Source organism: Bacillus sp. 123MFChir2, assembly GCF_000383235.1.
Classification (GTDB): Bacteria; Bacillota; Bacilli; order Bacillales; family Bacillaceae_G; genus Bacillus_A.
This window is the reverse complement of the sequence record NZ_KB910955.1, coordinates 1-52,750: the sequence shown is the minus strand read 5'-3', so window position 1 is coordinate 52,750 and position 52,750 is coordinate 1. Positions and strand designations below refer to the sequence as shown.

Below are 52,750 nucleotides of genomic sequence, written 5' to 3'. Positions count from 1 at the left end.
GGTTCTTTCCAAAGTTAGTTGAAAAGAACCGTTTTCTCATATTCTAGTAGTAAGATTTTTTTTCTCAATAAATCGAACAAGCAACGACCATACATGGTGCGCTTCACCAACTTTAATTTATTGATTTTCCCTTCGGCTAGACCATTATTGTATTCATAATCGATGGCATTTTTCACAGCTGTCAAATCTCTTTCTATTCCATTGATAAAGCTATTGAGCGGTTGAATATCTAGCGCAGTCGCTCGTTCAATCCAGCTTTGCAGTGCATCGTTCTTTTTTTGTTTCAGGATTTCCCTAAAGTCATTCACCAAGTTTATGACGGATTCGATTTTCGGATGCAACTTGTAAATTTCTTTTATTTGTTCTTCAGATAATTTGATTTTTGTTTTCTCTGAATAGAACAAAAGAGCGATAACCTCTTTTCGTTTCACGAATTCAAACTCCGTATCATGTAACAGTCGAGGGTCTTCAAATAAAGATTTTTTCAGTTTGGAAACATAATGGCGTACAGTAGAGGCAGAACCTTTGTATCCTTTTTTTCGAAGTATGGCACCAATCTGAACAGATGTATACCGATTGGTTACGTACTGTTTTATTTCTTCTGCATAGGGATCTAGCATGCTCGTTCTCGTTTGCCCTAAGCTTGCATGTACTCCTGTTGTTTCTGGATTCAAATATTTGGAGATAGTTCTGCGATCTAACCCGAGTTGACGTGCGATACTTCGCTTGGAGTTTCCTTGTTTATACAGCTCTCGTGCTTCACATATCTGTTTTTCTTTCTGCAACTTTTTGTGTTCATGAGATATTTTCATTGTGCTCATCAGATACTCTACTTGTTCGCTTAATCCTATGGATAAAATCTTTTTCACTGTTCTGATATCCATCTGTAAAGCTTTCGCTATTTGGTGAAATGTATAGCCGGTATCCATTAAGCCATTCGCTATTTTGACTTTTTTTGTGAATGGTATGTTTAGATTATTCGCGTTCATAAGGGATGCTTTCTTTGAGGTTGTCACTGGGATTTTGACATTCGTTTTTATGATGGACTTGAAAAATTCTGTACAATACTTTGTCAGATTTTGAAGCAAGTGAAAGCGATCGCTTATTTGAATAGCCTTCGGATGGGCCTCCGCAATGGAATGAGCATACGTAATAGAACCATCTCTAGAGACAATCTCCAGATTTGGAAAAGTTTTCAGCCAACTTGTCACTTCTTCACCGTTTCTAGAATGAATTAAGTCAACCACTCGATGTGTATCTAAATTTATCATAATCGTGCCATATGTATGTCTCTTTTTTAAAGCAAAATCATCGATACAGACTCTTTTTACATGGGTTTTATCAATTTCGATTGTTTTTTTTTAGTAGATTGCAAATGGTACTTTTTCCAACCTTCGCAATGCCACGGTTCAATATTTTTTCAGCTACAAGCGAACTGACATTTTGGGCGATTTTCATGATTTCTTGTTCCAAGCGAGTGGATTTTTTCGCTTTATAGGGTAAAAATAAGAATTGTTCAGCAAATGTTTTGCGATGGCATTGCGCATTATGACAGAACATTTTGCGGTTATTGATCACGTATACAACCTTCTTCCCTTGAATGGGCAAGTCATGAAACGTCCTTTCATAGCGAGAATGAACTTTGATCGAAGCCGTATTGCAGGAAGGGCATATTACTGATAACCTCTCCGAGGTAATCTGAATAAATAGTGTATCCTCTACAATTTCATGTGAAAGATATCTAAGTTTTTCATCTAACATTTTCACCACATTATCCACTTTACAGCACCATCCCTCACTTAAATAATAGGAACAGTATGGACAAATTGTTAGAATTTCAACCAACTTTGGAAAGAACCATATTTAGGTTGACATTTACAGGGTAAAATTTACAATTTAAAAAGGAGGACAAGAAGGGAGGAATTGACGATAGTTATTAAAAAAATGTAGGAAAGCTATAATCTTTTCTAATAATGACAGGAAGTTATTTAGTAAAAAGAGGAGAAATCTGTTTTTAAAAATCAGAAATATAAAAATATTTAAAATAGATTGGTCTATATTCTATATCCGTACATTTTCATGGTAGTCGTAGTAAAAATAGAAACTCGTATATTAAGAAAGTTTGCAATTTATATGAGATTATATCAATCAGAGCGTTTCGTTTGATAAATAAAATAAACACAAAAGAACAGGGGGAATGGAGATGGGATCTTGGATTCGCTTTTCTTTAAAAAATGTAGGTGTTGTTTTTCTTGCAATGATTTTTATCGTTGTTGGCGGAATATACTCTATTAAAACGATGAAAATGGAGCAGATGCCAAATGTTGATATTCCATATGTGATCATAAAGGTTCCTTATATGGGTGCCACACCAGATCAAGGGTTAGAAGATATAGGGAAACCGTTAGAAACTGCACTCTCTAATATTCAAAAACTCGATAATGTATATATTGAATCCCACAGCAACAGCGTAGTTGCTATTTTAGGATTTGACATGGATCGGAAAATGGATGAGGCAGAGAAAGATGTAACAAATGCCGTTGCGTCTCTAAAATTACCGGATGGGGCAGGGAAACCTGTCATTATAAAAGATAGTCCTTCACAGATGCCAGTACTTACTTTTGCCATTTCTTCAGATAATGCTAAGCAAGCTGATATTTCGCAATATGTGAACGAACGAATTAAAACGGCTTTGTCTACTGTTGAAGATATAGGTAAGGTGGATGTTTCCGGTGAAACGGAAAAACAGTTATCTATTAAACTTGATGCTGAAAAAATGAAAGAAAAAAATATTACTTATGATGTAGTGAAGCAGGCACTTTTAGCCCACAATTTTTCTTTTCCAGCAGGGCAGGTCAATTTAAATGAAAAAACGTTAAATGTTCAAGCAGACTTCAAACTGAAATCACTTACTGACGTGAAAAATGTGGAAATGATGGTGCCAGGTCTTGCAGAAGTACAAACAGTAAAGCTATCAGATGTGGCAACTGTTGAGTATGGAAGTAAGACAGAAACGATATATACAAGACTAAAGGATACACCTGCTGTTCTTGTATCAGTTAAAGCGCAGCCAGGAGCGAACGCGGTTGAGGTTGTAAAACAAATGAATCAAAAGTTATCCGATTTACAACTGCCAGATGGATATAAATTGACTAAGCTGTATGATAGTTCGAAACAGGTGGAAAAATCGGTTAATAGCATGCTTAAGGAAGTGTTGCTTGGAACGTTATTTGCTGTCATCGTAACATTTGTATTTTTGCGTAATGTGAGAGCCACGATTGTGGCAGTATTATCGATTCCACTTTCAGTGTTAGCGGCTATGATTACAATGAAGTATTTACAATACAGTTTGAATATGATGACGCTGGCAGGTATTGCTGTAGCAGTTGGTCGGGTAATTGATGATTCTATCGTAGTAATTGAAAATATTTACCGAAGAACGTTAAATAGTAAACAGCGTGATGAAAGCATGGTTCTTGCGGCTGCTAAGGAAGTTGGCGGCGCAGTTACATCTTCAACAGTCACAACAATGGCGGTGTTTGGTCCGCTTTCGTTCGTACCAGGGATTATTGGGAAGTTCTTCGCACCTTTTGGAATCACAGTTATTGTGGCACTTGCATTCTCGTTACTTGTTTCATTAACAGTTGTGCCACTTCTTGCTAAATTGTTCTTATTGCGTTTGAAACATAAGGAACCACAAGAAACGATGTTACAGAGAACATACCAACGTATGCTGAGCTGGGCGATGCAGAAAAAAGTGATAACGCTTATTCTGGCTTTCGTTGTATTTTCTTCATCTTTAGTACTTGTGCCGATGATTCCGAAAAACTTTCTACCTGAAGAAAAGGCGGTCTCATACAATTTAACAACAGACTTGCCTGTTGGAACTTCACTTGATAAAGCGAACAGTGTGGCGAAGGATATGGAAAGTATTCTTAGTAAACAAGTGAGTGTGAAAAATTATCAAACAATCGTTTCAGGAGAAAGGGTTCGCTTATCTATTGACCTAAAGGATAACATGACGAAAGAAGAAGTAACAACTTTTGAAAAAGATGTTAAAGAAAAAATGAAAAATTTGGGGACGGGTATTGAAACAGCATTGACACCAATCGGTATAACAGGAGGAGGGCAATTTGCTCTTATTGTGGAAGGTGGAAATGCTAGGGATCTGGAAAATGCCGGTAATAAAATTGTAGAGAAGATAAAGGATATAAAAGGTTTGTCCAATGTGAAAACAAACTTATCCGCAGTAAAGCCGCAACTTAATCTAGCAATTAATGAAGAAAAAGCTGCTGAAAAAGGTCTGAATCCGATGATGGTAGCCGCTTTTGTAAGGGGAATTATCTCTGGTGAAAATATCGCGGCAGTACAGTTAGATGGAAAAACGACATCAGTGAATGTAGGCTTAAAAAGCGATAATCTTACGTCTATTGAAAGTATTACAAGTCAAAAGATTACGAGCCCTCTTGGTCAGCAGGTAATGTTATCGGATGTAGCGACACTTTCTGAAGAGCCTGGACCTTCTGCGTTGTACCGTTTGAATCAACAAGAGTATGTACAAGTAAGCGCAAGATTTACGACAGATAATGTTTCTGGTGTTCAAGCAGAGGTAGACAAACGATTAAAGGCTCTAGATTTACCAAAAGGAGTAAAATATCGCTCGGAAGGACAGTCACAAGCTATGAATGAGGGCTTTCAAAATATGATTGTTGCTATGGGAATCGCGGTTGTTCTCGTCTTTATGGTTATGCTAGTGACATTTGGAAATGTAATGGCTCCATTTGCGATCTTATTTTCCCTACCATTCCTGTTTACAGGTGGTTTACTTGGATTATATATGACTAACGAACCTTTAGGTATGCCTGCACTTGTTGGGTTCCTCATGTTGATTGGAATTGTCGTTACGAATGCCATCGTATTGATGGATCGCGTTATGCAAAATGAAAAGCAAGGAATGACTATAAAGGAAGCTGTATTAGAAGCAGGGGCAACAAGGCTCCGTCCGATATTAATGACAGCCCTTGCTACAATTGGAGCACTTATGCCATTAGCGTTGTCTACTGATGGAGGACTCATCTCTCGATCCCTTGCCATTGTGGTTATTTCTGGTTTATTAACATCTACGCTCTTAACGCTAATTATTGTACCGACTGCTTATTATGTGATGGATATGATAAAGCGAAAATTCACAAAGAAAAAGGCGGTTTTGAATGTAGAAGAAGAGACAGCGTAAAGAAATAAGGGGATGGAAAACTTTTCCGTCCCCTTTGCTTTGTTGAAAAAAGATTATGTCAAAGAAAATACCGATTTTTGGGTATTTTTTGATTTCTATTCGTTTTCTTATAGTTATAACGATCTCTGTTAACTCGTTTATATGAAATTCGTAATATTATTACCATGAATGTTTTCGTGTACTATATAAATCCAAGTTGATTTTTTAACATCTAAGTCGCTGCTATGCAGAACAAAACATGGCCGCTACTTGCTTTCTACCTTTGTTTCAAACTTTGCACGTGGCAGGAAAAGGCCCTGACCGCTTCTATGCATGGTCAGATGCTCTCGTCCCCCTAAAAAAGAGTTTTTTTATTTGTATTTATATAATTTAAAAACAAAATGAGTGTATAATAGATTGAAATTCTCGCCAGTAAGAAGTTTACTATCTAGTGAGTGTAAGACAAATAGTTGGAAAAATGTATGAAAGAGGTTTTCATAATATGGTGAAATGGAGTTATTTTGTTTTTATTAATATTTTTGCTTTTATAATGATGGGACTAGATAAAAGGAAAGCAAAGAAGAAGCAGTGGCGTACACCAGAGAGTACGTTATTTTTAGTTGCGGCAGCAGGGGGAGGAATTGGAGCTTGGATTGGCATGTATATGTTTCATCATAAAACACACAAAAATAAGTTTGTGTTTGGTATTCCATTACTTGCCGCTGCGGGAGTATATGTGTGGATTTAAAATAAAGTTTGACCGTATTGAAAAAAGATGAACTGAAATCCTTACTTAATACAGAAAGGATTTCAGTTTTTTTATTGTTGATACAGTTAGCTTAGTTCAAGAAGGAGATACATTTAAATGTAGAAGTTAAGCAGGCTTTAAGGAATTCTTTATTCTCCAGAAATGTGTTTATTGAGTATAGATGTATCTTGGGAAAAGTTGTTTGTTTAATCTTACGTATGGTATTTTATTCCCTATTAGTTTGTGTTCTAATTAATACAAAGGGGGCAGGTAGATGGATAATGATATTAAACGATATTTAATATGCACTTTCATATTTACGTGGGGACTTTGGGGGATATTAATTAGCTTAATAAAATTACACATTACTACACTCGGAACTCCATTAGCAATGATATTGTTTGTTTTCGGGGGGAACATGCCAGCGATTATTGAAATTAGTTTAAAGAAAAAATATGGATCGAAAGAGGAATTTAGAGTATTTATCAAAAATATTGTTAATCCTAAACATCATTTTGCATGGTATCTTCTGATTATTGTTCTAGCTTTTATTAGCTGTTATATGCCAACAATATTTGATGGAGCAACGATGCAAAAACCATTATATGTGGCATTACTTAGTTTTCCAGTGATGATTATTGGTGGCGGATTTGAGGAAATTGGCTGGAGAGGATTTTTACAACCTGCACTTCAGAAAGGGTATTCGCCATTTTTAAGCACCGTGATTGTGAGCGTAATATGGGCTATTTGGCACCTGCCATTATGGTTCATTCCAGGCACGAACCAATCTCAAAGGAACTTTATATCTTTTACAATTACAATAATTGCAATATCTTTCATACTAACTACAATTTATAATGCAACTAAAAGTATTTTTATGTGTCTCATTTTTCATGCGCTTATGAATTCTTTTTGGGAAGTATACGTGCCAAATGATAAGATTTTATCGGCCTTTGTAACTCTTATTTTTGGAATCTTCGTTTTTATTTCATATAAATTGGTAATAAAAGGAAAAAGAAATTTTTATAAGAGTCATTCAATTTGACGGAAGAAGAACATGTTTTGATTAGTCTCTTTAAAACATGCTCTTTTCTTTTTGATATTATAAAGAGTTTATGTAGCGGAAAATTGTAAAGTAATAAAAGGACACTTTATAATGAAGAAAAAAGAAAAGAGGAGAGTCAAATGGAAGCGCAAAAAAAAGGGATCATATATGCGACAAGTGCATATATGATGTGGGGAATCCTGCCACTTTATTGGAAATTGATAGACGACGTTTCGGCAGAAGAAATTTTAGCGCACCGCATTGTTTGGGCATTTGTTTTTATGTTATTTGTTTTATTCATTTCTAAACGTTTTGGTCAGTTTACGAACGAGTTTACACAACTTTTTAAACGCCCTAAATTATTCATGTCATTAACGATTGCGTCTATATTAATTAGCGGGAACTGGTTTGTGTACATATGGGCAGTCAATCATAACCACGTCATCGAAGCGAGTTTAGGTTATTATATTAATCCGCTTGTTAGTATTTTACTTGGCACGCTTGTGTTAAAAGAAAAACTTAATTTTTGGCAATACATTGCTGTAGGTTTAGCTGCGTTTGGAGTTGCAATTTTAACAATTCGTTATGGATCGATTCCGTGGATTGCAATTTCGTTAGCATGTACATTTGGTTTATATGGTTTATCAAAGAAACTATTAGATTATGATTCTATGATTGGGTTAACGATGGAAACAATGATTGTAACACCGATCGCTCTCGTATATTTAGGAATGCTTGGTGCCAAAGGGATTAGTTCGTTTGGGACAGTGTCGATTACATCGACATTACTTCTAGCGGGAGCGGGTATTGTTACTGCACTGCCGCTTTTATATTTTGCAAAAGGTACAAAGCTTATTCCGTTATCAATGGTCGGTTTTTTGCAATATATCGCACCGACAATTAGTCTTGTATTAGGAATCTTCGTCTTTCATGAACATTTTACTTCTGCACACATGACGGCATTTTTCTTTATTTGGATTGCGTTATTTATCTTTTCGATAGCAAAAACGAAATTTATGTTAAATAGGCAGCCGAAATTTATAAAAAATAAATCTGCAAAAGTTTCGTAAAACGGCATAGTATTATATATGCCGTTTTCTTTATAATGAAAGTAAGGATATTCCATTATAAGCGGTGAGGTGCGAATTATGGAAACAATTTTACATAACAACCCGTTAATGTCTGCAGTGATTGCATGGTTTTTAGCACAACTTGCAAAAGTTATCATGACCTTAGTAAAAAAGAGAGAATTTGATTTTGCGCAGTTTTTTGCTTCTGGCGGCATGCCGAGTTCTCATTCTTCCACCGTGACAGCATTAGCAATCGCAATTGGAATTGAAGAAGGGTTTTCGAGTTCTATATTTGCTATTGCGACGATTTTTGCAATTATTGTCATGTATGATGCATCTGGAGTGAGACTTGCTGTCAGTAAACAAGCGAAAATTTTAAATGATTTTTTTCATGGAAGACAAACGGAGTATAAAAAATTGAATGAACTTGTTGGGCATACGCCATATCAAGTCATAGTAGGGGCACTTTTAGGAATTGTTGTTGCGATTTGTTATTGTTCGTAAGCAAAGTGAGAAATGAATCTTACTTTGCTTTTTGTTATGCGCATATTTACGTATTTGTTTGAATATCGTATATGGATTCAGTACAGAAGGGGGATATCTATGCTATTGTATGACAAAGTAAAATATGAAATGGAGCGACAGGTTACAGCGTTACGTACGATGCAGCAAAGGGATGGTACATGGCGCTTTTGTTTTGAAGGAGCCCCCCTTACCGATTGCACAATGATTTTCTTGTTACGTATGTTAAAAAAAGAAAAAGAAATAGAGCCATTTCTAGCAAGGCTTACGTCCTTACAAGCGAATGAAGGAACGTGGAAGTTGTATGAAGATGAGCCAAATGGGAACCTGTCAGCTACTATTCAAATTTATGCTGCATTGCTAGCTTCTTTGCAATATAAGAAAGAAGACAGAATTATGTGCCGGGCAGAACAATTTATTATCGAACAAGGTGGAATTGCAAATGCTCATTTTATGACAAAGTTTTTATTAGCGCTTCATGGACAATACAATTATCCTTCATTGTTTCATTTTCCTATGCCTTTTTTCTTTTTACCGGATCATTCTCCGCTTAGTATGTATGAGGTGAGTAATACTGCACGTATTCATTTCGTGCCTACGATTATTTGTTTAAATAAGAAATTTATAGTAGATGAAATAGATATTCCTAATTTGAATCATATAGTAGGTGCAAATAACTCAAATTGGTTTCATTCTAAACGTTCTTCAGTTTGGCAAACCATATTATCGGAAGGAAAAAAGCTAATTTCGTATCCATATACACTTCATCATAAAGGATATAAAGCAGCGGAACGCTTTATGCTAGAACGAATAGAAGGAAATGGAACACTTTACACTTATGCGAGCGCTACCTTTTATATGATTTATGCCCTCCTTGCTCTCGGTCATTCAATACATTCTCCTATTATTGAGAAAGCTGTATCAGGGTTACAGTCGTACATATGGAACACAAAGAATGGTGCCCATTTACAAAACTCACCTTCAACAGTGTGGGACACTGCTCTTTTAAGTTACGCTTTGCAAGAAGCAAATGTGTCAGAAGATGATACGATGATTGAACGAGCAAATCGCTTTTTATTAAAGAAGCAGCATACTTTTTATGGGGATTGGCATGTTCATGCTCCTTCTTTATCTCCTGGCGGCTGGGGGTTTACTGATACGAATACTATTGTGCCAGATTGTGATGATACAACAGCAGCATTGCGTTCACTTACTGTAATCACCAAGAAAGATAAGAAAGTAAAACGAGCTTGGGATAAAGGGATACATTGGCTTCTTGGAATGCAAAACAACGATGGTGGTTGGGGGGCATTTGAGAAGAATGTTGATAAGCATATGTTTCTGCATCTTCCGCTCGATAATGCAGAAGATATGATTCTCGATCCGTCTACAGCAGATATAACAGGAAGGGTACTCGAATTTTTTGGAACGCATGCACCGAATGAAATAAACAGGTATGATTTACAACGCGGGATGCAGTGGCTTCTACGCAATCAAGAACAAAATGGTTCTTGGTATGGAAAATGGGGAGTTTGTTACATATATGGTACATGGGCTGCTGTAACAGGCCTGCGGGCAAATGGTTTGCTAAAGAATCATCCAGCGATAGACAAAGCAGTGCGTTGGTTAGAAATGATTCAACATCGCGATGGCGGCTGGGGAGAATCGTGCAGAAGCAGCAAGGAGAAACGATTTATTTCCACATCTTTTAGCACACCTTCTCAAACTGCATGGGCTCTAGATGCACTCATTGCTGTACACGATACGGAGACAGCGTGTATTCAAAGCGGAATAAATTATTTGTTAGAGCATTCTTTTCACAATATTGAATATCCAACTGGAACAGGACTTCCGGGAGAGTTTTATATTCGCTACCATAGCTATCATCATTTATTTCCTTTATTAACATTCGCGCATTATGTGAAAAAATACAAAAAATAAACCGAGAACATATCCTCGGTCTATTTTTTGTTGCTTTGTTGATGCTTTTGACGTGCATCTGCAGCATCTGCACGCGCTTGTGCTTCTAAGTCGTCTTGATCAGCAAGCTCCCTAGAAAATTCAACATCAATACCGTCAGATACTTTGTTTTGCTGTACATTCTTTTTCTTCATCTTACACAATCTCCTTGTGTTATGCTAAGTTGCAATTATAGTGTGACACAAATAGACTTTTTTATACAAAAAGGAAAATGACATACATAAGACGAAATATATAGAAAATATATTGGGAAGTGGGGAAGAAGAATGAACCTTTTAGTGGGGAAAACAGCTGTTGTCACTGGTGCCGCGCAAGGAATTGGAAAAGAAATTGCCCGTGTATTTTGCTCTTTAGGAGCGAAAGTATTGCTTAGTGATATGAATCAAGAAGTTTTAAATAGTACGACAACCCAATTGTTACAGGAAGGATATGATGTTAGGGCGTATGTTTGTGATGTAAGCAGCCATACAGATGCAAAATCATTAATTGAGTATGCGATTCAAACATACGGTGCATTGCATATTTTAGTGAATAATGCAGGGATTACACGAGATGCAATGCTGCATAAAATGGAAAAAACAGCATGGGAACAAGTGCTGCAAGTAAATATAACAGGGGTCTTTAACTGTATGCAACCAGCGCTTTTACATATGCGTAAACAAGAATACGGACGCATTATTAATATTTCTTCAATTAGTTGGCAGGGAAATATCGGCCAAGCAAACTACGCTGCTGCGAAAGCAGGTGTAATTGGATTAACAAAAACAGCATCAAAAGAAGCAGCTGGATTTGGTGTTACATGTAATGCGATTTGTCCGGGATTTATGGATACCGATATGACGAAAGCTATACCAGACAAAGTAAAGGAGAAGATGATTGCTACAATTCCAGCAGGGCGAATCGGAACACCGCAAGACATTGCACATGCATCTGCATTTCTAGCATCAGACTTTGCTTCTTATATTACTGGAGAAGTGTTAAATGTAAGTGGGGGGTTGCAAGTATAAAGTAAAACGATCACTGTTCTTACTAATACAGAAAGAAGGTCTTGCCAATTGGCAAGACCTTTCTTCTAGTTTAAGTTGATCCAAACGCTTTTTACTTCTGTATAGTTATTTAACGCATAAGAACCCATTTCGCGTCCAAGACCTGATTGTTTATATCCTCCAAACGGAGAGGCTGCATCAAAGACGTTATAACAGTTTACCCATACCGTTCCAGCTCGTAATTTATTTGCAACATAATGCGCATTTTTTATGTTTTCTGTCCACAAACCAGCTGCTAATCCATATGCTGATTTATTAGCCCGTTCAATCACTTCATCAATGTCATCGAATGGCATTGCGGCAACGACAGGACCGAAAATTTCTTCTTTTGCAATCGTCATGTCATCTTGTACAGCTGCGAAAATTGTAGGAGAAACATAATAACCATTTTCGAAAGGTTTCGTTCCGCCAACTAATATTTCTGCGCCTTCATTTTTTCCTTTTTCAATATAGCCCATAACTCGATTTTGTTGTTCTTCTGATACAAGTGGACCAATGGTAGTTTGTGGATCTAATCCAGCGCCTTGCGTTAGGCTTTTTGAATATAAAGCAAGATCTGCTACAACATTATCATACATTTTCTTTGGAATGAATAGGCGAGACCCCGCGCAGCATACTTGTCCTTGATTAAACATAACGCCAGATAGTGCAGCTGGAATTGCACGAGACAAATCAGCATCAGGTAATATAATGTTTGGCGATTTACCCCCAAGCTCTAATGTTACGCGTTTTAAAGATTCAGATGCTTCTTTCATAATGTGTTTTCCAACTTCAGTTGAGCCTGTGAAAGCAATTTTATCGACAAGAGGATGACTGACAAGAGCTTGACCAGCTGTTTCTCCGTATCCAGGTACAATGTTAATAACGCCTTTTGGAAATCCAGCTTCTTCAATCAGTTCAGCTAAATATAGCGCAGAAAGAGGTGTTTGTTCGGCAGGTTTTAGTACGACAGTACATCCGGTTGCTAGTGCTGCTCCCAGTTTCCACATCGCCATTAAAAGCGGGAAATTCCATGGAATAATTTGACCAACAACACCAACTGGTTCATGACGTGTATAATTGAAAAAATCTCCTGAAACAGGAATTGTTTGACCAACTAATTTTGTTGCCCAGCCAGCATAATAACGCATATGTTCAATTGCAAGAGGGATATCTGCAGTTGTTGTTTCTTGAATTGGTTTTCCGTTATCTAATGTTTCAAGTTGTGCGAGTTCGTCTTTATGTTTTTCCATTAAATCAGCAAGCTTGTACATGAGACGGCTGCGATCAGCACCGCTCATACGTGACCATGGACCTTCATCAAATGCCAGTCGTGCTGCCATGACAGCTTTATGGATATCTTCACGACTGCCTTCATATACAACGGCTAATGTATCGCCAGTTGCTGGATTTGGTGTTTTAAATGTTTTTCCTGAAGCGCTTTCAATGAAGTCTCCGTTTACATATAACTTTTTTGTTCCTTGTAAAAATTTCTCTACTTTTTCATGAAGGCTCACAGCTAGTTGACTCATTGTATAACCCCCTTAAAAATATATAATGTAAACGCAGCAAAATGCTACGTTTATTCCAAATAAAGGCGGAGGTGTAAGGTGAACTAGGTGAATGACATCTAATTTCAATCGTAACTTAAAGAATCAGAAATTTCAATCTTTAATTCTGTTGTAATTGTTAAAAATATGTAAATGTAAATTGGAAAACTGACATAAAACCATCTTTTTTTAGGTGGGCGAGAGCATCTGGCCATGCATAGAAGCGGTCAGGGCCTATTCATGCTAGTAGCTAGCATGTTGTATTCTGCATAGCAGCAATCTATATGTTAAAAAATCAAAGTAGATTTATATATATAATTTTTTATGAAAGCCCAATTTTTTTGTGAAGGATGTTCATTTTGCTTTTTGGTAGGAAAAACTATACAAAGAATGTTACAATAATACATCGTGGAAGGAGGCGATAGAAATGAATCGACATCATGAAGATTCTCGTTTTCGCATTGCACATCGCGAAGCGTGGATTGGAATTGGACTTGCTGTTATTAACTTTCTGATATGGTATGGTTTTGCGTATGGATTAGGTAGTGGCAACCCAAAAGAGTATACATACATATTAGGATTCCCAGCCTGGTTCTTTTATAGTTGTATAGTTGGATTTATTGTAATGGTTTTACTGATTGTCTTTGTTGTTCGTTTCGTCTTTCAAGATGTTTCGTTTGATGAGGAAGAGAAGAGTGAGGAATGAAAATGAACTGGTATGTAATTATTCCAATGATGGTATCTTTTATAGTTGTATTTTTAATTGGTCTATATGCATCGAGACGTGTGCAAACAACCGCGCATAACAAATTTTTGCAAGAGTATTTTCTCGGTGGCCGCGAACTTGGTGGATTATTGTTAGCAATGACAATGATTGCGACGTACGGGAGTGCAAGTAGCTTTATTGGTGGGCCTGGCATTGCTTATAATACGGGCCTTGGCTGGGTATTGTTGGCGTCTATTCAAGTAGTAACGGGTTACATTGTATTAACTGTACTTGGTAAGAAATTTGCGATTATTGCAAGAAAAATGGAAGCTATTACGTTAATCGATTACTTGAAAGGAAGATATAATAATAAAGTTGTTGTTATTTTATCAGCATTATGTATTATTATTTTCTTGTTTTCAGCAACTGTTGCGCAGTGGGTTGGCGGCGGAAGATTAATTGAATCGTTAACAGGTATGTCGTATACAACGTCTTTATTTCTTTTTACGTTTTTTGTACTTGTTTATGTTTTGATTGGTGGCTTTCGTGCTGTTGCGCTTTCAGATACAATACTCGGTCTTATTATGTTAATTGGTACGGCAATAATTTTAATTGGTACAATTGTTGCGGGCGGTGGTGTTTCAAATATCATGCAAGAGCTTGTACAAATTAATCCCAATCTAATTACACCGTTTGGGGCGGATGGTAGCTTGACAAAAGTTTATGTGTCTTCATTTTGGATTTTAATTGGTGTGGGAGTTGTTGGCTTACCACAAATTAGCGTACGTGCTATGTCGTATAAAAATTCAAAAGCGATGCATCAAGCTTTAATTATTGGCACTGTTGTTGTTGGTACAATTATGATTGGTATGCATTTAACAGGTGTATTCGCACGTGTCGTTTTACCAGGAGTGGATGTACCGGATAAAGTAATGCCATTGCTTGCGATGAAAGTATTGCCGCCTTGGCTTGCCGGTATTTTCTTAGCAGCTCCAATGGCAGCTATTATGTCGACAGTAAATTCATTGTTGTTACTTGTAAGTTCTTCCATTATTAAAGATATTTATGTAAATTATATAAACGAAAATGCTGCGGATCAAACAGTAAAACGTGGAACGCTCTGGATTACAGCAATTGTTGGCTTGCTTGTGTATGCAGCCGCGATTAAACCGCCTGATTTTTTAATTTGGTTAAATTTATTTTCTTTTGGTGGTTTAGAAGCAGCATTTATTTGGCCGCTTGTACTCGGTTTGTATTGGAAAAAAGGGAATGCTGCCGGAGCACTCGCTTCTATTGTTGTTGGGGTAGGTTCATATATGGGGTTTCATTTGTTTTTCCCTAATCCTTTTGGTGTTCATACGGTCGTATTTCCAGTCTGTTTAGCACTTATTGCTTACATTATAGGAAGTGTGTTGTTTTCACGTAAGTTGCAGCGAATTTGAAATCTCTATGTAAGAAGAGCAAGGAAATATCATTAAACGTACTATAATTAGAAGAGGATACTATGCTAAATATGAGAGCGTAGTTCCTCTTCTTTTTTGCATTCTTTACTACATATTTGGAGTTTAGAAAGGTGGTCTATGATGTAGTGAACTTCTGCCTTCCCGCTCCTTGAGGAAGGGGACTTCTTTTCGGGAAATATGTTAAAAGGAATCGTTCCTTTATCAAAACTACTTAATTGTTCTCCAGTCAACTTTAAGAGCTGACTTTCTAATTGTTTTCTTATTTCAATTGGAACATTATCAAAACGACCTTTAAAGACATCAAACTCAAACCAATTTATTGGAACAAATTTGATATTATATTCTTCGCATAGAGGAAATATGAGATCTGAATATTCATTTTGTGTTTCTTCATAAATTTCCCTAGGATTTCCTTCTTGTAAATTCTATATTCACTATCTAATACTTTTTTTTCTAGTCTAAAACATTTTTTAAACTGGCCGACTATTTTCCAAAACTAAAAACAAACTAAATTCTTATATATAATTGTGAAGAGACAAAATTTTCGTTTTGGGGATATTTCAAAAGCTTAGGTTGATGGGCATGTGATGCTACCCCGTGTATAGGATATACATCCAAAAGTATACAGTACATCATTTTTCTTTAATGGTATAATTAGGAAAAAAGGGGGGGTAAAATGAATATAGTGAACTTACGTCCTAAACAGCGGTCTAAGTATCGTATTATGCTAGGAACATGGTATTACTCTACAAAGAGGTACATCCAGTGGTTAGCAGACGGAAAAACATACGCAAAAACTTTACAACAAGAAAAGTTACCCTGTACAGCGATTCAGCACCGAACAATACTACTTCGTAAGCTCAAGGATGTAGATATGTGGTATCAACAGAATAAAATTGTTAATTTAAAGATTGCCATTAAACAGCTAGATGGTATCGTCATTAGACCAGGAGAAACATTCTCTTACTGGCGTTTAATAGGTAAGCCTACTAGGAGAAAAGGGTATGTAGAAGGTATGATATTACACTATGGATCTTTTCAAGCAGGCATTGGAGGGGGACTTTGTCAGCTTTCAAATTTAATATATTGGATGACCTTACATACACCATTGACAGTAACAGAGCGATATCGTCATAGCTTTGATGTTTTTCCTGATTCCAAGCGGACCCAGCCGTTTGGAAGCGGAGCGACTTGTTCCTATAATTATTTAGACTTACAAATTAAAAATGAAACGGACCAATCGTATCAACTTCACCTTTATATCACAGATAAACATTTAGTTGGTGAATGGAGAACAGCCTATCCGCAGCTTTATCAATATGAAGTTTATGAAAAAGAACACTCAATCCAATCTGCATACTGGGGTGGTTATATACGACACAATGTTATCCAACGTAGAGTATATAGCCAACAGAAACAGTTTGTAGAAGATCAATATGTAACGGAGAATCACGCTATAATGATGTACGAACCATTATTAACGTATAATAACGAGGGAAATGAAATTGAATAAAAAAGTATTTGAAATAATTGATTCTGTAGAAGACTTAGATAATGGCTTTGAGGAGATATTGGAATTATCTTTAAAATGCAAGTTTTCTGATTGTTCTCATACAAGTGAACCGAATTGTGCAGTTAAAAAAGCGATTTCTGAAGGCGTTTTGTCAGAGGAAAGTTTTAATAACTACTATAGATTTAAAAACGAGGCAGAATATGTTTCTGAACAAAAGAATAAAACGAAGGCTATTGATTATATGAAACAATTGAAACTTTTCCAAAGGTCTTAGCTAAGTTCATTTAAAATTAATTACACGGCAATACATATTTTATATGTATTGTCTTTTATTTATTATAAGTGATTCGTCATTTGTTTATAATATTTTTTGGCATTAAATAAAAAATGCTTATAATTTACTTCTGTACACTTTTTTCCGTTCATATAGTAATAGCAATTGATAGGATGGAGTTGAATGCCTTGAAAAAAGTACTGTTTCTTGGAGATCCAGGTATTGATGACTCATTGGCAATTATATACGGTTTATTACATCCTGATATTGATATTGTTGGCATTGTAACTGGGTATGGAAATGTTACGCAGGAACAAGCGACGAATAATGCGGCATATTTATTACAAATAGCTGGAAGAGAAGATATTCCAATTATTAATGGGGCAAGGATTCCTTTATCGGGAGAGTTTATAACATATTATCCAGAAATACATGGGCAAGAAGGATTAGGCCCTATTCGTCCACCTGAAACGATTAAAGCAAATGTGAAGCCGTTTTGTGAAATATTTGAGCTTATTAAAAGGTACAAAGGAGAGTTAATTATCGTTGATGCGGGGCGCTCAACAAGCCTAGCAACGGCTTTTATTTTAGAGAAAGAACTGATGAAAAATGTAAAAGAGTATTACATAATGGGGGGAGGATTTCTTGTTCCGGGCAATGTTACTCCTGTTGCAGAAGCAAATTTTCACGGAGATGCAATTGCTTCGAATTTAGTTATGCAATATGCGGAACATGTTACGTTAATCCCGCTAAATGTAACGAATGAAGCGATCATTACTCCTAAAACTGTTACATATATTGCAAAGAAAACAAAAACAAATTTTAATAAATTGATTGAACCAATTTTTAATTATTATTACGGAGCTTATAAAAAATTAAATCCTAAAATAGGAGGAAGTCCAATTCATGATGTTGTCACGATGATGGCCGTCGGCAATCCTTCTTTGATGGAATATGTATATCGCCGAGTTCAAGTTGATGTAGATGGTCTTGCAAAAGGGGAAAGTATAGCTGATTTTAGACCGCAGTCAAGTGCTGAGGCGATGAAAAATTGGGTGAGAATTGGGTGGGAATTACATTACAAACGATTTCTTGAAGATTTTATTCGTATTATGACATAGACAATATGCAAGTTTACAAGTTACAATAGAGGCGATCTTATTACAGATCGCCTCTATTGTTTTGCGTATGAATTATATATAATAGATTACAAGATATAGTTTAGGAGAGGAATTCCATTTGAGAACAATTGGATTGTGTGTGGGAATAATTGGTTTATTCGCATTTATTATCTCAGGAAATTTTTTGGTAAAAAAAGTATGGAGTTCAAATTATGATGATGCGCAGTATGTTGCGTCATTTGTAGAAGAAAATAAAGAGCAAAAAAACAGCGCATTGTTAGTAAAACGAAATGATAAATTGGTGTACTCTGTAAACCCTAATGTTGTATTACCTGTAGCGAGTACGATGAAGCTTATTGTAGCATTGGAGTTCACAAAGCAGATAGGAGAAGGGAAAATTGATCCGAATGAGCTTATATCATTGGATGATGTGAATCGCTATTATATTCCAAAGACAGATGGCGGTGCTCATGAAAGATGGCAAAAAGTTTTAATGAAAAAAGGACTCATAGAGGAAAATGCTGTTACGATTGAAGATATTGCAAGAGGAATGATGAAATTTAGCTCAAATGCAAATACAGAGTATTTAATGGATCGTCTTGGTATCGACAATATTAATGGAAATATAAATAAACTAGCATTACCATCACATCAGCCATTATTTCCAATCGTTGCGTCTTTGTATATTCCAGGATATTTACACAAGGAATTACATGTTCCAAAACAGCAGCTAGAAAATAAATTAAAAAACATGTCACAAGAAGAATATCATAAATATGCAATGTTAATGCATGAACGTTTAAAGCAAAAAGGCTCACAGTTGCAAAATGAAATTCCGCTTTTCTTAGGAGAAAAGTATGAAAAAATCTGGTCAGATAGATTTCCAGCCGCTTCTGCGAATGACTATATGATTTTATTAGAGAAAGCAAATCATAAGAGAGGTCTTTCAAAAGAAGAAGAGAAAGAATGGGCACAACTTGTAGAATCAGATATGCAAGGGAAAAAATACCGCCAAGTTTTTCGACATGCTGGTCAAAAAAATGGCTATACACCATGGTCTTTATCTAAAGCTGTATATGCAACAGACAAACAGGGGAACTGTACAGAAATTGTCTTTTTGGCAAATGATGTAAATGAAGACGACAGTACTGAATTACGTAAACATTTACTTAATTTGCATTTTCAAATATTACAAAGTGATAAATATAAAGCAACTATTATTAAGTAAAACCGATGTGTATGCATCGGTTTTTTTCATTGGATAAACACATTATTTTAAGTAGGTGGGTATGATGATTAATAATTAATAGACGAGGGGAGCTATTTGAAATGCCGGAGGGGAACAAGGAGTTTATGCAACGGGAAGGAGTAACCTTTCCTGGTAAGACATATGCAGATTGTATACTGCAACACATATTCTGTTTTCAGAAAAAGTATTTATTAGAGGACATGTTTCGTATTCACCATGCACATGTCATTATGTTGGAAGAAGAGGGGTTGTTAAAAAAACAAGATACTAAAAAAATAGTAGTGGCAGTAGAAAAAGTAAAAACGATCTCATTAGACAAGCTTGTATATAGTGAAGAATATGAAGATCTCTTTTTTCTAGTTGAGCATCTCATTCAAAAAGAAGCAGACAGTGATAGTATTAGCAATATGCATATTGGACGAAGCCGAAATGATATGGGTGTAGCGATGTATCGGATGACCTTACGACGTTATTTACTACGATACATCGAACATTTTATGTTATTGCAAGATGGCATTTTAGGGCAGGCTAAAGAGCATATGGAAACAATAATGCCGGCATATACGCATACACAACCAGCACAGCCAACAACGTTTGGGCACTATTTGCTTGCCATTTATGATATGATGGGGCGGGATACTGAGCGTTTATGGAGAGCTTATCGTGCTGTAAATCAATCTCCGCTAGGAGCGGCAGCACTTGCTACAACAAGCTTTCCAATTAACCGAAAACGGGTTGCGGATCTTCTTGGTTTTTCAAAAGTAATTGAAAATTCTTATGACGCGATTGCAAGTACTGATTATTTATTAGAAACAAGTAGTGCACTTATGATAATGATGACAAATACAAGTAGATGGCTCCAAGACTTTTTATTATTAACTACGAAAGAATACAGTGGCATTACAGTTGCAGATCCGTATGTGCAAATTAGTAGCATTATGCCGCAAAAACGTAACCCAGTATCAATTGAACATGCAAGATCTCTTGCAAGTAGTATTTGGGGAGAAGCGTTTACAGTTTTTCAAATGATTCATAATACTCCATTTGGAGATATAGTCGATACAGAAGATGATTTACAGCCGCATTTATATGAAGGATTTGAAAAAGCAATTCGAGTTGTTTCTTTAATGAATGCGGTGGTACGTACAATGAAAGTTGAAAAGGAAATTTTGCAAAGTCGTGCAAATAGGCATGCGATTACGATAACTGAATTAGCTGATTCATTAACTCGGAAGTATGATGTCCCATTTCGCCGTGCCCACCACGCAGCTAGTTATATAGCAAAATTTTCGGAAGAACAGAAAAAAGATTTACAGGAACTAAACCTAGTCGATATTAATGTATATTTACAAAATGAACTACAGGTTGTACTAACAGAAGAAGAGTGGAAGGAAATGATTTCACCTCATTCATTTGTTGCAAGAAGAAACGTTTACGGAGGACCAAGCTGCGAACAAATGCAACGGATGATTAGAGAAAGAAAAGAGAATGTTACAAATCAGAAACAAAAGTTAGCGGATGTGAAGAGGCAGCTTAGTGAAGCTGAAACACAAGTTAACATAATTGTTACAGATATTGTAAACTCATAAAAGAAAGAAGGATTTCCCCCATGAATCGCTAATATATCACTATATATTTAGAAAAGAAAGAAGAGATTATAGTGATACGACTTCACATATATACAAATTTCACGCAATTTAAAAATGATGTCCTTCCTTTTTTAGAAACATATGAGCAAGAGAATAATTTGATACTGGGTGTGTTACAATCCCCTCAGCTCCCGTTATTCATGGCAACAGCTGTAAAAGGGAAGGATCTTGTATTTGTTATGCTTCAAACACATCAGCGTCAAGTAATTGTAGCGAAATCTGCGCCTTTAGCAAAAAATGATATTAGAGAGCTTGCACAGCAACTATCGATTGCATATCCTGATGTACCTGGATTAATTGGAGAAAAACAAGTGGTAGAGCATTTAGCAGAACAACTTGCAAGTCTTCAAAATAAGTTGATCCAGGTCAAAATGAATCAAGGTGTATACGGATTAAGGTATGTTAAGAAGAAGGCTGAAAGCAATGGAATTTTTCGCCGAGTTGAATTAAAAGAAAAAGATGTAATTGAAGATTGGGTATACCACTTTTGTGAAGACGTAAATTTAGCGATCACAAAGGAAGAAGCGGTGCATACTGCTGCTGAATTAATTGAAAGTCAGCGTCTGTTTGGATGGGAAGTGGAAGGGCGATTAGTTTCAATGGCTGCAGTCACAAGGCCGACGAAATGTAATATCACAATTAATTTTGTATATACTCCGGAGGCAGAACGTAAAAAAGGTTATGCTTTCAATTGTGTATCAGCACTAAGTCAACGTATGTTGGATAATGGATATGAAATGACTTCATTATATACTGATTTAGCAAATCCTACATCTAACAAAATATATAAAGAAATTGGTTATGAATTAATAACGGAGTCTGTTCTATTATTTTTAGAATCTAAGCATTAAAAAAACTCGCTATTAACGAGTTTTTTTTATTGTTCATCAATACGTATAATACCACCTTGATCGAAGTGATTTGTTTCTAATAAATCAATAACGGACTTTGCTACATAATTTGGTGAAAGTAAATGATCTTTTTCTTTTAAAGATAAGAAACGTTCCACTTGAATAAAATCTTCTTTTGGTGTTTGTCTAATTTCTGATTGCATCTCTATATCTACTACAACCTGGGGCAAAAGAAATAACTTTTACTGGGTATTTTTTGTCCGTTTCTTCTAGTGCAATACATTTCGTAAGCATATTTACACCAGCCTTCGTTGTGCAATATGCCGCCCAGCCGAAGTACGGATTTTGGGCAGCACCAGAAGAGATGTTAATAATACGTTTATCTACGTTCCAGTCTTTCGTGTGCTTTATAAATGCTGAAGAGAGTAACATCGGCGCCACTAAATTTACATGTAGTATAAAGCATTCTTTTTCATAAGCGAAACGAAACTGAACGAAATAATTACCTCTACATACAATATAGTAATGAATTGTTTTGAGGGGGAGTAGGTATGTACTATGTAAATCCTAACTCGTATAATCAATTTTATCGAGTAAACGAAGGAACTTATAAACAAGTATCGCAAGCAATTTTAGAAGCGATTCAAGGGGAAACTGCTGCAATTGATTTTTATAGTCGGCTTGTAAACGAAGCACCTAATGCGAAACATAAAAAAGATATTTCACATGCATTAGAGGATGAAAAAGTGCATTTACAGCAGTTTATACAATTGTTTACAACATTAACGGGGCAACAGCCAACGTATCAAGTGGTACAAACGCAATATTCCTCTTATAAAGAGGGACTAGAACGTGCGTATGAAGATGAACTAGAAGCGTATGAAGACTATCGGAATGCTTATTTGATAACGCAAAACTTAGCAGTTCGAGATGTTTTTTTCCGAGCGATGACAGATGAACTAGAGCATGCTATGCGTTTTGGATTTTTACGATCTTCTTTATAAAACTAGACGATGGGGTCTAGTTTTTTCTTCGTTATTGAAGGACAACCTTACTATTATATGGAGAGAAGTGATGAAGGGGATTTTCATTGATAGAAGTTGTGTCTTAATAATAAATGTAGTTGCTGAAACAGGCGGAAATAGATAAAAAAATAATATTATGTGGGGGTGTTTTAAGAATGCGAGATCGAGGTGCAGCAATTATTGTACAAGAAGGAAAATTAGCTCTAATAAAGCGCATTCGGGATAAAGATGTTTACTATGTTTTTCCAGGTGGTGGAATTGAGGGAGGAGAAACCTCAGAAGAAGCAACAGTTAGAGAAGTATATGAAGAACTTGGGGTACATATACAAATCAAGCAGTTAGCAAAGAAGGTGAGCTACAATGGGATACAGTATTTTTATGAAGCGAGCATTATAGGCGGTATATTTGGTAATGGGAAAGGTGAGGAATATTTAGAAAATGATAGAGGGCGTGGCAAATATATTCCGATGTGGATTTCAATCAAGGAGCTATTACATATAAATATTAAACCGTTTGAAATAGGGGAATATGTATATCAGATATATGGAAATATGTAATGTATAGAAATAAAATAAAAAAGATTGACAGTACCCTTTAATTTCAGTATTGTATTCAAGTATGTTTTTAAATCAGGAGGGTTTTATGGAAAAGCAAACTACACATCATGTGAAAATGACAACAGCAGATCCGTCTGCACTAGGATTATTTGGACTTGCAATGGTTACACTTGTTGCGTCCTCACAAAAACTTGGCTTAACAAGTGGTGTTTCATTTGTATTGCCATGGGCGATCTTCTTAGGAGGTTTTGCTCAATTATTTGCTTGTATTAACGATGCAAAGCACAATAATACATTTGGTACAACAGCGTTTGGTGGATTTGCATTATTTTGGTTTGGCGTTGGTACGTCATGGCTAATTCAACTTGGCGTATTTGGTGAGAAATTAGCAGCAACTGTGGATCCAAAACAACTTGGAGTAGCATTTGTTGGGTACTTAATTTTTAGCTTATTTATGACAATTGGCGCAATGGAAACACATAAAGTATTATTTACGATTTTTGTACTTATTGATTTCTTATTTATAGGCCTTTCATTTAGTACTTTAGGTGTTATGCCGCATGCAATGCATAAATTAGCAGCAATTTCTGAATTGCTTATTTCACTGCTTTCATTCTACGGATCAGCAGCAGCAGTATTAAACATACATTTTGGAAAAGTTGTATTACCAGTTGGTAAGCCATTTGGTATCTTCAAAAAATAAATAATAGCAGCATGAATGAAACGGAAAAGAGCAGTTAAGTACCTGTAGGATACTTAGCTGCTCTTTGTTTCGTTAGAAGCAACAGCAGATGTTCCTATAACTTCCGCAATCTTCGAAGCTTCTGCCGGGTGACCGTCAATTGTAACATCTACTTTTTGATCTTTATTAGTAGTTACAATCCAACAATTTGGAAGGTAACGAGACTTATGAGAAAGAGTAGAAGGGATGTTTAATATATCTCCTAAGGCATACATAGTTGCAGAAGAACCGCCATCCATAGCCATCGCGTTTTCAGCACCTTTGTCATATAAAAGATCCTGACAATCTTTTAAAGAAGCTCCGATGCTGTGCGGTTGTCTACCATCTACGATAAGAAACATAATTGAACCATCTTTCTTTTGAGCCATAATGCTTCTCGGGCCATATCCCCAGCCACCGTCATTTGTAAGCATTTTTTCGTCATTTACGATAAGTTGGGGCATAAAACCGGCTGCAGAAACAATGTTTTTATTTAACAATTGCTGTGCAGAGTAGTTGCCGGTTATCATTTGTCCGTATTTTGTTAAACCAGTAATAATAGCTGGTGTATTCTCATTTTGAGGCGTATGAATAATTTGTCCGTTTTCGATTACAATACCTAGACCAACTTTACCGCCACCATGTCCAGTTTCATCTGAAAATCCGCTTGCATTTACCGCAGCAAGTGCGTGATTCCGCTTAGCCATCACATAAATTTTCTCACCAACATCGCTACCTTGTGTACCTTGTTGTGTTACAAGCTTTACATTAAGAGGATTACTAATTGTCATGAGTTTACCTTTGAAATAATGATCCTCATATTTTTTTTGGATGGTTTCGATGTTCACATGAAGCGGCATATGCTTTTTTGCTTCTAATTGTTGTTTTGTTAATTTTTGCAGCCCATCGGATTGACTGTTTTTCCACTTTGGATTATTAATAGAATTTGAAATTCCATTCAATTCTTGTTGAGATAATAAAGTGAATTTTGCCAGATCACGATGTTGTGAAGTTAAGATGCTTTCCGCAGCAATTACACGTAATTTATGTCCATATGGCGTACCAAATAAAACACCAGCACCAACTACAATGAAAACAAGTAATAAAATGGAGGATATTTTTATTGCTCGTTTTAGATGTTTTTTCATTCTGAAAACTCCTCTTAAATAATTCAGCTTTTAGTTTTTTGTGGTGCAATCACTTCTTATTTAATTAGCGTAGATTCCTTTACAGTATGATGATATAAACAATTTGGCAAGAGGGAAATATGAAAGTGTATCGTTAAATTATAATAAAAACGGTCAGATTAATAATGACGGAAAAATAAGTGAATCTCATATAGAAAGACATAGACAAAGTAGAGAAAAAAACAGAGTTAATGATTCGTTCTCGTCATTTTTTATATGAAGTAACGAGTGTTAGGGCATCTAATGCATAAATTTAAAAATAAAAATTTGCATTTACGTTAATAAAGGTGTATAGTGAAGTTAAACCATTTTACTTTTAATACCATAGAGATTTAAATAAGCTGTAACTTCAGAGGGGATAGCAATGTTAAATCTTCTCTGGGTTACAGTTTTTTTATAGCTAATGATTATTTGTAAAATGGTTGAAAATGGACATGTACGTTAAAGTACATATTTTAGGAGGATTTTTTCATGCAAAACGGTAAAGTAAAATGGTTTAACGCTGACAAAGGTTTCGGTTTCATCGAAGTTGAAGGTGGAGAAGACGTATTCGTTCACTTCTCAGCTATCCAAGGCGACGGCTTCAAAACTTTAGAAGAAGGTCAAGAAGTTACTTTCGAAGTTGAACAAGGTAACCGTGGACCACAAGCTACTAACGTAGTAAAAAAATAATTGAAGTGAAAGAGAAGGGAACTCCCTTCTCTTTTTTAATACCCTAAATGTGAGTAAGTATTAACACTAATATATATACAAGTGAAAACACTGACATAAAAACCTTCTTTTTAGGAGGGACGAGAGCATCTGCCTGCGCATAGAAACGGTCAGTGACTTATGTGTCGGAAAATTAAAACGGATATACATATTAGAGATTAGGGATATACTGTTAAGAAGCGATAAGGAAGAGGTATGTGGTATGTATGAACCAAAATATTATATTGTATTTGATATTGAGCGGAATTTTAGACCTTATCAATCAGATGCTCCAACGGAAATAGTTGATATCGGAGCCATCAAGATTGAAGCAAGTACAATGAGCACCATCGAAGTTTTTTCATCATTAGTGAAGCCATCGGCATCCCTATCTCGTCATACAACAAAATTAACAGGAATTACAAAGCAAGATGTAAAAGATGCAGAAAAATTTCCAAAAGTAATTGAGAGATTTCGTACATTTCTTGGAGAAGATTATATGTTTGTAACGTGGGGAAAAGAGGATTATGGATTTCTAACAGAAGATTGTACACGATATCATGTGAAATGTCCGGATCTTGGGAAAGAAAGAAGATTTGATCTGCAGAGATTTGTATTTTATGCATATAAAGAACTGTTTTTAAATCCACCCAGTTTGAAACTTGCAGTAGCACAATTGAATTTAGAATGGGAAGGAAAACAACATCGCGCCTTCGATGATGCCAAGAACACAGCAAATATTTTTCTCACAGCAGCTAAGCAAAAAGACATTCGTAAACGTTATAAGAGAGATGTGGAACTTATCCTTGTGAAAAATGGCTCTTTGACTGAGAAGGGGAAAAAGAAAATGAAGAGATGGGTATTTAAAGAGGTTAAAAAAAGAGGACACTCCCAAATGACGTGGGATACGTTCATAAATAGTAAGACATGGGAGAGTGTATCAGAACAATATTATTTTGACCATACGACTTTACTACTATTACAAAATTATTTTCATACCGCTCTAAAGAAAGCGAAGCAGCAAATTCAAATATTGGCTTCAATGAATAACCAAGAGAATAAAACAAAATAGGTGCTATAAGAAAAACGGCTGTTTTTATACTACTGAAAAAGATAGATTACGTGCAATCAGTGAAGGGGAAAGGAATCCACTGATTGCAGTTTCACTTGAGATTAGTGAGCTGTTCATAATTGCTTCATGCAGGAGAAGTGTTCCATCCAAAGAAAATAAAAAGTAACCTCTCTAAACTTCCTGTGGTGCTATTTGGCCTACACGTTTTTCTAATTTCCTCATTTATGTCATAGAAGAAGGTTAATCTCCAACATCTTCATCGTACAGATTTGTCATACTGATACAAAAGGATAGAAATACAAATTTGCAAAGATAGCATGACAACTCGTGTTATTATCATCAATTACCGAGAGTAAACCTCCATTATTATATATAAATACAAATTGACTTTTTACCATCTAAGTCGCTGCTATGCAGAACAAAACATGTCTGCTACTTGCTGTCTATCTTTGTTTTAAACTTTGCCCGTGGCAGGAAAAGGAACTGACCGCCTCTATGCATGGCCAGTTGCTCTCGCCCACCGAAAAAGAAAAGGGTTTTTTATGCTAGTTTTTCAATTTGCATCTATATATGCTCATCCATACTATAAATAATAAGGAATCCTCGTTTATTCCACTATTCGTTCCTTAAGATGTAGAGAAAAATGAAGTAACCTTTCTATGAATATTCCAATACTAGAAAAAATGATAAGAATGAAATAAAACACAGCTAGTAGGACGCCTCTTGAAAAAACAAAGAAATTCCACTATTCTTCAACCGCTAATCTTTTTTTAAATGAAATCAATTTATAAAAATATATATTAATCTAGGGTACATATGCGAGTGGTGAATCATAGAATATGAGATGAAACGATTCCAAAATTATAGTTAAGGAGAAATAAAATGAAAGCATATTTTAATAAAAGAAGAGTAAGTAGAAGAGATATAGAAAAATATAATCTCATTGGGAGCGGAAAAGATGGGGAAGTGTATCAATTAGCCGATAATAAATGTGTGAAAATATATTTTCTAGAAGAAACTCAAAAGAAAGAATTGAAGGCTCTTAAAATTGGACAATCTTCACCTGTTATTCCACGACTTTATGAATATGGAGAAAATTATATTGTTATGGAGTATATAAGTGGGATTTCACTTGCTCGTCACTTGAAAAGAGAAAAAAAAATTACAGGAGATTTAACTGAAAAAATATTAATAATGTTAAGTGAATTGAAAAAGATAGGCTTTACAAGATGGGACACGGAAGTGAGACATGTTTTAATAGATAAAAAAGGTCAGTTAAAAGTAATTGATCATAAAAGAGCTTTTACTTTAGATAGAAAGGCTCCTATTAAGTTATTAAAGGGGTTTGAAAAATTTGGGTTGGCAAACGATTTTTTAAAAGAAGTGAAAAATATACAGCCTTCCATATACAATACTTGGATGAAGCGTCAATAAAACATGAACTTCCTTATACTTCATGTTTTTTCGTATTCAAGCTACCGTCATATTTTTTTGATTACTTCTTTTTACAATGCATGAGTGATAAGGATCCTCTCTGAAAATCGTTAAAAATTACAGAATAAACGTGGAAGATAACTATTAGTATATGCCTGATTAGCAAAAGATTTTCATCAATGATGAAAAGTTTTTTTATCACATAGAGAGAAATGCCTATGTAAATGTAAGGCTGAAGTAGTGGTTATTAGTAATAAATAAAAACAAGTTTTCCGCTAATGACAGTTTCTTTTTGCGGTATTAATCATAAATTAAGTAGTACAAGGAGTGAAAATACTAATGAAAGAGTGTATTTTAGTCATTGGCGCACATCCCGACGATGAGTTATTAGGATCTGGCGGTACTTTAAAAAGATTAGTAGAAGAAGGACATCAAGTAATTTCGATTATTACTGCTCTAGGAAGAAAAGAGGAAGCGCATCACATACAGCAACTAGGCCGCTGTGCAAATAAAGAAATTGGTATTGAAGAAGTAATATTCCTAGAACATGCTAATTTAGAGTTAGAATTAATTCCATTACATCAATTAACAAAAGAAATTGAACAATTTATACAAATTTATAAACCAAGCAAAATCTTCACCCATCATTATGGAGATCTGAATATGGATCACTATGTTACTTTTCAAGCGGTTTTGACTGCCACTCGCCCTCTACCAAACCAACAACCCATAGAATTGATTACATTTGAAACCGTTTCTTCTAGTGAGTGGAATATACACACGAATGATAAATCTTTCAAGCCTAATTATTTTGTCAATATTACAGATCAAATAGATTCAAAGATTACGGCGCTTAAACATTATGATGTAGAAATGAGAGATTTTCCTCATCCGCGTTCATACGAAGGAGTTGAATATTTAGGAAGGGTTAGAGGAATGACGATTGGCGTACCATATGCCGAAGCGTTTGAAGTAATAAGGAGGGTTTGGAAGTGAAAAAGAGATTTGAGTTCCCTTATCCTTATATAATCCAAACACTGGATAAATATTATGGAGTTAAGTCATATTCATTACAAAAAAAGAAAAGTACAGCAGAAGAACGTTATACAGAGTCAAAGGGGTCTAAAAAGAAGAAACTTTCAATATTAATCGCTACATTTTGGGACTATCCTCATACCGGCGGACTATCTAATTATATTACAGCGCTTAGTGAAGGATTAAGAAGACAAGGACATCACGTTGATATTGTCTCTCCTAATCACTTTTCTAGCGGTCAAGTGGAGAGGTTGCGCGAAGGGATTGTTCCTGAGTTGAAAAATTTTTTAAAAGAACGATATGGAAGTTATAATAGCACAATTATCAAAAATCAAAGAAATATGTATATATACGAGAGAACGATTCGTGAAAATATCAAATTTAAAAAATATGATGTCTTCCATGCGCAAGATTTGTTTACAGCCAATATATTAGGAAGAATTAATGAATATTATGGAAAAAAAATGATATTTACTCCCCATGGAATGTTTACTTTCAATCGTGTAAAGTTCGGCATGTTTAAAAAGGATTCAGTAGAAGAATTCTACCATATGGCATTAGAAAGAAAAGCAATCGAATTTGCCGATCACCTTATTATTCTCAGTGATTCATTTCGGCGCCCGTTAATGAAGTTAGGGGCCAATCAAGAGAAAATGACAACTGTACTGACAGGTATTGATTATCCTGATAAGTATCAAACAAAAAATACATCTTCAACCCGTAAGAAAATCGTAATTACATGTGTGGCTAGATTAGGACCAAGAAAAGGTCATAATGTATTACTTGACGCCATTTCACAGATGGAAAGCAAATATAAAGATAAAATTAAATTGCTTATTGTCGGAGATGGTGAGATGAGAGAGAAATTAGAAGAACAGGTTCATTCTTTGAATCTTTCCATGGTGGAATTTTTAGGACAAAGAGACGATGTGCCAGATATTTTAAGTAAAACTGATATTTTTGTACTTCCAACTTTAAATGATAGCCTTCCAATTTCGATAATTGAGGCAATGCATAGCGGAGTTTGTGTTATTTCGACGCCATCGGGAGGTATACCTGAACTAATTAAAGATTCTAAGACAGGCATTCTTGTTGATACAGGAGATACAAATAAACTGTCGCGCGCATTGCAGTTTGTTATTGCAAATCAGCAAGATAGAGAGCAGTTGGGTAAAAACGCAAGAAATTTCGCTAAGAAGTATTTAACTAGGGAGACGATGGTAGCAAACATTGAAAACATCTACAAAAAGGATTCAAGTAAGGAAGAGTTCAATGAATCATGAGCATGCGGCAGTTGTACTAGATTTAAGTGCAAATGGAATTGGGATTATTAGAAGTTTGGCGAGAAAAGGAATTAGCGTTTATGCATTTGATGTAGAGAAGCCTTATAAAATAGGGAAATCAAGTCTTGCTACCTGTGGAATATGCCCAAGCCCTTTGTATGAAGAAAAAGAATTACTAACTTTTCTAATCAACTTGGCTAAAGAATTTAAAGTGAAACCTGTTTTATATACAGGTGCAGATGATTATGTGGTATTCATTTCAAAATATCGAATGGAGCTGTCTAACTACTTTTTATTTTTGTTCCCTGAACATTCGTTGATTGAAGAAACACTAAATAAACAAAAGGCGTATGAACTAGCAGTCAAACATAATATTCCATGTCCTAAAACGTATGTAATTACAAAACAAGAACAATTGGAAGAAGCAATAGTAAACGTTGATTTTCCATGTATATTAAAGCCAGTTTTGGGTCATGAGTTTCGAAAAAAGATAAACCAAAAGGCCATTCTCATTCAGAATGCAGATCAACTTAGAAATGAGTATCAATCATATCGGCAGCATGGAAAGCTCATAATTCAAGAAATTATTCCTGGTGATAATCAATGCTTTTATAAAGTTGCGACATTTTATGACGAAAACATGGAGTTGCTTGCGTTATTTTCCTTACAAAAAAATCATCAATTCCCAGCCGAATTTGGAACAGGAGCGCACATTATTAGTAAACAAGTTCCAGAATTAATAGATATATGTTTGCCTTTTTTTAGAAATATTGGTCTTAAAGGTATTGCTATGGCAGAGTTTAAAAAGGATCCTCGGGATGGTGTTTATAAGTTTATTGAAATAAACCCGCGCTTTTGGTTAACTCATAGTCTCACGGGGCCAGCTGGTATCGACTTTGTTTACATGTACTATTTATATTTGACAAAGCAAAATCCAACGCCAAGACTCAAACAAATAGACGGTATTAAATGGATTTATTTTGTTCGATATTATTTAACATTTCGTCATAAGAAAAAAAGAGCTGAAATGACATGGAAAGACTTTTATAAAGGATTGAGGGGTAAAAAAGAATTTGCCTTGTTTGCATGGGATGACCCAATGCCATTCATTAGAAGCACATGGTCTCACTTGGTAAACGCCTGGAAACGAAAGCGAAAGGAATGAAAATATTGTATGAGGCAAAAGGATTATCCGGTTACTTTGATAAGTTAAAAATTGCAGAAAAACTCTCTTATTCAATGAATAAGAGAGTTGTAATAAATTCTGATAAAATAGAGTGTTTAAAATCAACAAGAAGAAGTAGCATTTATAAATTATTTATTCAAACAAAAACTGATTCCTATCCTATCATTTTAAAAATATATAATTCAGCAGATTACAAAAACGAAATAGAGATTAATATATATGATAGAGTTTATCCTATGTTGAAAGAATTTCTTCCTGAAATATATCATATTGAACAAAATGGAAATGAGACTTGGATATTTATGGAGTTTGTACGTCAAATACGAGGTCAGATTACCTTTTTGCCGAAACATTTTGATTACATTATTCCCACTCTTGCTAAACTTCACGCACACACATTTGAAGACAATTATAAAAAACATAAATATGCTTGGAAAACTTGGCTCCCTATTTATGAATCGAGCCGCATGAGGAATGATCGAACGAAACAAATTGAAAAGACGATTGATTTTCTCGATGATGGAATGAAAGACGATCGTTTAAAGGCAATGATTAAGCCTCATTACAAATCGCTAGTAAAACTATATAACAAAGGGCCGGATTTTTTTCCGGAACTATTTGAAAATGGTTCATCAATAACGCATGGCGATCTTCATTTGCAAAATATTTGCAGTAATAATGTAACACTACATGCACCGTGGCATATCCAGTTTATCGATTGGGAGTCAACTAAATATGCACCCATTTGGTTTGATATGGTTGTTCTAGTTGAAATTTTATTAGGCTTCAGAAAAGATTGGCAAAGCAGTGCAGAAGAAATTCGTACACATTGTGTGGAAGTCTATGCAAGAGAAATGCAAAAGAAGGGCATAAACTTTAAAACAAATCCAATGGACCTTTATAAAATGGCGTATTTGCAAAGAACATTAGAAAAGGGACTGCATACTCAGCTGCGAAGAATATTTGATAATCGCGGCGGTGAATTATTACCATATCATCTTGAAAAAATATCTACCTGGGGGAGTGAATTAGGTTTATAACATATATACAATTTTCATAATCAGCTGAGTGAGGAGGAGATACTTCTGAATACAGCGAAGGAAAGACGAAATGAATGGAATGATCCTTTCCATACGAGCCTACTAAAAATCATGGATGAATACTATCAAATAGAGAATAAAAAGGATCATATAAACGAACCGTTTCAGACGTTTGGAATTAAAAAAGATAACACATTAAGTAAAATAAAAAAAATGAAAATTCTTTATGTAACATTTTTGAAATATCCTAATACAGGTGGATTATCAAACTATATTACTTCTTTAAAAACTGGCTTTGAAAAGTATGGTCATGACGTAGAAGTCATCTCTCCTACTCAAATGACAGCAGTTCATTTAGAGACAGATATTCCGAAAGCTGCAGAATATGCAAGGGATTTTATGTTACAACGATATGGGATAGTGAATGAGAAAATTATCAAAAACACAAGTTTTTTGAATGTTTTTAAGTCTTTCTTAAGAGAAAAAAGCTTAGAGCAATATGATGTCTTTCATGCACAAGATTTATTCGCGGCCTTTTTATTAGGACAACTAAACCTAGAATATAAGAAACCACTTTTTTTTACACCGCATGGGCATTTCACAAAGAGCCGATTAAAATTTGATAAAATAGAAAAAGGATCGATTGAAGAAGCGTATTTCAGTGAAATTGAAAAACAGGGAATAAGAGCAGCGGATCAAATCATAACAATCAGTAATTCTTTTCATTCTCCTTTAAAAGAATACGGAGCAAAGGAAGAGCAATTAATTACTATTCATACAGGTATAGATTTTCCGCAAGATTCAAAATCTAAAACGAAGTATAATAACAAACTTGTCATTTCCTGTGTTTCTCGCCTCTCGCCTAGAAAAGGTCATGAGATTCTTCTAAAAGCACTCTCACAAATGCAACAAGATCTATCGAATGTAGAGGTATGGATTGTTGGGGATGGTGTCATGCGAGAAAGGCTAGAAAATCAAGTAATAGAACTCGGCCTTGACAATGTTAAATTTTTTGGCAGAAGAACAGATATACCAGAAATTCTTTCTGTTTCTACAATTTATGTATTACCTACTATTAACGATAACTTTCCAATTTCAGTTATTGAAGCTATGTTTACTCGTCAAGCTATTATTACAACAAATTGCGGTGGCATACCGGAAATGATTCAAAACGGAAAAACAGGGATCATTTGTGAACCCGGAAATGTGCAACAACTTTCCGATGCAATTAAATTGCTGTTAACAAATGAGAGTCTTCGCGAGCGATTGGGAAGAGAGGCACAGGCCTATTCACGGCGACATTTAACTCAGGATGTAATGGTTTCAAAGATTGAAAGACTATATTACTCTTTTATGAACAAAATATAGATGCAAATTGAAAAACTAACATAAAAACCCTTTTCTTTTTCGGTGGGCAAGAGCAACTGGCCATGCATAGAATCGGTCAGGGTCTATTTCTGCCACATGCGCAGCGAAAACCAAAAAGAGCAAACAAGTGCAGGTTCCTTTTTTCATACAATCTATATGTAAAAAAATAAATTGGATTTATATATAGATTGCATGCAAATATTTAAGTTGAAAAACGACATAATGTCTTTTTGGTTTTTAGAGGGGAACAAGAGCATCTGGTCACATATAGAAACGACCAAAGCATATTCCTATTACATGTAAAGGTTAAAAGAAAAGGGAAAAAGTATTTCACTCATGAAACTGCAGAGGAATTTATTGTTCGGGGCAGAGTACCAAGAGGATAAGTATTGATTATTAAAACAAGGAGGAATAAACCTACAATACATCATTGGAAGGAAGATGTTAAGAAAACTAAATGTTGTAATAGATAAATTTGCGTTAGCTGGACGAGATGATGAAGCTGGTCTATGTCAAGGTATGTATAACTTGTTAAAGTAATTATTAACTCAAGCTGAAGATCTTGAGTTAAAATATTAGGATGCACAAAGAACTGTGACAAAGAAATATGTTTTTGAGGTTGAGGAAATCCTATTCAAATTCGATAAACGGGGATACCATTTCTTCATGATATAGACATCAATTATTACAAGAGAATGCTTATAAATAAAAAGTACTCTCTTTTTGCAGTAATTTAATTAAAAGAACGCTTTTCACAAGTTAAGGAACAGAATTATTTTTACATTAAATTGGTCACAAAATTGTTCAGAAACCTTATAATAAAAGCTGTTTTGTGGTCACAACAATGATCACAGAACAGCTCGCAATTTTATTCACCTTCTCTTATACCATACCCGTATTGCTGCTTCTTCTCAATTCGCTCAATTACATCCTGCAGCTCATCCGGCTTCAAAAACTCAATAGGGGAGAAACCTTTTTCAAACGTAAGCGAATCCGCCTCAATCATCAGTACATATTTATCATTAACTTTCGCAATATGAATCTGGTCTCCAAAATCCGCAAGTAAGGCTTTCACAGAAATATGGTCTGCCTTTAGCTTTAATTCGATTTCAGGGGTATGCTCCACAATTTGTGCAGTAGCTTCCATAACCTCTTCCGTTGTGAAATGCTCCATAATTTCACGCTTTGGACTTGCTGCCCATACTTCCATTGCTTGGTCAAATTGCTCTCGTTCTTCTGTACCTTCTTCAAAGACGTCTTCAATTTGGTCGTATACCATATCCATAACTTGTGTTTTCATAATTTCGGGCATAGAACGCTCGTATTCGACGAATTTTAAGAAGTCTTCGAAGTAGCGGGCGTGTGATGCTTGGTGGATTTTTAGTTCGCCAGGCTCCACGATGCCTTCTTCTGGCATGTACGGGTGAAAAGCGTTTGAGTCTTAGTGCTATAAGGGTTTCATGTAGTATGATTTTAAGCGGTCACTAGTTTGGTCACATCTCAATGACTTTATCCAATTCATCGGACACAGTTTTCTGCATGTTAGGTAGTACATGGCTATAAGTGTCTAGTGTTGTACCAATTTCAGCATGCCCTAGACGTTCAGAGATTAATTTTACGTTGACGTTTTGTTGAATCAAAATTGTCGCATGTGTATGTCTTAGGTCATGGAAACGTATTTTAGGCAAACCTATTTTTTCAGTCAAGTTATAGAACTCTTTACGGAAATTTCTTGGTATGATGGGTTTTCCGCTTCGTGTGCAAATAATTAAATCAAAATTGTTATAGTTTTGTCCTAATAGTAGTTTTTCTTCTAACACTAGTTTTCTATGTGCTTTTAACTCAGAAACTAGTTTATTAGAAATATGAATAGAGCGAATGCTGCTATTATTTTTTGCACCAGCTTTTAGTTCTGCTTCTTGTGTTAAAGTTTGCCTAATATAAATGGTTTGGTTATCCATATCAACATCTTTCCAACGTAAGCCTAAAATTTCACCTTGTCTCATTCCTGTAAAGAGAGCTATCAAAAAGCCAATATAGCAACGAGTTAAACGATTTATTGATTTGGTTGCACTGATAAAATGATTTACTTGTTCTAGTGACCAAATATTCATTTCTTTTCGTTTGATTTTGGGAAGAGTGATTCCGCTTGCTGGATTATCTTTGATAATCTTCATGACCTTAGCTTTTTTGAGCGATGCACTTACAATCCGATAAATTAGATGTACAGTATGTTCTGAATACTTCGCTTCACTGACTAGCTTATTGACAAACTTTTGAATATGAAGAGGAGTTATCTGTTGGATTTTAAAATGACCAAGCATGGGTTTTATGACGTTCTGATAATAAATGAAGTGAATATCAAACGTTGTTTTTTGAAGATGATTTCTTCGTTCTTCAAACCATTCTCCCATGTATTTCTCATATGTCATAGCGGTTACATCGACAAACACATTTTCCAAAATCTCTGCTTTTAATTTTGTCATTTCATCCATTGCATGGCGTTTCAATTCAAAGCCTCTTCTTCTAATCTGTTTGCGTTTACCAGTCATAGGGTCTATTCCAGCGTTAAAGATAAAATCCCATTTTCCTGTTTGTTTATTTTTAGTTATACTACCTTTCACAGTATGAACAACCTCCTTAGAAAGTTGCTCTTTAAGCTGTGAAGATTTCCTAATTCTATTTTAACATGATATCTAGAGTAAGATTAGAGTTGGTGAGAGAAAATCATTGAGATATAGGGAAATTGATTAGTAATATTTTAGACTGAAAGAATTTATTAGGAAATGGAATTAGTTTAATTAATATTTTGTGCTAGAAGTGGAATGTATTTTGAAATTTGATAAAATAGTAAAGCAAGAAAGTTTTAGGTGCATACACGAGGATTTAATATGTATGTTAAGTCTGTACATTATTATGTATGGGCTTTTTGCTTTGTTAGAGAAGTAGGTGTTGGTAGTGTAGCTCGTATAATCAGAATGAATAAAATGTAATTAAATTGAATTTTAGAAAAGTGTAGTATTTAAATTATGTTAAAATAGTAATTGTAAAATTGATATGTTACATAGAAGATTTGTTTTAGTGAAATATAGTTGTTATGAATTGGGTAAATAAAGAGTGATAACTTATAGAAGGTGGTTAAAGAAAATGAGTGATAATTTAGAGAGAGTAGTCTTTTCTAGAAATGAATATGATATTGAATTAAAAATGGATATTGAATTTAAATTTGAAAATACATATGTATTTTCAAAAGAAAAAAAACTTATTATGGAAAGTATTAGAGTAATCCCCTCGATAGATGGACCACATGAAATTAATAGGTATATAAGACCTCAAATTTTAATCATTCAAGGGATTCTTTCTTATTTTTCAGGAATACCATTCACTATATATGAACATCGAGCAGGAGAAGTAAACGTAGTGAATACTGAAAATGAGGTCAATAAGGAATTGAAGAAGCAAAAACTCATTATTGAAGGTGTTGACTATTCTGACGACTTGCATGTTTTATTAGATAAGCTATCTGAACCTAAATCTAAATCATTAGTAATTACTTTGTTGGATAGGTGGAGAAAAGCACGATATATGGAAATGGAAAGTGAAGTTGATATATATCATGATGAGGTGATTTTAACATATTTTCATATCTTAGAGTTATTAGTAGAGGGCTATTATGAAAACTTAAAAAAAGAAGCAGATAAGCAAATTAAAAATTTTGTAGGAGAATTTACCTCTAAGATATTAAATCAACGAGGGAATAGTTTAAATAATACTGTAAATTCTAAATTCAAGTTATTAAAAAGCTTACTTGTTAGTGAAGAAATGTCCATTGCTAGTAAAATAAATTATTTTTTAAAGAGTTATAATATGCTAGATGACCAAACTTATTTTTTAGTTAATAAATTAGTGAAAATACGAAATGCAGTCGCTCATGGAAGAATTACATACAAGGATAAGGTGATTTGGATGTTACCTCCCTTTTTTAATTTGACGAATAATTCAGATTCAATCATATCAATAATATCGGTATTTACTGCTAGAGCAATTGGATTACATCTAGGTCTAAAAGCGTGGGAAAATGATTGGGAGCATGTTTATATACATTTAAGTCCTCCTGATGAAGTATTGTCTTCCTTTATGAAAGATGAAAATCAGCATATCAATGTATCGGCTCTAGACTTAATTCAAGGGACTAATAAAAAAATTAAAGTTTCTTATATAGTAGATTTCTATATAGAGAACAATAAAAAATATCAATATTCTGTTTTAGAAGTAATACTATCTAAGGTATTGAAAGAAATTAGTATAGATGAAGAAAATTGTTTTGAACTATTTCTCGCATCGGTATTAATGGGGGATTCCGAAGATGAAGAGTTATCAAATATTTCAAGAGCGAATGTTGAGGCTGTGCATCAAAATGATTGGTATGGTTACTCGAATATAAAAGATATATATAGGTATTTTGAATATCATGGTATACATGTTCAATGGTTTGAGGAATGGCTTCAAAGCGATGGACATATTAGAAAATAGATAAAAAGGCCGTGATTATTTTTTATTAGAAGATTTGCTTTCTAATGAACTTATGTTTAATTGGAGTCATAATGTATTTTTATAAACTAATAAGGAGTGCTTCTTCCTCCTTATTAGTTTATTTTATGAATAAATAGAATTAGTGGAATGGAAACAGAATTGTGTAAATCAGTTTGAAATGTCAAATCAGCAATTATGTTCTATGTAATATGTTTATTTGACATACCGTGTATGTCATGATATATTATACGAAAGACATACTAGGTATGTCGTTGTTTTTATTTTAATCAATTACTATAAAAAAAGGGAGCTAGAAGATGATTGGATTAGAGTATATTGCGAAAGAATTTCATCTGGAATACAAGGAAATTGCGGAGAGTATAGGTATTTCAAAACAAACAATTCAAGATTGGTTGAAACAAAGAAGAAAGATTCCTAAAAAACGTTTAGAGCAATTATCCAGTATTTTTAACTTACCTGAAAGCTATTTTCAGAAGGAACTTGACCATATAGAAAAAGCAGAGATAACAATGACATATTTGAAAAGTGTTTCTGAAGACATAAAAATACCTGAGTACAATGAAGAAGGAGAAATCATTGGCTATTACTTAAAGGGAACATATGAAGAAGAAATAAGGTTTTTGAGCGATGATATTGAGGGAGAGAAAAAGCGGAATCGTATAAGAAAAGGTATGGAGAGTCTTATACAGGAAGAAACATTAAATTTTAGTGATTCTATTTATAAAGAGAAAGTTGGAGAACCCTTACGTATAGATTCGTCTAATATAACAACCCTTAACAAAATTATTAATATCATAGAGGATACCGAGTTAGCACCAAATTTTAAAGTAATTGTACATTTATTAAATATTAATAGTGAATTAGGCGGAAATATTTTAGCGAGCATCTCACCCGAGTATAGAAGCTTTGCAAAAGATATTTTAGAGGTATTAAAAAAATATAAGATTAAAGAATAATCGGGTTTCGTTAAAAAAGGAAGAAACAGTATGAAAATACACAAACAGATAATTAATAGTTTAGGCGTTGAAGGGGGTGTGGGGGAAACTGACGCCAATTGCAAAATTTGGAGCGTTAGCGGAAAACTTTGCAACTTTGACAGTTTCCCCCACAAGATTTACGAATAGATAAGAGGATGAAAAAAAACTGTGCAAGATTAATTTTAAAATATAAATTTTTATATTTTAAAATTAATCTTGCACAGAAATGAAATTCAAAATTGAGAGGAAAGATGTAAATGCAAATAAAATTCACATTAGCTGATGCAGTTGGAAAGTTTGGAAATGAAAAACAAAAAAAATCTTTAATTAAGAACAATGGAAATCTAAACAAAAGAACTTTTGAAAGCCTTATCAAAACAATTCAACAACATTATGAAACAGTTAAAGTTGAAGGTAAAGGTAAGAAGAGAATAATTGTTTGTAGAGGAGAATATGATTTTAAAATGGATAGGGAGGACAACAGAAGAGATAATGGAGCAATAGTGCCATATGAACTTGAAATCAATAGTTTGGTATTAAATTATGTTTTACAAAACTGCAAAAACAACTTTGTATCAATGTCATTGAATCAATGGTTACTAAGGTTTGGCTTAGTTGATTGGAAAATTATTAATGCTTCTTATAACGAAAAATTAATGAAACAGCATTTAGAACTATTAAAGGAAAAATACGGTAACAAATTTTCTGATAATGATATTGTAATGTTAGAACATTTCATTACAACTGAATTAAATAGGCTAAAAAGGAATTTAGCGTCTGTATTTCATAAGTTGGCAAAGCATAATATCATCGTACATACTGTAGAAATGTATTGTTGTCAATTGAACACTGAACATAGAGCATTATCTAAACAAGAATTGACTGAAATTGCTAATATCAAAAGAGACTTGTGTAAAAAGCATAATATTATATTAAAAGACTTGAGATTTAAGTCGAAAAATCCTTCTGTAAAAGCGTTTAAGAATGATTTTAAAGAATCTTTAACAGAAATGGGCTTCAAATACATTTATGAATCACATGGATGTGTAGTGCAAGTATCAGATAAGATTCTCAATGAATACTTTGACAAACTAATTGAAAAAGATGAGTTAGTTATCAGCTATGGATTAAGCGAGGACAATATTCATTCTATGATGAAAGATTTTAAAGATTCTTTTACAGAGCATTGTCTTAATTCGGCAGAGCGACGACAAGAAAGGGAAAATAATAGGTCAGATGATAGACATATTAAATATTTGAAAGTGTTTAAAGAATATTTTCCAATGTGGGAGATGTTATTGATATTTTACGGATTAACTAGTTATTTTGAACCTAAACATATTGATATTGACTATATAGAAAACAACACTTCAACTGATATAAAGCTTATTTAAGTTGAAGTGTTGTTGTGGTAACTTAATACGGCAAGTAGCATCTATGTAGATAAAACTTAAGAATTGATTTTGAAAATTATGGGACTTATGATTAGCCTTAGGTGAAAAAACATAAGGCTAATTAAGCATTTCACGAACATAAATAAATTAAAACTTCCTTGAAAAAACATTTCTTCTTGATGGTGGTTTAGTGTGGAATTGTGAATAAATTAGAGAGAAAATAGGTAAATAGAAGAAGATTTATATATATTACACTCCCGCAATCATGTTGAATACTTGATACGTGTGATTTGAATGAAAAAACTGTTAATTGAGATGTTTTATACGTGTGCAATCATGAAGTGGGCGGTGGGGTATGTTATGAATAAAAGAAGAATTTTATCAAATGAATTTTGAGAATTTATATATAACTTTTGCGTAATCATATTACATGTTTTTTATTACAAATGAATAAATGGAAAAAACCGTTAATAGACAAAGGTATTACGCATAATTAAATATTAGAAAATTCAAATTATACCCTGTATGGATTATAATTATAAGGGGGAATTTAGATGGCAAAAATAGAAACTGATAGTACAGCTCGACCTAAAAAAATCAGAATAGAATTTGTAATTTTCATTATCTTAACCATAATACTTATTGTAATCGCTTTATTAATTGGGAAGAAAATTGGTTTTAACAATGCAAAAATAGATTTAAGTGATAAAAAAGTCACAGTTGAACAAATAGAAAAAGAAATAGATAAAAGGCAAGAAGAAATCAAAGAGAAAAAAGAAGAGCTAAAACAAAAAAAGGAAGAATTAGAGAGTGTAAGAAGTGAGTATCAAGAAGTAAAGTCACTTGTGAATAAGAAAGATGAAATTTCGAATAATATTGAAGGCTTACAAGCAACTACGGAACAAAAAAAGCAAGAAAGTTCGTCATTAGATACTCAAATTAATGATAAGAAAAGAGAATTAGAAATGTTAACAAAAGGTGTAATAGAGAAAAAACAAGAGCCAAGAATTATGGTTGCAGGAACTTTTACTATAGGAAAGGATATCCCTGCTGGACGTTATAAAATTGAACCTAATAAGGGTTCGGGTAACTATTTTGTTAATGGGGGAAGTAAAACAAATATCATTTTAGGAAATGGTTATGATAACTTTTTACCAGAGTATGTAATAACATTAAACGCAGGTGACCAGATTGAAACTAATGTAGCGGTGAAATATACGGCTGTAGAATAAATGGGGAGTTATATTATTGATAGTAGTATTAATGAATGGCTGTTCTGCTAAAACTGATGAGAAAGCTAAAGATGAAGAACGCAAAAATGAGCAGGTAGAAGAGGTTAAGACTGAGGAAACTGTTAAAGAACAAGGAAATAATGTAAAAAAATCATCGCAGTTATCAAATACAGATGAAAGATTAGTTAATTAGTTAATTAGTTAATTAGTTGAAAATTTGCTCGCCATTATTTAAAGAAGTAAAAGAGAAAGTTATACAATCTAGCAGTCAGGATAATCAAACAGTAGACTTTAAAAAAATTGGAGAAGCAATTGCAAAGAGTGAAGATATTTACAAATGCGTTGAGAATAATATGAATGATTTATCAGGAATTATAAAATATAAAAAAAATCTAGATGCCCTTGCTTCAAGTATGCAAGAATTAATAGAACTTAAAAATACAATGAAGCTTTTTCTGCAAATTAAGTATGCTAATGATTATATAGAGGGCTTATCTCATGCTACTAAAATGCTGGAGAAATTAGATGAAATTGCTACTACATATCAAGAAGAACAGAAACAATAGGAATAATGATTGATTATGGTAAGAAGTTGAATATATATGGTTTAGTATGTAGAACAGGAGCAGATATCCTGTTCTTTTCTGTGAATTAGTTTTCATTTATAAGAGGAAAAGGTGAAGTGTATATTGGATTATAAATATATATTGGTTAATAATTCGAGATTGGATTTTTGTCTAGAGTATTAAACTAGGTGTTTTTGTTGGCTGTAAAAGTGGGTGTGTTGCTTTATAAACATTTGTAAAATGAAGTGTACTTTTGGGTTAGAAGGCTGTCAGGGGTACTTATCACCTTTTTGAATGTTTTATATAGTAAATAGTGTATAAGCACAACCACTCCCGCACTCTGGGGGATTTTCCAGAGGGGATAAGATACTTTTTATATGTTAGGTTTATTGATGTGGAATTTTTTTACAACACTTATGATGAAATGTGTATCACTTGCATTAATCATTATTGTAAGAATTTATAGAGAATAGGTATAAAAATACAGTTGTGATTAGAAAGCTTTGAGAGGAAAGTGATGAATCCAAATAATTTTACAAAATAGGATTTTAGGAGCACCAAAAGAACTTTGTTAGTATGAATTAGCAGAAAAATTTCCGGTGTGTATTAGTAAAATTCGGATATTATAGTTTCTATCTAAAGTTATTTTCTATCTAGAATATGGTACAATATTCCTATCGAATAAGAAGGGCATAGGGATTTTAGGAGGAAGAGATGGTTAAGAAGGTTATAGATGTAGGTTTGGAAGAGTTAATTAAAAAGATGGATATTGAGGAAAGAAAAGCTGATAGTTCAATAAAAGGTTATTTCTTTCAAATTCATTTAACATTAAATCGTGTTTTAAGTTCAGATATAGATACAACTAAGTATTATATAGAAAAAGTTGAGGACATTTTAGAACGAGAAGACTTAGTAAATGAAAATGGAAAAATTAACATAGTCCAAGTTAAACATCATGAAACTAAAACTACAGATTCTAAATATACTGAACCTTTACTGTATTTTTATAAAAATTTTTTAATTGCTAAAACTGGTGGTAGTTCAGATGTATTTAGATTTATATTAATTAAATATGATTATTCAGGAGAGAAAGATGTAGAAGAAATTCTTAAATCTGCATTGAAATCTAAAGCAAAGAAAAATATTGAATTGCAAGGAGAAATTCGGAAGTTAATAAATGGAATTGGGAGTGAAGACAAGGATTTAGAAAAAGAATTTATTAATAACTGCAAAATAATAACATCATTAGATTTAAAATCTACTATGGATAAAAATATTTCCATTATTCGTGATGTTTTTAAGGAAGATAAAGAAAAAGTAGATTTAGCTGAAGACTTCTATTCCTGGGCATGGACATATGTTGTTAATAATTTTTCCAATCATGGTTTTTATTTAACAAAGAAAGAACTAATATATTTGTTTAATAGCAAGGTTAATGAAATTCGGAATTTTCTTGTTGACCATAGATGGAATGCTATGGAAACCTTAGTGAACAATTTAGGAGCAAACTTTGAATCCATGGGGGCTGATATTAATACAATTAAAGAAGATATTAGTGATTTAAAAAAGGAAAATGAAGTAGCAGAAAATAATGATATCAAAGTAACTATGAGTAAATTAATTGAAGCACTAGAAGAAGAGATTAATCATGATGAATATTATGAAGAAATTGAGGGTATTCAATATCTTGATGAAGAACTTTTGAAAATATTGAATGAAATAAAGAGTTTCATCTTAAATCAATTAGAAGAAAGTGATGAGAAAAAATATTATTTTTTAATTAGTTTAATCCCAGAGTCAATAAGTAAAGAAGATTTTTTAAGCAATAAAGTCAAATATTTTTACAAACATACACATAACATTGATACTTTTTTAAGAAGACTAGTAAAAATATATTTTTATAAAAAACATATTGAAAAAACAGTAAACGATATTAGTGAGTTATTAGGGTTTATTGGGAATGGATACTGGATGATAAAAGCTAAAGAAGATAGTAAAGAATATTATGTAAATTTACTGGGGGGATATGATAAAAGTAGTAGAATTTGGGGCCTAAATACGCTAATGAAAAAATATATATATTGTTATGATAACAATTATCCTGATTTAATCCTTTTTAAAGGAAATAAAAAAGGAGAAATTTCAAAGATAGATATTAGTAAAGGTCAGTCAGATAATATAGGAGTTATAAAAAAAAGAATTGACAGAAAAAAAAGGGAATTACATATAAAATGTATTAATTGCTTAAAAGATGATGATTATAATGATTACTCCGACTGTGCAAATATTTTTAAATTTGGATGTGAGATAGAACGATGGAAAAGTTAGAAGAAATTTACCAAGTATTTTATGAACACTCATTTGAAAAAAGTGAAGTCCTAAGTAGTAATACCTTTAATGCTATTTTTACAAACGGATATGAAATATATTTTATAAAATATATAGAAGAATTAAAAAGTGCTGAGGAAATTTGGGGATATGAGAATGAAATTTTTGATTATCAAAATGAAATAGCAATGAATAGTACGGATTTAGCTTACAATTTGAATTTTGTTATTGTATCAAAAAATATAGATTTAAAAACTAGAAGAATATTAGAACAAGACAAATATACATCTAAAAAAATTATTATACATATTGATAGTTGTAAGGAAGATATGGAACTTTTTCCGTTTAATAAGAAAAAATTCACACAATCTAATTCAAATGATGATTTAGATAATTTAGTCTTAGAAAAATTGGGAAAGATAGTTGAAGCTGAGCCAATAATTAAGCTACTAAATAAAGAAAAAATTGTTGAAAAAGATATAAATAATATACTTACTTTAGTGAGAGGTGACAAAGTCTAATGGATGGAAAAGGTTTTAGAATTTTAAATGTAGAAGTAGAGAATTTTAGAGGTTATGAGGGGAAACTAGTCTATGATTTTCCAAAAGACAGTAAAGTTTTCTTGTTTTCAGGCCCAAATGGTTACGGGAAAACTACTTTTTTTGATTCAATAGAGTGGGTACTAACAGGGAAAATTAGTAGAATAAGTGAGAACATAGAAGTAAAAAAAGACAGGAGAAACCCAACAGAACAATCTGTAATTAATAATATGTCTAATAAAAATAAATCTAAATATGCAAATGTTACTATGAAATTTTTATTAGATAATATGGAATATGAAATTAAAAGGGAAAGTAACACTTATAATAAAGATTACCTTAAGGAGAATACAACGTTATCTCTAAAAATTAAGGAGGATTTTAAGGAAATAAGTGGAGAATGGATAGACTCTTTATTTAAAGAAAAACAGTTAAATTCATACAGACTAACCGAAAAATTTTCTAGTTATCATTTATGTTCTCATGAAAAAAACTTAAAGATTCTTCAGAAAAACAGGGAGAGCTTACATAGTATGCTTTCTGTACTATTTGGTGAGAATAAATTTTCATTATACAGAGATAATATTAAAAAATTATCAGATGGAGTTATTGTAAAAATTAAAGACAAGCAAGAAGAATATAAATTACTATATGATTCAGGTAAAGAAGTACTAAATAATAAAAATACAAGTTTTTTTAAACAGTATCTAGATAATTATAATTCGTGGTTATTACCTAACGAGTTAAAAATTACATATGATAATTTCTTAGAAATTGATTTATACGAAAAAAAGAATGTTTTAATGGAAATTCTAAATATTCTTAAATATAATGAGAAATACTTAAATTATAAGAGATATTTGAGCTATAAAAATAAAGAAAACGAGTACCAACTATTTTTAAGAGAAATCGAGAATAGTTACATAGAAACAAAAGAAATTATTGAAGATAAGAATTTTAGTTTTGATAAATTAGAATTAGAACGGAGAGAACTATTTTTCTTCAAAGAAAATATAGAGAAGTTAAAAAATGATATTCTATTAAGAACACATAAGAAAGAAGAAGGGTATATAAATTTATTACATGAATTTTTAATGAAACATGAGTATGATTTAAAAGAAACTAATTTTAATGATATATTGGAGTTCTATTATTTATCTGAAAAACTTTACGAACTTAGGACTATTGTTGATTCTGAAGAAAAAGAAAGGTTGCAGTTTGAAGAAAAAAATCTATATTTCATAAATTTTCTTTCATATGCTCAGAAACATATTGAATCTAATCATACATCTAATAATTGTCCTCTTTGTAATCAAGAAATACCATTAGAAACGCTTAAACAAATTATTGAACATAATCAAAATATTTTCACTAAGGCGGATAATAATCTAGCAAAATTAAAAGATGAGTATACGCATATCGAGAAAAAAACTGTTACTTTTATGGAAAAGTTTAAAAGGGAATTAGAATTAATATTAAATTTTATTGATAAAAAGCTAGAATTATATTCAAATACGCTTCAAAAAAGAATTAAGATACAACGACTTGAACATAACTTAAGTCGATATCAATTGTCTATTGATGAAATAAATGAGAAATTAATAAATAAATTAAAAGAAGAATACCATATTGAAATTGAAGAATCTTTAAAATTAGTTAATCAGAATGAGGTTATTACAGATAGTTTAGAGTATGTTAAGGATTACATTTCCAAATATGAAGAGAAGCTTAGTGAATATAAGGATATATTGCGAGAGGTAGATTTAGAAAAAATTCAACTTAAACTTGATAACCTAGAGAAAATTATTGATAATAATAATTATTTATTATTTAAGAAGAAAATAGATAAGATTAGTAATGAGTTAGATGAGTTAAGGCGAAAACAAAAACTAATAACAAAAATTAAAAATAATATTAATCTTGCTGTTAATAAGACAGAAAAGAAATATAAAAACGAATTAGAAGAGCCGATTAACTACGTTTATAGGAAAATAAATAGACATAGTAACTTTTCTGCAATAAATATATCTTTACCAAGTGGTACAACTAATAAAAAAGTTGATACTACGGTTGGTAATGAGGGGAATACAGTAAACTTGTCCAATGTTTTAAGTTCGGGGCAAATAACGACTGTAGCCTTGAGCTTTTTTCTAGGTATAGCTTTTAAAAAAAGGTTTTCAAAATTCAATGTTTATTTCTTTGATGACCCTATTCAACATATGGATGATTTAAATATTTTATCTTTTATTGATTTACTAAGAGTGCATTTAAGGGAAGAGGATTTTGCAAACCAGGTCTTTATTTCAACTTGTAATGAAGATATAGATAGTTTATTAGTGTCTAAAATGAAACATTTTAAAATAGGAATTACAAAATTCAATTTTAAAAATTATGGTGAGTTTGAAAAAGTTGCTTATCCAGTTTTATAGTCTATCGTTGTTTTAATAAAGATAATAATAATTTTTATAATGTCTATTAATTTTGGAGATAAATTATTTGAGGAAGTTTTTTGACAAACTTTAAGTTGTTGACGTAGACGGAATTTAATACGATTAAAAATTTATTATCTAAATAAAAGACAGTGAGAGCTGTAAAAGCTCACTGTCTTTTTAATTTGGAAAATAAATGGAAATCTTCACACGCAAGCTTCAAGAGCATATTTTGGTCACAAATACGGTCACTAAATTTAATAGAAATGCGGTAATCACAAAGTTTTTCGATAAATAAGAGTGGTCACATTTCAGGCCACTAAACCGTTCAAAAACACCTATTTTATTTATTTTCCCCCACATCATAGCCAAACTGCTGCTTCTTCTCAATTCGCTCAATTACATCCTGCAGCTCATCCGGCTTCAAAAACTCAATAGGGGAGAAACCTTTTTCAAACGTAAGCGAATCCGCCTCAATCATCAGTACATATTTATCATTAACTTTCGCAATATGAATCTGGTCTCCAAAATCCGCAAGTAAGGCTTTCACAGAAATATGGTCTGCCTTTAGCTTTAATTCGATTTCAGGGGTATGCTCCACAATTTGTGCAGTAGCTTCCATAACCTCTTCGGTTGTGAAATGCTCCATAATTTCACGCTTTGGACTTGCTGCCCATACTTCCATTGCTTGGTCAAATTGTTCACGTTCTTCTGTGCCTTCTTCAAAGACGTCTTCAATTTGGTCGTATACCATGTCCATAACTTGTGTTTTCATAATTTCGGGCATAGAACGCTCGTATTCAACGAATTTTAAGAAGTCTTCGAAGTAGCGAGCATGTGATGCTTGGTGGATTTTTAGTTCGCCTACTTCTACGATGCCTTCTTCTGGCATGTAGGGATATTGAATCGACTTCATGTTTTTCGTTGTGATTGCCATTTCAACATTTCGAATTAAAGTTGCTTCATCAGAAATAGAGGCAACTTTTGGTTCGAAGTCACATTTCATTACAAAGACGAATGGATCGTCGAAGTATTTGCGAAGCTTTGCTTGGACAACGAGAAATACACCGCCGCGTACAGCGCTTGTATCAATATATGTATAGACAAGCGGTTCGTTTGTATCTTTAAATGTTTCTTTCGTTTCTGCAAAGCGAATACGGTTAAAAAGGTTGTAGTTCGGGTTTGAATCAAATTCATGACCAATTTCAACAATGAAGCGACCAATTTTTGTAGGGACTTGTTCACTTTTTGGATGACGGTCTACTTTTCGCTTCGAAATTTTTAACAATTCTCCATCTAGAAAGTCTTTTAATGGACTGTCTTCATATTCTTCTGCATCTAACGTTTGAAAATGCTTATAACGTTTATCAGCTTGTTCACCTTGTCCGTCTACTTGTACGACGTAAAAGGAAAGAAAATTTATTTCAAAATCCATGATTATCACCTTGTTTCATATCGTTAACTCTTTTCAGTATAGAGATGGAGAAAACATTCGTCAATTTAATAGCAATGGTGTTTTCATTCGTGCGGATGGGGGACACTTATTTATCTTAAAAAGAGTCATTATGTATTACATTTTTAAGTAATATTGGTATAATAAAATACCGAATGTATAAAAATTGTCACAGTGTATTTTTTGGTATATACTGGGTGTGAGACGGTTGGATTTTTAGAGCAGATAAGAATGTTTTCAGGAAATATGTGTAGACTTTTATGAAAGAAAAGAGTAACTTAAGATATGGTATAAATACGAGGGTAATACATAAAATTTATTTTAAAAAGCAATGTAATTATACATACATAGAATTGTTGAAACTAGAAAAAAGATAGAAAATAGAAGGAGAGAGTAATTTGATACGTAGGGTTCGTATTTTAGTGTTAGGGACATTATGTTTAGGTGTAGTCAGTGGATGTAATGCAAAAGCTAGTGAGGTTACATTAGTAAGTGGCATTGGTGATCATACTGTAGAAGCAAAAGCGGAGGTTAATAAAAGTATTAGTTTAGTAGATGGTAGAACTGGAAAAGAAGTGAAAAAGATAGATTTGGCTAGTTTAGGTTATTTCGAAGATGAAAAAACATTTAAAAAAGAAGTGTCTAAGGTAGTTAGCGAAGTTGCAAAGAGTGTAGATACAAAGATGGTTCCTTCTCGTATGAAAAGTGACGGTACATGGGTAGAAGGAAAACCTTCTTATGAATTAATGGAAAAAGAGTTAGTTGATAAATTGATGAATACTGGAATGTGGGAGTCTTCTTATCAGTTGCCGATTGTAGAGAAAAAACCTGTAGCAACATCAGAGAATGGAAGTGGCAACGGAACAGTAATAGGAAGATATGAAACGAATTTGGGTGGTTCTACAGGTGGTAGAATTGAAAATATTCGTTTGTCTGCAAGTACTATCAATGGGGTTGTATTAGGCAAGGGAGATAGATTTTCCTTTAATTCTTTAATCGGAGATACTACACCTGATAAAGGTTATCAGTTAGGGAAAGAGATTGTAGATGGTAAACTAGTGGATGGATATGGCGGAGGGGTATGTCAAACTTCTTCTACATTGTTTAACGCTGCGGATCAAGTTGGATTAAAAATGGTAGAGAGATCAACACATTCCAAAGAAGTAGGCTATGTGCCTAAAGGCAGGGATGCAACGATTGCATATCCGTATTTAGATTTAGTATTTGAGAATGCAAATGATAACCCAGTGAAGCTTGTAATGTTCATAGATGGTCAGAAATTAGTTGCAGAGGTACGTGCTATATAGGTGTAGGTATTGAATTGTTTTTAGGAAAGTTCTAAAAGGATAAATATACAAAAAGGTGCTTTTTATGAAAGCACCTTTTTGTATTGACTTTTTAAATGTATTGTTACTTTATACGTTATAGTTCAATCCCATATCTTTTTACGATATTTCCATCTTCAGATGCAAATTGAAAACCTAACATAAAAAACTTTTTCTTTTTCGGTGGGCGAGAGCAACTGGCCATGTATAGAGGCGGCCTACCACGTGCAAAGTTTAAAACAAAGATAGACAGCAAGTAGCGGCCATGTTTTGTTCTGCATAGCAGCGACTTAGGTGTTAAAAAGTCAACTTGTATTTATATATATAGTTTGAATCAGGTACTCAACCTTTAGGGAGGTTTTCACCTTTCTCTGAGTCTATTAGAAATTGAATCATTCCATGTAATGGATCTAAAATATATTAACTAATAATCACATTCTCAAATTATTTTTCTGTATTCTTTTTGCAATATCAATTAATATATATAAAACGATGTTGATTCGACAAACTAGGAGTGAAACATAATGAACTATCAACAGATAGAAATGAAGACTGTAGAAGGGAAAAAACTAAATAGATTAAAATCGTATATAGCCGAAACAAAATCTGTGTTAAAGAATTCCTTACATATTAATCCACTTATAAAAAATAGTCAAAAGAACAGTGAGAGGGAAATAAGATATTATGCTATAAATTCTTGTCTAACAAAATTAAATCATTATATTGATTTGACTTTTGATATAACGGGATTATCCGAAGAAGAAATTAACAAAAATATTTTCTCTGGAGAGAAAGTGGCTTCTGTTTTAGAGTTCATTGACTTTTCAATCCATAACAACAAAATAAGTATGAAAATATTGAAAAATAACGAATTTTTTATTTTTTCTGATACTGAACATACGAATCTGTTTTTATTACAGGCTAAGCATGAGATGTTAGTGTATGCGGATATTAAAACGTGGATTATTAATTCACTTTCATATAAGGAATACATATAGACTATAGGGAAGTGAATGATTGATAAGGAATAAAGGGATTTTATTAGCAAGGTTCTAAGATAGGGTTTTTATTTCCTTTTTTAAGAAAATCTTTCGTTTGTTAGATTTATAAAAATTAAAAAGGTGAAATTTTATCTATATAGATGCAAATTGAAAAACTAACATAAAAACCCTTTTCTTTTTCGATGGGTGAGAGCAACTGGCCATACATAGAATTAAAATGTACCCTATAGAGTAGACACTAAAAAAAGTCTCTCTCTGTAGGGTACATTTTTGTATAATTAAGAAATACAAAACTTGAGAATATAACATGGAGACGGAGAACAAATGAGCAAAAAGATTTTTACAGAAAAAGAAATGCAGTTACTATCATCTAATA

Annotated in this window: 44 protein-coding genes and 2 pseudogenes; 37 read left to right on the top strand and 9 right to left on the bottom strand. The window is 33.4% G+C overall.

The window, feature by feature from the left end:
* Positions 1-14: 14 nt before the first annotated feature.
* Together H280_RS0115855 and H280_RS0115850 are read right to left on the bottom strand one after the other, a co-directional pair.
* Positions 15-1,346 (bottom strand): ISL3 family transposase, encoded by a 1,332-nt coding sequence (locus H280_RS0115855; protein WP_269208750.1) that lies wholly within the window; start codon positions 1,344-1,346, stop codon positions 15-17.
* Entirely contained in the window at positions 1,342-1,761 is a 420-nt protein-coding gene (locus tag H280_RS0115850) for a transposase family protein (protein WP_231401778.1), read from the bottom strand. The genes H280_RS0115855 and H280_RS0115850 overlap by 5 nt, the downstream gene beginning before the upstream one ends.
* Positions 1,762-2,203: 442 nt before the next feature.
* On the opposite strand from H280_RS0115850, the gene H280_RS0115845 reads away from it, so the two are divergent.
* From H280_RS0115845 to shc, 6 genes are all read left to right on the top strand, one after another.
* Positions 2,204-5,233, top strand: coding sequence for an efflux RND transporter permease subunit (locus H280_RS0115845; RefSeq protein WP_020062122.1), 3,030 nt, complete (start codon positions 2,204-2,206; stop codon positions 5,231-5,233).
* A 484-nt stretch (positions 5,234-5,717) separates the two neighbouring features.
* Positions 5,718-5,960, top strand: coding sequence for a DUF1294 domain-containing protein (locus tag H280_RS0115840; RefSeq protein WP_028411265.1), 243 nt, complete (start codon positions 5,718-5,720; stop codon positions 5,958-5,960).
* Between the two features lie 274 nt (positions 5,961-6,234).
* Positions 6,235-7,005: a CPBP family intramembrane glutamic endopeptidase gene (locus H280_RS0115835; RefSeq protein ID WP_020062120.1), complete on the top strand. Its 771-nt coding sequence runs from the start codon at positions 6,235-6,237 to the stop codon at positions 7,003-7,005.
* A 140-nt stretch (positions 7,006-7,145) separates the two neighbouring features.
* On the top strand, positions 7,146-8,075 hold the full coding sequence (rarD, locus tag H280_RS0115830; RefSeq protein ID WP_020062119.1) for an EamA family transporter RarD: 930 nt from the start codon (positions 7,146-7,148) through the stop codon (positions 8,073-8,075).
* Between the two features lie 78 nt (positions 8,076-8,153).
* Positions 8,154-8,579: a divergent PAP2 family protein gene (locus tag H280_RS0115825; RefSeq protein WP_020062118.1), complete on the top strand. Its 426-nt coding sequence runs from the start codon at positions 8,154-8,156 to the stop codon at positions 8,577-8,579.
* Positions 8,580-8,678: 99 nt separating this feature from the next.
* Positions 8,679-10,538, top strand: coding sequence for a squalene--hopene cyclase (gene shc / locus H280_RS0115820; RefSeq protein WP_020062117.1), 1,860 nt, complete (start codon positions 8,679-8,681; stop codon positions 10,536-10,538).
* A 20-nt stretch (positions 10,539-10,558) separates the two neighbouring features.
* On the opposite strand, the gene H280_RS0115815 is transcribed toward shc, so the two are convergent.
* On the bottom strand, positions 10,559-10,711 hold the full coding sequence (locus tag H280_RS0115815; RefSeq protein WP_020062116.1) for a YfhD family protein: 153 nt from the start codon (positions 10,709-10,711) through the stop codon (positions 10,559-10,561).
* A gap of 132 nt (positions 10,712-10,843) precedes the next feature.
* Between H280_RS0115815 and fabG the strand changes: the two genes are divergently transcribed.
* The gene (gene fabG, locus H280_RS0115810; RefSeq protein WP_020062115.1) at positions 10,844-11,584 is read left to right on the top strand and encodes a 3-oxoacyl-ACP reductase FabG; all 741 of its coding nucleotides are present in this window, start codon (positions 10,844-10,846) and stop codon (positions 11,582-11,584) included.
* 65 nt (positions 11,585-11,649) lie between these two features.
* Here the strand turns inward: fabG and H280_RS0115805 are convergent, their stop codons facing one another.
* Entirely contained in the window at positions 11,650-13,134 is a 1,485-nt protein-coding gene (locus H280_RS0115805) for an aldehyde dehydrogenase family protein (protein WP_020062114.1), read from the bottom strand.
* A 445-nt stretch (positions 13,135-13,579) separates the two neighbouring features.
* On the opposite strand from H280_RS0115805, the gene H280_RS0115800 reads away from it, so the two are divergent.
* The 8 genes from H280_RS0115800 (at position 13,580) to H280_RS0115765 (ending at position 21,978) form a co-directional block, all read left to right on the top strand.
* Complete coding sequence (locus H280_RS0115800; RefSeq protein ID WP_020062113.1) at positions 13,580-13,858, top strand: YhdT family protein; 279 nt, start codon at positions 13,580-13,582, stop codon at positions 13,856-13,858.
* Between the two features lie 2 nt (positions 13,859-13,860).
* A complete protein-coding gene (gene panF, locus H280_RS0115795; RefSeq protein ID WP_028411264.1) occupies positions 13,861-15,300 on the top strand; it encodes a sodium/pantothenate symporter in 1,440 nt (479 codons plus the stop codon).
* Positions 15,301-15,997: 697 nt separating this feature from the next.
* The gene (locus tag H280_RS0115790) at positions 15,998-16,834 is read left to right on the top strand and encodes a VanW family protein (protein ID WP_020062111.1); all 837 of its coding nucleotides are present in this window, start codon (positions 15,998-16,000) and stop codon (positions 16,832-16,834) included.
* Positions 16,821-17,108, top strand: coding sequence for a hypothetical protein (locus H280_RS0115785; protein WP_020062110.1), 288 nt, complete (start codon positions 16,821-16,823; stop codon positions 17,106-17,108). The genes H280_RS0115790 and H280_RS0115785 overlap by 14 nt, the downstream gene beginning before the upstream one ends.
* A 173-nt stretch (positions 17,109-17,281) precedes the next feature.
* Complete coding sequence (locus H280_RS0115780; RefSeq protein WP_034303898.1) at positions 17,282-18,229, top strand: nucleoside hydrolase; 948 nt, start codon at positions 17,282-17,284, stop codon at positions 18,227-18,229.
* A 127-nt stretch (positions 18,230-18,356) separates the two neighbouring features.
* Entirely contained in the window at positions 18,357-19,457 is a 1,101-nt protein-coding gene (locus tag H280_RS0115775; protein WP_442852828.1) for a serine hydrolase, read from the top strand.
* Between the two features lie 101 nt (positions 19,458-19,558).
* Positions 19,559-21,067, top strand: a complete 1,509-nt coding sequence (gene argH, locus H280_RS0115770) for an argininosuccinate lyase (protein ID WP_020062107.1) — start codon at positions 19,559-19,561, stop codon at positions 21,065-21,067.
* Between the two features lie 71 nt (positions 21,068-21,138).
* The gene (locus H280_RS0115765) at positions 21,139-21,978 is read left to right on the top strand and encodes a GNAT family N-acetyltransferase (RefSeq protein ID WP_020062106.1); all 840 of its coding nucleotides are present in this window, start codon (positions 21,139-21,141) and stop codon (positions 21,976-21,978) included.
* A gap of 26 nt (positions 21,979-22,004) precedes the next feature.
* On the opposite strand, the pseudogene H280_RS25220 reads toward H280_RS0115765, so the two are convergent.
* Positions 22,005-22,452 (bottom strand): annotated as a pseudogene (locus H280_RS25220) (SDR family NAD(P)-dependent oxidoreductase); the annotation flags it as partial.
* Between the two features lie 77 nt (positions 22,453-22,529).
* Between H280_RS25220 and H280_RS0115750 the strand changes: the two are divergent.
* From H280_RS0115750 to H280_RS0115740, 3 genes are all read left to right on the top strand, one after another.
* Entirely contained in the window at positions 22,530-22,982 is a 453-nt protein-coding gene (locus H280_RS0115750) for a ferritin family protein (protein WP_020062105.1), read from the top strand.
* 176 nt (positions 22,983-23,158) lie between these two features.
* Positions 23,159-23,560, top strand: a complete 402-nt coding sequence (locus H280_RS0115745; RefSeq protein WP_020062104.1) for an NUDIX hydrolase — start codon at positions 23,159-23,161, stop codon at positions 23,558-23,560.
* An 85-nt stretch (positions 23,561-23,645) separates the two neighbouring features.
* A complete protein-coding gene (locus H280_RS0115740) occupies positions 23,646-24,263 on the top strand; it encodes an acetate uptake transporter (protein WP_020062103.1) in 618 nt (205 codons plus the stop codon).
* Positions 24,264-24,316: 53 nt separating this feature from the next.
* On the opposite strand, the gene H280_RS0115735 is transcribed toward H280_RS0115740, so the two are convergent.
* Positions 24,317-25,429, bottom strand: coding sequence for a phosphodiester glycosidase family protein (locus tag H280_RS0115735; protein ID WP_020062102.1), 1,113 nt, complete (start codon positions 25,427-25,429; stop codon positions 24,317-24,319).
* A 510-nt stretch (positions 25,430-25,939) separates the two neighbouring features.
* Between H280_RS0115735 and cspD the strand changes: the two genes are divergently transcribed.
* The 8 genes from cspD to H280_RS0115695 all read left to right on the top strand — a co-directional run bounded on the left by cspD (position 25,940) and on the right by H280_RS0115695 (position 34,576).
* Positions 25,940-26,140: a cold-shock protein CspD gene (gene cspD / locus H280_RS0115730; protein WP_020062101.1), complete on the top strand. Its 201-nt coding sequence runs from the start codon at positions 25,940-25,942 to the stop codon at positions 26,138-26,140.
* Between the two features lie 241 nt (positions 26,141-26,381).
* Positions 26,382-27,230: an exonuclease gene (locus H280_RS0115725; protein WP_020062100.1), complete on the top strand. Its 849-nt coding sequence runs from the start codon at positions 26,382-26,384 to the stop codon at positions 27,228-27,230.
* 882 nt (positions 27,231-28,112) lie between these two features.
* Positions 28,113-28,664, top strand: a complete 552-nt coding sequence (locus H280_RS0115720) for an AarF/UbiB family protein (RefSeq protein WP_020062099.1) — start codon at positions 28,113-28,115, stop codon at positions 28,662-28,664.
* A 339-nt stretch (positions 28,665-29,003) separates the two neighbouring features.
* A complete protein-coding gene (locus H280_RS0115715) occupies positions 29,004-29,660 on the top strand; it encodes a PIG-L deacetylase family protein (RefSeq protein ID WP_020062098.1) in 657 nt (218 codons plus the stop codon).
* Positions 29,657-30,982 carry a glycosyltransferase family 4 protein gene (locus tag H280_RS0115710; RefSeq protein ID WP_020062097.1) on the top strand — a complete coding sequence of 442 codons (1,326 nt, stop codon included), beginning with the start codon at positions 29,657-29,659 and terminating at the stop codon, positions 30,980-30,982. Before H280_RS0115715 ends, H280_RS0115710 begins: the two co-directional genes overlap by 4 nt.
* Positions 30,972-32,147 (top strand): carboxylate--amine ligase, encoded by a 1,176-nt coding sequence (locus tag H280_RS0115705; RefSeq protein ID WP_020062096.1) that lies wholly within the window; start codon positions 30,972-30,974, stop codon positions 32,145-32,147. The genes H280_RS0115710 and H280_RS0115705 overlap by 11 nt, the downstream gene beginning before the upstream one ends.
* Before the next feature lie 5 nt (positions 32,148-32,152).
* Positions 32,153-33,208, top strand: coding sequence for an aminoglycoside phosphotransferase family protein (locus H280_RS0115700; protein WP_028411261.1), 1,056 nt, complete (start codon positions 32,153-32,155; stop codon positions 33,206-33,208).
* A gap of 39 nt (positions 33,209-33,247) precedes the next feature.
* Positions 33,248-34,576, top strand: a complete 1,329-nt coding sequence (locus tag H280_RS0115695; protein WP_028411260.1) for a glycosyltransferase family 4 protein — start codon at positions 33,248-33,250, stop codon at positions 34,574-34,576.
* Between the two features lie 868 nt (positions 34,577-35,444).
* Here H280_RS0115695 and H280_RS23730 read toward each other — a convergent pair.
* Both H280_RS23730 and H280_RS0115680 read right to left on the bottom strand, forming a co-directional pair.
* Positions 35,445-36,002 (bottom strand): annotated as a pseudogene (locus H280_RS23730) (DUF3898 domain-containing protein); the annotation flags it as partial.
* Positions 36,003-36,069: 67 nt separating this feature from the next.
* Positions 36,070-37,200, bottom strand: coding sequence for a site-specific integrase (locus tag H280_RS0115680; protein WP_020062091.1), 1,131 nt, complete (start codon positions 37,198-37,200; stop codon positions 36,070-36,072).
* A 523-nt stretch (positions 37,201-37,723) separates the two neighbouring features.
* On the opposite strand from H280_RS0115680, the gene H280_RS0115675 reads away from it, so the two are divergent.
* From H280_RS0115675 to H280_RS0115630, 9 genes are all read left to right on the top strand, one after another.
* Positions 37,724-39,109, top strand: coding sequence for a hypothetical protein (locus H280_RS0115675; protein WP_020062090.1), 1,386 nt, complete (start codon positions 37,724-37,726; stop codon positions 39,107-39,109).
* A gap of 317 nt (positions 39,110-39,426) precedes the next feature.
* Positions 39,427-40,086 carry a helix-turn-helix domain-containing protein gene (locus H280_RS24455; RefSeq protein ID WP_020062089.1) on the top strand — a complete coding sequence of 220 codons (660 nt, stop codon included), beginning with the start codon at positions 39,427-39,429 and terminating at the stop codon, positions 40,084-40,086.
* Positions 40,087-40,364: 278 nt separating this feature from the next.
* Positions 40,365-41,501, top strand: a complete 1,137-nt coding sequence (locus H280_RS23720; protein ID WP_020062087.1) for a hypothetical protein — start codon at positions 40,365-40,367, stop codon at positions 41,499-41,501.
* Between the two features lie 554 nt (positions 41,502-42,055).
* The gene (locus H280_RS26170; RefSeq protein WP_020062086.1) at positions 42,056-42,733 is read left to right on the top strand and encodes a hypothetical protein; all 678 of its coding nucleotides are present in this window, start codon (positions 42,056-42,058) and stop codon (positions 42,731-42,733) included.
* 16 nt (positions 42,734-42,749) lie between these two features.
* Entirely contained in the window at positions 42,750-42,926 is a 177-nt protein-coding gene (locus tag H280_RS26540; protein ID WP_020062085.1) for a hypothetical protein, read from the top strand.
* Positions 42,927-42,942: 16 nt separating this feature from the next.
* Positions 42,943-43,299, top strand: coding sequence for a hypothetical protein (locus H280_RS26535; RefSeq protein WP_020062084.1), 357 nt, complete (start codon positions 42,943-42,945; stop codon positions 43,297-43,299).
* Positions 43,300-44,013: 714 nt separating this feature from the next.
* Entirely contained in the window at positions 44,014-45,627 is a 1,614-nt protein-coding gene (locus tag H280_RS0115640; protein ID WP_020062082.1) for a hypothetical protein, read from the top strand.
* Entirely contained in the window at positions 45,615-46,148 is a 534-nt protein-coding gene (locus H280_RS0115635; RefSeq protein ID WP_020062081.1) for a hypothetical protein, read from the top strand. Before H280_RS0115640 ends, H280_RS0115635 begins: the two co-directional genes overlap by 13 nt.
* A complete protein-coding gene (locus H280_RS0115630; protein ID WP_020062080.1) occupies positions 46,148-48,595 on the top strand; it encodes an AAA family ATPase in 2,448 nt (815 codons plus the stop codon). Before H280_RS0115635 ends, H280_RS0115630 begins: the two co-directional genes overlap by 1 nt.
* Before the next feature lie 343 nt (positions 48,596-48,938).
* On the opposite strand, the gene H280_RS0115625 is transcribed toward H280_RS0115630, so the two are convergent.
* The gene (locus tag H280_RS0115625) at positions 48,939-50,030 is read right to left on the bottom strand and encodes a DUF3900 domain-containing protein (RefSeq protein WP_020062079.1); all 1,092 of its coding nucleotides are present in this window, start codon (positions 50,028-50,030) and stop codon (positions 48,939-48,941) included.
* A gap of 416 nt (positions 50,031-50,446) precedes the next feature.
* Here H280_RS0115625 and H280_RS0115620 point away from each other — a divergent pair, with 416 nt between their 5' ends.
* The gene (locus tag H280_RS0115620) at positions 50,447-51,355 is read left to right on the top strand and encodes a VanW family protein (protein ID WP_020062078.1); all 909 of its coding nucleotides are present in this window, start codon (positions 50,447-50,449) and stop codon (positions 51,353-51,355) included.
* 542 nt (positions 51,356-51,897) lie between these two features.
* On the top strand, positions 51,898-52,371 hold the full coding sequence (locus H280_RS0115615) for a hypothetical protein (RefSeq protein WP_020062077.1): 474 nt from the start codon (positions 51,898-51,900) through the stop codon (positions 52,369-52,371).
* The last annotated feature ends 379 nt before the right edge of the window (positions 52,372-52,750 follow it).

What these genes read in the sequence shown, in the direction of transcription:
- H280_RS0115720 (WP_020062099.1), top strand. Translation starts at nt 28,113, where the DNA reads ATGAAAGCATATTTTAATAAAAGAAGAGTAAGTAGAAGAGATATAGAA.
- H280_RS0115815 (WP_020062116.1), bottom strand. Translation starts at nt 10,711, where the DNA reads ATGAAGAAAAAGAATGTACAGCAAAACAAAGTATCTGACGGTATTGAT.
- shc (WP_020062117.1), top strand. Translation starts at nt 8,679, where the DNA reads ATGCTATTGTATGACAAAGTAAAATATGAAATGGAGCGACAGGTTACA.
- H280_RS0115635 (WP_020062081.1), top strand. Translation starts at nt 45,615, where the DNA reads ATGGAAAAGTTAGAAGAAATTTACCAAGTATTTTATGAACACTCATTT.
- H280_RS0115625 (WP_020062079.1), bottom strand. Translation starts at nt 50,030, where the DNA reads ATGGATTTTGAAATAAATTTTCTTTCCTTTTACGTCGTACAAGTAGAC.
- H280_RS0115750 (WP_020062105.1), top strand. Translation starts at nt 22,530, where the DNA reads ATGTACTATGTAAATCCTAACTCGTATAATCAATTTTATCGAGTAAAC.
- H280_RS0115705 (WP_020062096.1), top strand. Translation starts at nt 30,972, where the DNA reads ATGAATCATGAGCATGCGGCAGTTGTACTAGATTTAAGTGCAAATGGA.
- H280_RS0115790 (WP_020062111.1), top strand. Translation starts at nt 15,998, where the DNA reads ATGAATATAGTGAACTTACGTCCTAAACAGCGGTCTAAGTATCGTATT.
- cspD (WP_020062101.1), top strand. Translation starts at nt 25,940, where the DNA reads ATGCAAAACGGTAAAGTAAAATGGTTTAACGCTGACAAAGGTTTCGGT.
- H280_RS24455 (WP_020062089.1), top strand. Translation starts at nt 39,427, where the DNA reads ATGATTGGATTAGAGTATATTGCGAAAGAATTTCATCTGGAATACAAG.
- H280_RS0115640 (WP_020062082.1), top strand. Translation starts at nt 44,014, where the DNA reads ATGGTTAAGAAGGTTATAGATGTAGGTTTGGAAGAGTTAATTAAAAAG.
- H280_RS0115800 (WP_020062113.1), top strand. Translation starts at nt 13,580, where the DNA reads ATGAATCGACATCATGAAGATTCTCGTTTTCGCATTGCACATCGCGAA.
- H280_RS0115805 (WP_020062114.1), bottom strand. Translation starts at nt 13,134, where the DNA reads ATGAGTCAACTAGCTGTGAGCCTTCATGAAAAAGTAGAGAAATTTTTA.
- argH (WP_020062107.1), top strand. Translation starts at nt 19,559, where the DNA reads ATGCCGGAGGGGAACAAGGAGTTTATGCAACGGGAAGGAGTAACCTTT.
- H280_RS0115835 (WP_020062120.1), top strand. Translation starts at nt 6,235, where the DNA reads ATGGATAATGATATTAAACGATATTTAATATGCACTTTCATATTTACG.
- H280_RS0115780 (WP_034303898.1), top strand. Translation starts at nt 17,282, where the DNA reads ATGGAGTTGAATGCCTTGAAAAAAGTACTGTTTCTTGGAGATCCAGGT.
- H280_RS0115725 (WP_020062100.1), top strand. Translation starts at nt 26,382, where the DNA reads ATGTATGAACCAAAATATTATATTGTATTTGATATTGAGCGGAATTTT.
- H280_RS0115850 (WP_231401778.1), bottom strand. Translation starts at nt 1,761, where the DNA reads ATGTTAGATGAAAAACTTAGATATCTTTCACATGAAATTGTAGAGGAT.
- fabG (WP_020062115.1), top strand. Translation starts at nt 10,844, where the DNA reads ATGAACCTTTTAGTGGGGAAAACAGCTGTTGTCACTGGTGCCGCGCAA.
- H280_RS0115785 (WP_020062110.1), top strand. Translation starts at nt 16,821, where the DNA reads ATGAAATTGAATAAAAAAGTATTTGAAATAATTGATTCTGTAGAAGAC.
- H280_RS0115825 (WP_020062118.1), top strand. Translation starts at nt 8,154, where the DNA reads ATGGAAACAATTTTACATAACAACCCGTTAATGTCTGCAGTGATTGCA.
- rarD (WP_020062119.1), top strand. Translation starts at nt 7,146, where the DNA reads ATGGAAGCGCAAAAAAAAGGGATCATATATGCGACAAGTGCATATATG.
- H280_RS23720 (WP_020062087.1), top strand. Translation starts at nt 40,365, where the DNA reads ATGCAAATAAAATTCACATTAGCTGATGCAGTTGGAAAGTTTGGAAAT.
- panF (WP_028411264.1), top strand. Translation starts at nt 13,861, where the DNA reads ATGAACTGGTATGTAATTATTCCAATGATGGTATCTTTTATAGTTGTA.
- H280_RS0115615 (WP_020062077.1), top strand. Translation starts at nt 51,898, where the DNA reads ATGAACTATCAACAGATAGAAATGAAGACTGTAGAAGGGAAAAAACTA.
- H280_RS0115740 (WP_020062103.1), top strand. Translation starts at nt 23,646, where the DNA reads ATGGAAAAGCAAACTACACATCATGTGAAAATGACAACAGCAGATCCG.
- H280_RS0115735 (WP_020062102.1), bottom strand. Translation starts at nt 25,429, where the DNA reads ATGAAAAAACATCTAAAACGAGCAATAAAAATATCCTCCATTTTATTA.
- H280_RS0115630 (WP_020062080.1), top strand. Translation starts at nt 46,148, where the DNA reads ATGGATGGAAAAGGTTTTAGAATTTTAAATGTAGAAGTAGAGAATTTT.
- H280_RS0115715 (WP_020062098.1), top strand. Translation starts at nt 29,004, where the DNA reads ATGAAAGAGTGTATTTTAGTCATTGGCGCACATCCCGACGATGAGTTA.
- H280_RS0115675 (WP_020062090.1), top strand. Translation starts at nt 37,724, where the DNA reads ATGAGTGATAATTTAGAGAGAGTAGTCTTTTCTAGAAATGAATATGAT.
- H280_RS0115745 (WP_020062104.1), top strand. Translation starts at nt 23,159, where the DNA reads ATGCGAGATCGAGGTGCAGCAATTATTGTACAAGAAGGAAAATTAGCT.
- H280_RS26170 (WP_020062086.1), top strand. Translation starts at nt 42,056, where the DNA reads ATGGCAAAAATAGAAACTGATAGTACAGCTCGACCTAAAAAAATCAGA.
- H280_RS0115845 (WP_020062122.1), top strand. Translation starts at nt 2,204, where the DNA reads ATGGGATCTTGGATTCGCTTTTCTTTAAAAAATGTAGGTGTTGTTTTT.